The following is a 56,510-nucleotide window of genomic DNA, read 5'->3' as shown; positions in this document are numbered from 1 at the left end:
GGCTTTAAGGAGATCGAGGTGGGGTTCCCCTCCGCCTCCGATACGGAATATGAAATTCTCCGGGCGCTCATCGAGCAGGATTTGATCCCCGACGACGTGACGGTGCAGGTGCTGGTGCAGGCGCGGGAGCATTTGATCCGCAAGACCTTTGAAGCCATTGACGGCGCGAAAAACGTCATTGTCCATTTCTACAACTCCACCTCTACGCTGCAGCGAAAGGTGGTGTTTGAAACGGATATGCAGGGCGTCATCGACATTGCCGTCAGCGGCGCGAAGCTCATTCGGGAGCTGACCGAGGAGATCACCGCGAAAAGCGATATCAATATCCGCTATGAGTATTCTCCCGAAAGCTTCTCCGGCACAGAGGTGGAAAACTCCGTGCTGATCTGCGACAGAATATTGGAGGAGCTGGGCGCTACCCCGGAAAACAAGGTCATCATCAACCTGCCCAACACCGTGGAAATGTCCACCCCCAACACCTATGCCGACCAGGTGGAATACTGCCACAGGAACATGAAGCACCGGGACTGCGCCGTGCTGAGCATTCACCCCCACAACGACCGGGGCACCTGCACCGCCGCCACCGAGCTGGGCATTATGGCAGGCGCCGACCGGGTAGAGGGCACGCTTTTCGGCAACGGTGAGCGTACCGGCAACGCGGACATTATGAACCTGGCAATGAACCTGTATTCCCAGGGCGTTGACCCCGAGCTGGACTTTACCCACATGAACCACGTGCGGGAGGTTTACGAGGAATGCACCCAGATGAAGGTCCACCAGCGCCACCCCTATGCCGGCGAGCTGGTGTTCACCGCCTTTTCCGGCTCCCATCAGGACGCCATCAACAAGGGGATCAACTACATCAATAAGGAAAATTCCCCCTATTGGGAGGTCCCCTACCTGCCCATCGACCCGGCGGATTTAGGGCGCCAGTACGAGCCCATTATCCGCATCAACAGTCAGTCCGGCAAGGGCGGCGCGGCGTTTGTCATGCGGCAGAGCTTCGGCTACGACCTGCCAAAGGCGATGCACCCGGAGTTTGGCGCGCTGGTGAAGCACGCCTGCGACAGCTGTGGCAGGGAATTGACCGCCGGGGAGGTCTTCGACATCTTCAAGCGGGAATATCTGGACGTTTCCGAGCCCTACCACCTGCTGACCTACAAATTTTTCACCGAGAAGACGGACAACGGACAGGTGGAGGACTTTGAAGGCACCATTCGTTATGACCACAACACGCAGGCAGTGTCCGGCAAGGGCAACGGCCCCATTGACGCGTTCTTCAACGCCCTGTCCGGCATAGGGCTGACGGAGTATGAATTTGTTTCCTACAGCGAGCACGCCGTGTCCGGCGGCGCGGACTCCAAGGCGGTGTCCTATATCCAGCTGCGCCACAAGGGAGAGATCGTGTTCGGCGTGGGCATGGACAGCAACATCAGCATTGCCTCCGTCAAGGGCATTATCTGTGCCATCAACCGCTGCGAGAAACGCGGCGAGTAAGTGTAAAGGAGAATAGCTTGTCATGAAAACCTATCGGATCACTGTACTGGAAGGCGACGGGATCGGACCTGAGATCGTGGGGGAAGCCGTCAAGGTCCTGAAAAAAGCGGGAGAAAAATTCGGTTTTGACTGTGAGCTGGACTATGCCCTGCTGGGCGGCGCCGCCATCGACAGGACAGGCGTTCCCCTGCCCGAGGAGACTGTCGCCGCCTGCAAGGCTGCGGACGCTGTGCTGCTGGGCGCTGTCGGCGGACCGAAGTGGGATTCCCAGCCCGGCGCGAACCGCCCGGAGAAAGGGCTTTTGGGGATCCGTAAAGCTTTGGGGCTTTACGCCAATCTCCGCCCTGCCGTGATCTTCGCCCCGCTGAGGGACGCTTCCCCGCTGAAGCCGGAAATCATCGGGGACAGCCTGGACATCATGGTGGTGCGGGAGCTGACCGGCGGCATTTATTTCGGGGACCGCGGCACCGCCGAGGAAAACGGCGTGGTCAGCGCCTACGATACCGAGCGCTACAGCCTGCCGGAAATCCGGCGCATTGCAAAGGTCGCTTTTGAAATGGCGGAAAAGCGGCGGGGGCGGCTGTGCAGCGTGGACAAGGCAAATGTGCTGGACACCTCCCGCCTGTGGAGAAAGACCATCGACGAGATGGCAAAGGAGCACCCCGCGGTGGAGGTCAGCCATATGTATGTGGACAACTGCGCCATGCAGCTGGTGCGCAACCCCGCTCAGTTTGACGTGATCGTGACCTCCAATATGTTCGGCGATATCCTGTCCGACGAGGCTTCCATGATCAGCGGCTCCATCGGAATGCTGGCGTCCGCCAGCCTGGGGGACAGCGGCTTTGGGCTGTATGAGCCGATCCACGGCTCCGCCCCCGACATTGCCGGGCAGAACATCGCAAATCCCCTTGCCACCATTCTTTCCGGCGCGATGATGCTCCGTTATTCCCTGAACGAGCCGTCGGCGGCAGCCGCCATCGAAGCCGCCTGCTCCAAAGCGCTGGAGACTGCCCGCACCCCGGATATCTATACCCCTGACTGCGGCGCGAAAAAGGTCACCTGCACCGAAATGGGCGATATCGTTGCCGGGCTGCTGTAAAACTGCTGTATACAGATGTATTAAAAAATTTAGAAAAGCAAAAAGCCCCGGCATGAAATGCTGGGGCGCAGGCTGTTGATAAACCCCTCCAACCCAAAAATACGGAAGGGGGAAGATGTGTGAAAAAGTTGTTTTACAGCTTTCGTGGACCATCGGGGGCGCTGGTCTCCTGTGGAGACCGTCCCAGCGCTGACTGAGCTGGAGGCGAGCCCCCTCTCTCGCGTTTCAATCAGAACTTATTGGGGAAATCTTTAGTTTCCCCAATAAGTTTGATTGTGTCGAAAAGTCTTTTTCGACACAATCAAGCCCCGGCATTTCATGCCGGGGTGATTTTGTTTGTGCGGAAAAGCTTTACATAGACTCCGGCGCGCTGACCTTGAACAGCCGCAGGGCGTTTTCCAATACGGTCTTGGTAGCGGAGCAGAGGTACAGCCGGGCGGCGGTGAGGGCTTCGTTGCCGCCCTTGACCCGGCAGTTGTTGTAGAATTTGTGGAACAGCGTGGAAACGTTCGTCACGTACCGGGTGATGCGGGCGGGCTCCATGGCGCGCGCGGCGCCGGCGATCTCCCCGGTGAAATTGGAGAGATAACGGATCAGCTCCACCTCTTCCGGGGAAGAAAGCAGCAGCAGCTCCTCCGGGGTGCAGTCCCGGGGCTCAATCCCGTCAGCTTTCAGGTTTTTCAGAATGCTGCAAATCCTGGCGTGGGCGTACTGCACATAGTATACCGGGTTTTGGGCGTCCTGCTGCACCGCCAGGTCGAGATCGAAGTCGATCCGGGTGTTGGGCTCGTAGGAGTTGAACAGGAACCGAGCGGCGTCCACCGGGACCTCCTCCAGCAGGGTCACCAGCGTGATGGCCTTGCCGCTGCGCTTGCTGGCTTTTACGATCTCGCCGTCCCGCACCAGCCGGACCATCTGCATCATTACCACCTGCAGCCGGGAAGCGTCCACACCCAGGGCGGTGAGGGCAGCCTTCAGCCGGGGCACATAGCCGTGGTGGTCGGCGCCCAGCACATCGATGGCGATGTCGAAGTTTCTGGTGACCAGCTTGTCGTAATGGTAGGCAATGTCCGGCACCACATAGGTGGGCACGCCGTTGGAGCGCACCAGCACGAAATCCTCAGAGCCGTATTCTTCCCCCTTGAACCAGACCGCGCCGTCCTTTTCGTAGGTCGCGCCCTTGCTCTGGAACAGCTCAATGACCTGCCGTACTGCGCCGTTCTCGTGGAGGGTGGATTCCCGGAACCAGTTGTCGTATTCCACCCGGTAGCGCAGCAGGTCGTCATGCAGCCCCTGAATGTTCAGCGGCAGGGCGTAATCCACCAGCGCTTTCCGGCGGGTTTCCGGGTCTTGGTTTACATAACTATCTCCATATTTTTCCGCGAAGCCCTTGGCGTTTTCGATGACGTCAGGTCCCAGATAGCCGTCCTCCGGGAATTCTACCGCATCTTCGCCCTGGAAAATTTGCAAGTACCGGGCTTCCAGAGACAATCCGTACCGATTGACCTGATTGCCCGCGTCGTTTACATAAAATTCCCTTTCCACCTGATAGCCGGCGGCTTCCAGCACCGCGGAAAGGGCGTCGCCCAGCACACCGCCCCGGGCGTTGCCAATATGCATGGGACCTGTTGGATTGGCGGAAACATATTCCACCAGCACCCGTTTGTCCGCCCCGGCGCTGCTTTTGCCGTAGTCGTCTCCCAGGCGGTGGATATCCCGCAGGACCTCGCCGTAAAATTTTTCGTCATAGGTAAAATTCAAAAAGCCGGGTCCCGCGATCTCGCAGGATTTGAAGTATGTGCCAGTAAGCTCCAGCTTTCCCACAATGGCTTCCGCGATTTTCCGGGGGGCGGCATGAAAGGCTTTTGCGCCTGCCATGGCGGCGTTGCACGCCCAGTCTCCATGGGCGCGGTCGGCAGGGACCTCCAGGACAAATTCCGGCAGGGGAGCGTCCGGCAGCTCGCCTGCGCCGACCGCCTGCCGCAGCGCGGCGTTTACCGCTTCTCTCAGCTGCTGCTGGGCTTTTTCTACTAATTGTGACATATTATTTTTTCCTTTCCTCTGTTCTCTAAACGACGTCCTGACGCTGAAACCAGCGGCTGACAGCTAATGACTAACAACTAATAGCTAACAACTGACCCCGCAGGGCTTGATCTCCACCTCGATCTCGTTGCGGCTGGACAGGTTCGAGTCGATGTCCAGCGTGTATTTCACATTGAGGCGCCCGCCTTCCTTTCGGAGAGAGGAGTGCAGCTCGCTGGTGAACACCCCCACGGACATCATACCGTAGCCCGTATCGTACAGGCACAGATGGCGCTTGCCCTGCTCCAGGATCAGCCGGGTGGAGGAGCCGGAGCGCATCATGGTCACCCTGCCCGGTTCGATTTTCAGCACGGAGGTGTAGGCGACCTTGGGATCGTCCTCGTCATATTCCTTGTAGGCAATAAATTCCGCGCCGCCCCGTTCCGTGTAGGTCCCGGTGGTGCTCAGGGTGATCTCTCCGGGCTCCGCCCCGGAGGATTCCTCGTAAAACTGCTTGCCAATGATATTGATATTATAATTTTCCTTCAGCATTTTTGAAATCCTTCTTTTTCATGGTGCGAATGGCGAAACGTTCAGCAGCCCTCCATGGCGATCCGCTCCGTGCGCCCCTCCACGCTGTGACCGAGGAACAGCTCGGCAACGGCGGTAAAGCTTTCCGGGGCGTCCGTGACGAAATAGCTTGCCGTTCGGGGGGCGGAGCCGCCGCAGAGCAGCCCCTGCCGCTCCAAGGCGGCAGCCAGCGCCAGCGCGGCTTCCCGTCCGCTGTCGATGAGGGTGACGCCCCTGCCCATGACAGAGCCGATGATGGCGCTGATAATGGGATAATGGGTGCAGCCCAGAATGAGCGTGTCCACGCCCTGCTCCCGTATGGGGGCAAGGTAGCGCTCTGCCACCAGCCGGGTGACCTCCTCCTGGGGGGAGATAAAGGCGTTTTCCACCAGCGGCACAAACAGCGGGCACGCCTGGGGATAGACCTCCAGCTCATAGTTCAGCGCCAGCAGCGCCTTGCGGTAAGAATCGCTGTGAATGGTGGCGCTGGTGCCGATCACGCCTATTTTCCCGTTTCTGGTGGCAGCGGCAGCCGCCTTCGCGGTGGGGGCTACCACATCGAAATAGGGAATGGGCAGGGCGGCGCCGATATCCGCCGCCGTGGAGCTGACCGTGCCGCAGGCGGCAAGCACCGCCTTGACGTTCTGGCTCATGAGAAAATCCATGTCCTGCCGGGCATAGGCGCGCACGGTTTCCCGGCTGCGGGTGCCGTAAGGGACGCGCCCGGTATCGCCGAAATAGACAATGCTTTCCTTTGGCAGCGCCTTTTCCAGCTCCTTTACGGCGGTTAAGCCGCCCAGGCCGGAATCAAAGACGCCGATGGGGCGATTATCCATAGGTCGGATCACTTCCTTATTTTCTAAAACACAGGTTACGCTTTCCGTTCGGCTTCCTTTTTCTGGAACGAAAGAGAGATCAGCGCGTCCAGCAGCTCACTGTAGCTCATGCCGGTGTGCACCCACAGCTTGGGGTACATGCTGATGGAGGTAAAGCCGGGCAGGGTGTTGATCTCGTTCAGGATCACCCGATGGTCGCCCTCGGTGACGAAGAAATCCACTCTGGCAAGCCCGGAGCAGCCCAGCCAGCGGTAAGCCCGCACGGCGGTCTGCCGTATCTTTTCCGACACTTCCTCGTCCAGCCGGGCGGGAATGTACAGCTGGCTGGTGCCGTTGATATATTTGTCGTCGTAATCGTAGAAAGCGGCGGAGGCGCCGATCTCGCCTACCGGGGATGCGTCTGCTTCCCGGTTGCCCAGCACGGCGCATTCCACCTCCTGCCCTTTGATGCCTTCCTCCACCACGATCTTGCTGTCCTCTCTGGCAGCCTTGCGGATCGCCGCGTCAAGGTCTTCCCTGCGCTCCACCTTGCTGACCCCCACGGAGGACCCGGCGTTGGCGGGCTTTACGAATACGGGGAAGCTCAGGCGGGCTTCGATCTTGCTCTTGATGGTGTCCGGGGCGGCGTCGAAGCGGTCGGCGTAGAACCACAGGTAATGCGCCTGCTCGATGTTGGCGGCGGACAGCAGCGTGTGGGTGACAGCCTTATCCATGCACACGGCGGAGGACAGGGTGTTGCAGCCCACGTAGGGAATGCCGGAAAGCTGGAACAGACCCTGAATGGTGCCGTCCTCCCCGTTTTTGCCGTGGAGGGCGGGGAAAACGCAGTCCAGCCGGATCAGCTCCGTGCCGCTGCCCTTCAGGACCACCAGCCCGTGAACGGTGGGGTCGGGAGAAAGGAAGGCGGGAACGGTATGCTCCGGCGCGTCCCATTTGCCGGAGGTCAATTCGGAATTTTCCCCGGTGTACAGCAGCCACTTGCCTGTTTTGGTAATGCCCACTTTATAAACATCGTATTTTTCCGTATTCAAATTTTCCAGGATCGAGGCGGCGGACATGAGGGACACCTCATGCTCGGAGGAAGCGCCGCCGAAAATGACGGCAATTTTCATTTTTTGCTCTGTGGAAGCCATACTGCAATCACATCCCAGTTTCAAATTTCAGAAAAACGCATGCGGAAGTGCATACAGTTTTTATTATACTATGAGCGGGGAAATTTATCAACTACTTTCCGTTCCCGGTCCGCAGAAATCGGTTCAGCCGCTCGCAGAACCACGTCATCAGCCCGATGGCAAGCAGCAGGAACCAGGGAAAGACGGCGACGGAAGTGCGCTGCGCCAAAATTCCCAGCAGCGGCGGCATCACGGTGGAGCCGAAATACGCCACCGCCATTTCCAGCCCCATCACCGTCTGGGAAGCGGCTCTGCCGAAACGGACGGGAGTTTCCTGCAGCATAGTGGGGTACAGGGGCGCGCAGCCCAGCCCGAACAGCAGCAGCCCCAGCACCGTTACGGGCAGGGGCACGGGCAGCAGCAGGAAAACGGCGCCCAGGGCGCACAAGCCCTGCCCGGTGCGGAGCAGCAGCCGGTTGGAAAGCTTTCCCGACAGCAGCCCGGACAAAAACCGCCCCCCGGCGATGCCGCCGTAAAACAGGGAGGTGCACAGGGCGGCGTCCCCCGGGGGAACGCCCCGCCGCTCCACCAGGTAGCTGCTTGCCCACAGCCCGGTGGAGATCTCCAGCGAGCAGTAGCAGAAAAATGCTGCCAGCGCCGTCTTGACCCCCGGAAGCCCCAGGGCGGTCAGGTTGCCCACAGGCTTTTGGGGAAGCTCCTCCGGGGCGGGCAAAGGGGCTTCCCGGCTGTTCCACAGGGGGAGGGAAAGCCCCAGGACCAGCACCAAAGCAAACTGCACCAGCGCCACGGTGCGGTAGCCCATGCTCCAGCTGTTCCCCCTTGCCAGCCAGAAGGACACCACCGCCGGACCGCTCATGGCGCCCAGACCCCAGAAGCAGTGGAGGAAATTCATGTGGCAGGGCTTGTAGTGCAGCGCCACGAAGTTGTTGAGCCCCGCGTCCACCGCCCCGGCGCCCAGCCCCAGCGGGACGGCAAGCAGGAGCAGCCAGAAAAAGCGGTGGGAGCAGGAAAAGCCGAACAGGGACAGGGCGGTGAGCAGCACGCTGCAAAAGGCGACCTTCCCTGTGCCGAACCGGGAAAGCAGGCGGCTGCTGAGCAGGCTGGAAAGCACCGTCCCCAGCGAGATGACAAAGGCGATCGCACCTGCCATGTCCAGCCCCACCCCCAGCTCTTCCCGCATGGCGGGCCATGCGGCGCCCAGCAGGGTGTCCGGCAGACCTAAACTGATAAAAGCAAGATAGATCACAAGCAGCAAAGCGGTGGTCATGGTATTCCTCCCAACAAAAGGCAGCCGGGCGGAGCGGGGCTTAAGGCGTGTTGCCCGCAGCGCCCGGCAGGAAAAAAAGATAGACTTTTTTCCCTCGCCGTGCTATACTATGAGCCGAAAATAATTTTCGAAAATAATTTTGGAGTTGATTTCATTTTGGATTTTAACGCGTTTACCCTGATACAGGACGGGCTGGCGGAAGAATTGACAAAGCAGGGCTTCCACGGTCCCGAGCCGCTGGAGTACGACGGCGGCAGGGCGGTGTCCTATGCCACGGAAGAGGTGGCGTACTGCCTGCGGTACGAAACTGCCCAGCAGCGCTTTGAGCTGTGCTCCGCCCTGATCTCCTCCTCCGGCGAGGTGGGGGACTGGCGCAGCCTTTCCCTGTGGCTTTTTGACGAAAAGGAGGGCGACCGCCGGGACGCGGAAAGCATTCTGAACGACTTCCTGGACGTGGTGCGCGGTCCCAAGCGCGTGGCGGCGGTGCAGCAGAAGCGCAAAAAAGGCAAGGACGATGAAAGAAATGTAGACCCCATGTTCTTCATGAACCGTCTGGCGAACCTGTTCCCGGAGCTGAAAGAGGAGCTGAACGAGGAAAAGATCTTGTACGGTCAGGTGCGGTATGTCACATTCGTCAAGCAGAAGGTGGCGCCCAAGTGCGAGGAACTGGCGCTGAGCCACCCGGACGGCGACCTCTGCAAGAAGCTTTGCGCCCTGCTGGACGATATGTACAAGAACGGCGACCTGGACCTGCGCTCCATCGTGAGCGTTTCCCTCCTTAATACTATGAGCGACGCGGCTTTTGCGTCACTTCAGGACAGGCTGGGCGAGGAGCTGCAAAAAGATATCAAGTACACCAGGAAGCTGAAGGACAAGAACATCAAGCCCGAAAAGCCGAAGAAGCAGAAGAAAGTGGAATCCCGTTTGAAATAAAGGGAGAAAAGCTCCATTTGGAAACGGGGGAAACGGGAGGGAAAGGCTTTGACCACGCCCTGACCGAGCCCGCTTCATAACGCGATTTGTCCCCTGCGTGAGAGACGCATTTACTTTAGAACTTAGAAAGATTTAGAAAAGAAAAAGCTTCCGTCATCTGTGACCGAAGCTTTTTGCCTTTCCCGGCGTTTTATCACGAAAACTGAAAAATTTGTTGACAGCCGGGAAAGGGTGTGCTATACTGGTCATACCTCGGAAAAGAGGTTCTTTTTTTGTTGCCTTTTTTACGGCGGCTTATCTTTATCCCGAGGGAGGCAGGGACGGGCTTTTTTCATGAGGATTCTCGAAAGGAGCCGCGGTTCCCAACAAATTTATCCGAGCAACGGAGGTGCCGAAATATGCGAGTAAAGATCGTGCTGGCCTGCACAGAGTGCAAGCAGAGGAACTACCTCAGCAAGAAAGAAAAGAAAAACAACCCCGACAGACTGGAAATGAAGAAGTATTGCAGATTCTGCCGGAAACACACCCTGCACAGGGAAACTAAGTAAGGAGCGGAGAGCATGGCGGAAACCGAAAAGAAAAACGACAAGAAGCCCAATGCCGTTGTCAGATTCTTTAAGCGCGTCGGCAAGTTCTTCCGTGACTGCAAGGGCGAACTGAAAAAGATCGTATGGCCCACCCCCAAGGCGGTGTTCAAGAGCACCGGCGTAGTTCTGGTGACCATCGTGATCCTGGGTCTGTTCGTCTTCCTTCTGGACACCGGTTTTATGAACCTGCTGGGTCTTGTGATGGACGTTGCCAAGGTTTAACCCCCGGCGGCAATTCCGTACGTTTTGAAACGGAGGGTAAAAAGTGGCAGACGAAGCGAAATGGTATGTGGTGCATACCTATTCCGGGTATGAAAACAAGGTGGCTTCCAATCTGGAAAAGACGGTGGAAAACCGTCAGCTTCAGGAACTGATCCAGGAGATCCGCGTGCCTACCGAAACGGTGACGGAGATCACCGAAGCGGGCAAGCGCAAGGAAGTGGAGCGCAAAATTTTTCCCGGCTATGTCATCGTCAAGATGATCATGACGGACGAGTCCTGGTACGCTGTGCGGAATATCCGCGGCTGCACGGGCTTTGTGGGTCCGTCCTCCAAGCCGATCCCCCTTACGGAGGAGGAAGTGGCGCGGCTGGGCATTGAGAAGCGCTCTGTGGAGGTCAGCTATCAGGTCGGCGATTCCGTGAACATTGTGGACGGTCCTCTGGAAGGCTTTATCGGCGTTGTGGAGGAAATGGACGTGGAAAAGAACCGCGTCCGGGTAGTCGTTTCCATGTTCGGACGGGACACCCCTGTAGAGCTGGAGCTGGATCAGGCGGAGCCTGTGCAGTTCTAAAAGCTCTGTTCCAAGTCAAAGGTTCTAAAGGTTTTTTCAGCAACTCAGCGGATATCCGCTTTGAGCGCGGGCAGCCTGTCCGGCTGTCCCCTTGTGGGAGGCGCAAACGAAATCTGATTCTCACGGCTGCGCCGCAGCACCGACCGCGAACCGCGGACGGTTTACCACGGAATTTTGGAGGTGCAAAAAATGGCACAAAAGGTTACGGGCTTTATTAAGCTCCAGATCCCTGCCGGAAAAGCGACCCCGGCACCGCCTGTTGGTCCTGCACTGGGTCAGCACGGCGTAAACATCATGGCATTTACGAAAGAATTTAACGAGCGCACCAAGAACGACGCCGGGCTCATTATCCCCGTTGTCATCACAGTGTATGCCGACCGTTCTTTCACCTTTATCACCAAGACTCCCCCTGCCGCCGTTTTGATCAAAAAGGCATGCGGCATCGAGACTGCCTCCGGTGAGCCCAACAAGAAGAAGGTTGCAAAGATTACCCGCGAGCAGGTGCAGAAAATCGCCGAGCAGAAGATGCCCGACCTGAACGCTGCATCTATTGAAACGGCTATGAGCATGATTGCAGGCACTGCCCGCAGCATGGGTATTGAAGTAGTAGACTAATTCCCGGAGTGGGAGGAAACAAACTTCATCCGATATTTACCACTGGAGGAACAAGATATGAAACACGGAAAAAAGTATGTGGACGGCGCAAAACTGATCGACCGTTCCAAGTTCTATGATACCAACGAGGCTCTTGACATCTGCGTCAAGACCGGCACGGCAAAGTTTGACGAGACTGTGGAGCTCCACGTGAAGCTGGGCGTTGACGGTCGTCACGCCGACCAGCAGGTGCGCGGCGCCCTGGTCCTGCCCAACGGCACCGGCAAAAAGGTGCGCGTGCTGGCGATCTGCAAGGGCGACAACATCGAGGCAGCTCAGGCTGCCGGTGCTGATTTCGCCGGCGCGGAGGAAATGGTCCAGAAGATCCAGTCCGAGGGCTGGATGGACTTCGATGTGCTCATCACCACGCCTGATATGATGGGTCTGGTAGGTCGTCTTGGTAAGGTCCTGGGTCCCCGGGGCCTGATGCCCAACCCCAAGGCCGGCACTGTGACCCCCGACATCGCCAAGGCTGTTCAGGAAGCCAAGGCAGGTAAGATCGAGTACCGCCTTGACAAGACCAACATCATTCACTGCTCCATCGGCAAGGTATCCTTCGGCGCTCAGAAGCTGCAGGAAAACTTTGACGCCCTGATGGACGCCATCGTGAAGGCAAAGCCCGCCGCGGCAAAGGGACAGTATGTCCGCTCCTGCGTGGTCAGCTCCACCATGGGTCCCGGCGTGAAGATCAATCCCGCCAAATTTGTATAAGCAGGGGGCTTGACATTTTTCATCGTCCCGTGCTATAATAACCAAGCTGTCCAACCAAAGACAGCAGGCGCCCGCTTTTGGGCTGAAATGGGGAACCGGCCTGCCGAGGGAAGATAAGCGTATGGAAATGGGGAGCTTTCCCCACGAGCTATTTGCATTCCAGCGCCTTTCCCGGTCTTTCCGAGGGAAAGGCGCTTTTGATTTGGACAAACCCCATACATCGGAGGTGAAATCATTGCCCAGCGAGAAAATTCTTGAACAAAAGAAGCAGCATGTTGCCGAATTGGCAGAGGCTTTCAAGAGTGCCAATGTAGGCGTGCTCGTCAACTACAGCGGCATTACCGTGGAAGAGGACACCAAGCTGAGAAAGCAGCTGCGCGAGGCTGGCTGCCAGTACAAGGTGATCAAAAACACCCTGCTGCACCGCGCCTTTGAGCAGGCTTCCATTGAGGGCATGGACGAGTACCTGAACGGTACTACCGCCATCGCCTACAGCGACACTGGCTACACCGAAGCCCCCAAGATCTTGTCCGACTATGCGAAGGATCATGAGAATTTCCAGATCAAGTCCGGCTTTATCGACGGCGGCACGGTGGACGCTTCCAGCATCTCCGCGCTTGCCAAGCTGCCTTCCAAAGAAGTGCTTATCGCGCAGGTTCTGGGTGGCTTCAATGCTCCTATCCAGGGCTTCGCAAATGTGCTGAACGGCACGATTCGCGGTCTGGTGATCGCTTTGAACGCCATCGCCGAAAAGCAGAGCGCTTAAAGCTTCTGCAAACAAGGCGGAAAGTAAAAAGTAAAGCTCTAAAAATTTTATTTGGAACGTCTAGAATCTATTATCTAGAATCCAGCATCTAAAAATCGGAGGTATTTATCATGTCTGAGAAAGTAACTAATCTGATCGAAGAAGTCAAGGCTCTTACCGTTCTGGAGCTGTCTGAGCTGGTCAAGGCTCTGGAAGAGGAGTTCGGCGTATCCGCTGCTGCTCCCGCCGCTGTTGCTGTTGCTGCTCCCGCTGCCGGTGGCGCTGCCCCCGCTGCTGAGGAGAAGTCCGAGTTTGACGTTGTGCTGAAGTCTGCCGGCGCAAACAAGATCAACGTCATCAAGGTCGTGAAGGAAGCAACCGGTCTGGGTCTGAAGGAAGCAAAGGAGCTGGTTGACGGCGCTCCCAAGGCTGTTAAGGAAGGCGCTTCCAAGGACGACGCCGAGGCTCTGAAGGCAAAGCTGGAAGAGGCTGGCGCAGAGGTCGAGCTGAAGTAATTTCTTTGCAGAAAACCAAAACAGGCAAGCCAACAAGGCTTGCCTGTTTTTCTATGGGCTATTCCCACTTTAAGAAAAAAGATTCCCGGGCGAACCAGAAAATTCGCCCGGGTCTTTTATTCCCTTTTTCTTTTTTCCTGTAACAGAATGCGGCGGATCGTCTTTTCCGAAAGGAAGTACCGTTCTGCCAGCGCTTCCGGGGAAATGCCCTGTGCGGCGTCCGCGAAGATCGCCGCGTTGCGCTGGGAGGTTTCCTGCTTGCTGTGGGTCCTTTCGCCCCAGGCAAGACGGTTCTCCTGCTTCCGCGGGACATAGAGATAGACCCCGTCCGCATACTGCTGTAGTTCTTTCAATAATTTCTCAGGAAGTACCTCCTGAGCACGTGCATAGCGCATAGTTGCTCCTCCTAATCTGATCCCTTAGGTGAGCAAAGGCTATCGCCGATGATTTAGTTTTTTGTGCAATAGCCCTTGCTATGCACGCTTTACATCTCCCGTCATGGAGCCGGTTTCCCCCTTTTTTGCGATATGTCCTATTATATCGCGGTTTGTTTCGAAAATCCAGCGCTAATTTGATTCTGGCAAGACTTTCCGACCATGACCGCCTGCGCCAATTCAAGTCTGTACCGTTTTGTGGGTTGCCCTGACAGCGAAGACCGTCCTATACTGGAAAGGCGGTCCTCTAGGCTGCAAGCATTGGAAAGGAGAAGAAAAATGCGTTGTGAAATCTGCGGTAAAACGACTACCTTTGGCAAAAAGGTCGCCCATGACAGAATGTATATCAATGGGCGCACTTCAAAGAAAGTAAAGCCCAACCTGCAAACCATAACTGTGGAAACACCGAAAGGGAGACGGAAGCTCAAGGTCTGCACCAGCTGCATGAGAACGATGAGGAAACAGCAGAATTTGCATTGACTTTTCCCCGTGCCGGTTTTATAATGTCCACACAGGGGAAGAACCTCTGCGGCTCTATAAAATTGAGATCGGGAGGATTCTTGATGCAGAACAAATATCTTGGCATGACCCCGCCTATGGGGTGGAACTCTTGGAACACCTTTACGTGGAACATCAATGACGCGCTGATCCGGGAAACAGCCGACGCGATGGTCAGCTCCGGGCTGAAGGACGCGGGCTATGAGTATGTGGTCATCGACGACTGCTGGAGCCTGAAGCAGCGCGATGAAAACGGCAACCTGGTGCCCGACCCTGAGAAATTCCCCCACGGCATGAAGGCTGTGGCGGATTACGTTCACAGCAAGGGGCTGAAGTTCGGCATGTATTCCTGCGACGGCACCCACACCTGCGCGGGCTACCCCGGCAGCTTTGAGCACGAGTTCCAGGACGCTGCCACCTTTGCCTCCTGGGGCGTGGATTACCTGAAATACGATAACTGCTACAAGCCCAGCCATATGGACGGCGAGACCCTGTACCGCAGGATGTCCCTCGCCCTGCGCAACTGCGGACGGGACATCATGTTCTCCGCCTGCAACTGGGGGCACGAGGACGTCCACAATTGGATACAGAGCGCCGGCGCCCAGCTGTTCCGCTCCACCGGGGATATCCAGGACAGCTGGGAGTCCATTAAGACCCTGGCGCTGTCCCAGCTGGATAAGACCCAGTTCTCCGGTCCCTTCTGCCACAACGACATCGACATGCTGGTGGTGGGAATGCACGGCGGCAGCAACAATGAGTTTATCGGAAAGATCGGCGGCTGCACCGACGAGGAATACCGTACCCACTTCTCCCTGTGGGCGATTATGAATTCCCCGCTGATGATCGGCTGCGATATCCGCTCCATGAGCGACGCCACAAAGGAGACCCTGATGAACCCCGATATCATTGCCATCAATCAGGATATCGAGTGCAGGGGACCCTACCACATCGGGCAGTGGAACAACCCGGAGGCAGTCTTTGCGCTGGTAAAGCCCATGTCCGACGGCACCCTTGCCATCGGCATGTTCAATCTGGGGGATAAGAGGAACGAGATGTCCCTGCAGTTCTGGGATATGGGCATTTCCTCCGCCGCCGGGATCGGTCTGGAAATGGTCAACTGCTGGACCCACGAGAACGAGGGAGTGTTCACCGAGCGCTACGCCGGGCAGATCGAGCCCCACGGCTGCCTGATGTTCCGCGCCAAGCCGGTGAAGGTGCGTTGAGCAACTACAAAACCTGCCGGAAATGCGGCGCGCCGTTAGGCTCCGACGACATTGCCATCTACCGAAAGCTGGTGTTCCGCGCCGCCGAGGATTTCCTGTGTATCGGCTGTCTGGCAGACTATTTCAAGTGCCCCAGGGAAGAGATAGAAAAGCGCATTCGGTATTACCGGGAAAGCGGTGAATGCACGCTGTTCCGCTAGGTACAAAGGGGTCTCCCTACACTGATACTTTAGAAAACGGAAAAAATTTCACTTTTTTGTAACCTTATCAGTCAATAGAAGCGAAGAATGGAATTGTGCTTTTGCTCCGGCTTTTCCGATCAGCGACCCAATATGTTGCGTATTTTTTCGATTAAATTGTGAACATATTGTGAACATTTTGAATAGGGGTTGCATTTCCCGGACAGCTGTGATAAACTGTAACCAAATTGTAACACTTGTCATGAAAGTGTCATCTTTTTGGAAAGGGAGCGGGACGATGCGGCGAAGCGTTTGGAAAAGCTTTTTCACGTTTGTGCTGGTATTAGTTCTCACAGTGGGTACGGTTGCCACTTTGAGCATGGCAACTGCCGCGAAAGCGGAAACCGCGCCGGCACGGTATTCCCAGCAGGTGCGGGAGTCCCAGCCTGCCACGGCGACGGAGCTGTCAGCCACGATTCCTGAGGAATCCATTTCCCCCCTTGCCAGTATCGGCGTTTTTGCGCTGGTGCTGTCGGTGACAGGTGTGAGCTGCGTGCTGTATCTGCGTGCCCGCCGGAAAGAGCGTGGGGCAAAGGCTCAGCCTGCCAGGCGGTACGTTCCCAGAGCGGATATGACCTTTTCCGAGGTCGCTTCTACCAGACGAGTATAAGAAATTCTTTTTCATAAGTTTATCTCCTTATTCTGGAAACCGGGTCGGTTCTTGCCGACTCGGTTTTGCCGTTCTTTTCTTTTTGGTAAAAATTTCCGATATTCTGGCAGGATCGCTGTTTTTCCCGCCGATCCGGGGAGTTTCGGCAAAGCCGGCGGACAAAAAAGCCGCTGATTTGATAAATTCACAAGAAATGCCTTGAAATTTCCCCGGTTTCAAGGTATGATAAAAAGACAAACCCTGCACTTGACCCCTGAGATATGGAGGTTCTTTTATGAATCGAATGAAAAAAAGCAAGGTCCTTCGGCTGGCTTCCCTGCTGCTGGCGCTGCTGCTGGCAGCCGCTGCCCTGCCGATGGACGCTTTTGCGGTGGATACTTTGGTCTATCAGGTGGGCGACCGTTCCTTTTTGGCGCTGAACCGCTTGACCGGCGCGCTGGAGAACGCGGTCAACATTACCGGGGACTTGACGATCCCCAGCTCTATCCAGAATGTGGCTGTCACGTCGATCGCGGACCGGGCATTTTCCGGCTGTATCGAAATGACCTCGGTTACCGTGCCCTCTTCCGTGCGCACCATTGGCGACGAGGCGTTCGCGTCCTTGACCTCTTTGCAGTCCGTTACGATAAAGGAGGGCGCTACCCGGCTGGGGAAAAACGCTTTCCGCTATTGCTACGCCCTGACAGATGTTTCCCTGCCCTCCACGCTGACCTCCATTGACAGCTCTGCGTTCAGCGCCTGTCTGGCGCTGCGCTCCATCACCATTCCCTCCAATGTGACCAGCCTGGGCAGCAACTGCTTTAACGGCTGCAAGAATTTGTCCTCTGTGACCATGTCGGACAATATCAGCTCCATTGGGGACTATGCTTTTGGCGGCTGCACCTCTTTGACCAGCATCACCCTGCCCGCGAGCCTGCGGGCTTTGCCTACCGCCCTGTTCAACGGCTGCTCCTCGCTGTCCCAGGTGGAGATGTCCAACCAGGTGCTGTATGTGGGGAAATCCGCCTTCAGCGGCTGCTCCTCGCTGGAGCGTTTGGTGCTGCCCGAGGGTGTGGAAAAAGTGTACGAAGGCGCTTTTGACGGCTGCCGCAACCTGAAATATATCTCCATGCCGGATTCCATCAACGGCATTGCGTTCGACTCCTTTGACGACTGTGAAAACGTCACTTTCTATGTGAATGCCGGCTCTTATTCTCAGGTGTTTGCTTCCGCCAACGGCATTGCCTTTGTGCTGGGACAGGTGCCGGACGACCCCAATCATGGAAATAATGGGAATTATCCCCCCACGCCTTTTTACGATGTGCAGAACCACTGGGCAAAGTCCTACATCGAGTGGGCGTACGCCATGGGCTATTTCAAGGGCACCGGCAGCAATACCTTTTCCCCCGATGTTTCCATGAACCGCGGAATGCTGGTGGCGCTGCTGTACCGCATGGAAGGCAGCCCCGCCGTGGGAAGCTCCAGCTTTACCGACGTTCCTGCGAAAGAATACTATGCCGATGCGGTGGCATGGGCAGAAGACGCTAAGATAGCCACCGGCACAGGCGGCGGGAAATTCTCCCCCAACCAGAAGATCAGCCGGGAGCAGTTTGCGACCATGCTGTACCGGTATGCGCAGTATAAGGGGAAGGATACCTCCACAAGAGGAGACCTGAGCCAGTTTAAGGATAATGCCAGCGTCAGCGGCTTTGCCGGCGCCGCTATGGCGTGGGCGGTAGGCACGGGTGTTTTGACCGGCAAAAGCAACGGCAACCTTGACCCCCTGGGCAGAGCGACCCGCGCCGAGGGTTCCGCCATGCTCCAGCGGTTCACCGATCTGAAATAAGCGCTTGGGCATATCCGGCTTGTGGGCTTTTGAGTACGCTCAAAGGACAGGCTTTCCAAGAGAATACGAGATCCCGCAGATCAATAAGATCTGCGGGATTTTCCTTGCCCGAATATCCTCATCGGCACGGCGTGAAAAATGCGCGGAAAGCGCTTCCTCACATTCACAGGCGGCTCCAAAAACGGGAAAAATCGGCGTTCTCAGAAGGTTCCTGTGATTTTTTCAAAAAACGATTGACAAAATCAGTGAAATTCCGTATATTAAACTCATTGCGTTTGCATCTGAAAAAGGTCCGCCTCGGGAGGTGAGCGGGCTATAAAAGCGGTTCGGCTTCGCTGTCGCAGTCGTCCTTTCCCGGCTCTGTGAGATGGGAGGGGGAGAGACGCTATTTTATCCTTTGCGGGAGGCAGCCTGCATTCAGCCAAACCGGGTTATTGCTTGTGCGCGGAAAGGGTCCTGGGGTGCTTTGCACCGGGCTTCTTTTCCAGCGCTGATTCATGAGAATAATGAAGACACGCAAAACTGATTTTGGCGTAAAGAGCGCCACCGCAAAGGAGATGCAGGATATGAAGGATACGATCATTTCTTTGAAAGACATCGCTGTTTCCTATGATGGAGAGCAGGTGCTGAACGGTTTCAACCTCGATATTCGGGATGGGGAGTTCGTCACGCTGCTGGGTCCCTCCGGGTGCGGGAAAACCACCGTGCTGCGGACGATCGGGGGCTTCATCACGCCGGATTCGGGCGAGGTCTTTTTCAGTGGAAAAAATATCACCGCTCTGCCCCCCTATAAACGGGAGGTCAACACGATCTTTCAGAAATACGCGCTGTTCCCGCACTTGAATGTGTATGACAACATCGCGTTCGGAATGAGGTTGAAGAAAAAAAGCGAAAAAGAGGTCAAGGAAACGGTACACAGGATGCTCGCCATGGTGAACCTCAGCGGCTATGCCCACCGGGGGATCGGACAGCTTTCCGGCGGGCAGCAGCAGCGTGTGGCGATCGCCCGGGCTTTGGCGGTGGAGCCGAAGATCCTGCTGCTGGACGAACCCCTGGGCGCGCTGGACTTAAAGCTCCGCAAGGACATGCAGGTGGAGCTGAAAAAGCTGCAGCAGCAGACGGGCATTACCTTTATTTTCGTCACCCACGATCAGGAGGAGGCGCTCTCCATGTCCGACACCGTGGTGGTGATGGACGGCGGCGTCATTCAGCAGATCGGCACGCCCACCGATATCTATAACGAGCCGAAAAACGCTTTTGTGGCTGACTTCATCGGAGAATCCAATATTCTGGACGGCATGATGATAGAGGACTATCGGGTGCGCTTTGCCGGGCATGAATTTGCCTGCCTTGACAGCGGCTTTGGCGTCAGGACCCCTGTGGACGTGGTGATCCGCCCGGAGGACATCGACGTGGTGGAGCCCGCTTCCACCCACATCACCGGCGAGGTCACCGCGGTGACCTTTAAGGGCGTGCACTATGAGATCATTGTGGACGTGGCGGGCTTCAAATGGATGATACAGTCCACCGACTGCCGCCAGGTGGGGGACAGGATCGGCTTGTCCCTGACCCCCGACGATATCCATGTCATGGCAAAATCGGAGTATTCCGGCACCTTCGGCGATTACAGCACCTTCAGCGACGAGATGGAGGAGGATATCACCGCCACGGAGGAGGCTGCCGAGGAGGAAGCCGCCGAAGAAGCTGCCGCAGAGGAGGGGGAAGACTGATGAAACGCTCCCGTACCCGGCTGCTTTCCGCCCCCTATACCGTGTGGGTGACCATTTTTATCGTGGTGCCCATGCTGCTGGTGGTGTGGTTTGCTTTTACTGACAAGTCAGGAAGCTTTACACTGGATAATATTCTCAGCGTAGGGCAGTATTCCAACGTGTTTCTCCGCTCCATCTGGCTGGGGGCGGTGGCGACGGCGGTGTCCCTGCTGCTGGGGTATCCCCTTGCCTACAGCATTTCCCAAATGAGCGTGAAGCGCCAGAGCGTTATGGTCATGCTGGTCATGCTGCCCATGTGGATGAACTTCCTGCTGCGCACCTATGCGTGGATGAGCCTGTTGGAGGACAACGGGCTGATAAACTCCCTGTTTGCCAGCCTGGGGCTGCCCCGGCTGCACATGATAAACACCGCGGGGGCGGTGGTGCTGGGTATGGTGTACAACTATATCCCCTACATGATCCTGCCCCTGTACTCCATTTTGACAAAGATAGACCGCAGCGTCATTGAAGCGGCGCAGGACCTGGGCGCCAGCGACAGCAAGGTGTTCTGGAAGGTGGTCGTCCCCATGAGCATGCCCGGGGTGATCTCCGGCGTGACCATGGTGTTTGTCCCGGCGGTCAGCACCTTTATCATTTCCAAAATGCTGGGCGGCGGGGCGAACCTGCTCATTGGAGACCTGATCGATATGCAGTTTTTGGGCAGCGCCTATAACCCCAATTTGGGCTCTGCTATTTCCCTGGTGCTGATGGTGATTATTCTCATCTGCATGGGCATTATGGACCAGTTTGACGATGGGGAAGAGACCGGGGGAGGTGTCATGCCATGAAAAAAGCGATTACCCGGGTCTATACCTTTTTGATGTTCCTGTTTTTGTACGCGCCTATTTTGGTGCTGATCGTGTTTTCCTTCAACGATACGGAAACCTCCAGCCGCACGGTATGGAGCGGCTTTTCCCTGCGCTGGTACGAGAAGTTGTTTGAGGACAGGCTGATCCTGGAAGCCCTGCGCAACACGCTGGTGATCGCGGTGATCGCCGCCGTGGCTGCCACCGTGCTGGGCACTGTTGCGGCGGTGGGGATCAATTCCATGAAAAAGCTGCCCCGGCGCATTATGATGAACCTGACCAATTTTCCCATGGTGAACCCGGATATCGTCACAGGCGTGTCGCTGATGCTGCTGTTTGTATTTGCCGTGGGGCTGTTCGGCGGCAGTTCGCTGGGCATGGGCTCGCTGATCGCCGCCCATATCACGTTCTGTCTGCCCTATGTGATCCTTTCCGTATTGCCCAAGCTGCGGCAGATGGACTCGAACCTTTTCGAGGCGGCGCAGGACCTGGGCTGCCCGCCGGTGAAGGCTTTCTTCAAGGTGGTGCTGCCGGAGATCGCTCCCGGCATCGTCACCGGCATGATCATGGCGTTCACCCTGTCCATCGACGACTTTGTCATCAGCTATTTTACCAGCGGCACCACCCAGACGCTGCCCATTTACATTTATTCCATGACAAGGAAGCGGGTCAGCCCGGAGATCAACGCGCTTTCCACCGTGCTGTTTGCCGCCGTTATGATCCTGCTCATCGTGGTGAATGTCCGCCAGGCGAAGGATTCCGCCCCGGCAAAGGGAAAGGGGGAAAGGCTGTGAAAAAGCTGCTTTCTCTGGTTCTTGCCTGCCTTTTTCTGCTGGCAGGCGGCGCCTTGACCGCGGAGGCGGAAAGCGCCCCGGACACCGATGTGGTGCTGAATGTGTACAATTGGGGCGAATATATCGCCAACGGTACGGACGGCTCCATAGACGTGAACGCGGAGTTCACCCGCCGGACAGGGATCCGTGTGAATTACACCACCTTTGACAGCAACGAATCCCTCTATTCCAAGCTGGCGGGCGGCGGCGCGGATTACGACATCATCATTCCCTCCGACTACATGGTCTCCAAGCTCATTGAAGAAAATATGCTGGCAGAGCTGGATTATGGCAATATCCCCAATTTCCAGTATATCGACGAGGAGTTCCGCGACCCGGACTACGATCCGGGCTGCAAATATTCCGTGCCCTACACCTGGGGCGTGGTGGGCATTTTCTATAACCGGGAGTATGTGGAAAAGGAAGTGACCGGCTGGGACATTTTGTGGGACCCGGAATATGCCGGAAAGATTTTGATGTTTGACAACCCCCGGGACGCGTTTGCCATTGCCCAGTTCCGGCTGGGGCAGTCCCTGAACAGCACCGACCCGGAGGACTGGAAGGCTGCCGCCGCTCTGCTGAAGGAGCAGAAGCCCCTGCTGCAGGGATACTATATGGATCAGATTTTTGACAAGATGGAAAGCGGGGAAGCCTGGCTTGCCCCCTACTATGCCGGGGACGCCGCGATCCTGGTGGAGGGCAGCGACAATATCGACTTTGCGATCCCGGAGGAGGGCACCAACTTCTTTGTGGACGCCGTTTGCATTCCTGCCACGTCCAGTCACAAGCGGGAAGCGGAGGAATACATCAATTTCCTCTGCGACCCGGAAATTGCCGGAGCCAACATGGACTATGTGGGCTACTCCACCCCGGAAACGGCGGCAAAGGAATATATTGATGAGGAAGTGGTACAGAGCCCCATTCACTATCCCGGCAGCGAAACGCTGGCGCGTACCCAGGTGTTTGTGAATCTGCCGGCGGCTGTCAGCAAGCAGATCGACACCCTGTGGGCGGAAGTGAAAATGGGCGGACCCGGCGAATCGGCAGTGCTGGTGGCGATCATTCTGGGCTTTTTGGCGGTGTATGTGCTGATCGTTCTTCATAAGCGCCGGAAACGCAAGCGGGAGCTGGCATAGCGGCATGAAAAGCAAAACCGCTTTGCACGGAGAAGCACGATGAATGTTTTTGTGGGAAATACGATGTATCAGCTGGAACGAAATGTACGGGAGGCGCCTGCGCGGCGGGAAGCTTTTTGCGCTCTGGCGCAGGAGGTCTTTTCCCTGGACTTTGCCTCCTGGCAGGAGAACGGCTGGTGGACGGACAAATACCGCCCCTATACGCTGTTTGACGGAGAAAAGGCAGTTGCCAACGTTTCCGCCAATACTATGACGTTTCGGCTCTACGGGGAGCAAAAGCGGTTTCTGCAATTGGGCACGGTAATGACGGCGCCGGAATACCGGGGACGGGGGCTGTCCCGCTTTTTGCTGGAACGGGTGCTGGAGGAGGAAGCTTCTTCCTTTGACCTTACCTATCTGTATGCCAATGATACCGTACTGGATTTTTACCCGAAATTCGGGTTTCAAAAAGCGGAGGAAGCAGATTTCTTCCTCCGTGCCGGGAAAGACCCGGCTGCAAAGCCCCGGCGGCTGAGGATAGACGGGGAAGCGGATCTACAGCTCCTGCTGTCCTGCTATGGCTGCTCCAATCCCTTTTCCGCCTGCGTTATGGAGGAAAATCCCGGGCTGCTCATGTTTTACTGCGGGGGCTTTCTGCAAAACTGCCTCTGGTATCTGGAAAAGGAGCGCACCGTGCTGATAGCGGAGCGGGACGAAGAAGGCTGGCTGTGCTGGGACGTATTCGGCTCGCCGGGCTGCTCCCTGCCGGCGCTGCTTGCCGCCCTGCCGGGCGCGGAGGGGCAGAAGGTCCGGCTGGGGTTCCTGCCCTATTCCCTGCCGGGTGTTGAAGCGAAGCCCCGGAACGAAGCGGACGAGACGCTTTTCGTGCAGGGAAAGGATAGGAAAATTTTCCAGAGGGAAAAGGTGCTGTTTCCCCTGCTGTCCCACGCCTGAACCGGGCTTTGTGCAGGAGGAAAGCAGCATGGGCGGCATTTTCTGCTCCCGATCAGGAGAGGTGAAAAACCTCTCCTTTTTTGCTGCCCTTCGGAATCCGGCAAATCTTCTAAATTCTTCTGAAATGCCGGGGAAAGTTTGGCATTTCAGATAGTGAAAATTTTGCAAAAAGGCTTTCCTTTTCCTGCACGTATGCTATAATGCGTTAAGCTTGAAAAGCTGTTTTTGGGGATAGCTGATCGGGCAATTCTATTTGGATTCCTTTGGAGAAAAGGAGGAGTTTTTATGTTCCAGCTCAAATGGCTCTGGGCGAGAATGAAGGGCTTTCGGAAGCGCTATATTTTCGCCCTTTGCTCCACCGTGGTGCTGTCGATCCTGTCATTGGGAAATTCCATGATCACGGCGACCATCATGGACACGGTGTTTTCCCCGCTTCAGGCGGGGGGCGCGGTGACGCCGGAGATCACCTCCCACCTGATCCTGCTGGTGGCGGTCCTCATGGGCTTTACGCTGTTTCGCACCGGGTTCGGCTACCTGTCCGTGATGACCTATGAAAACTGCTCGCAAAAGCTGGTGTACCAGCTGCGCCGGGACCTGTACAAAAATATGCAGGAGCAGGATCAGGCGTTTTACAGCCGCTACCGCACCGGCGACCTGATGACCCGCCTGACCGGCGATATGGACATGATCCGTTTCATGGTGGCATGGGTCATTCGGCAGCTCATCGACTGCGCCGTGATGTTCCTGACCGCTTCCATCGTTTTCCTGGTGACGGACTGGCTCTTTGCTTTGAGTATGCTGGCGGTGACGCCCATCATCTTCGGGCTGACCTATCTGTTTTCCAAAAAGGTACACCCCCTGTACGTGGAGCTGCGGGAAAAGCTTTCTCAGCTGAACACCGCCGCGCAGGAGAACATCTCCGGCAACCGCGTGGTCAAGGCTTTTGCCCGGGAGGACTATGAGATCGCCCGGTTCGACGCCAAAAACAGGGACTATAAGGAAGCCAACAAAAAGGCTTCCCTGATGTGGTTGAAGTTCAGCCCCTATATCGACACGCTGTCCCAGTCCTTGTCCATTGCGGTGGTGCTGGTGGGCGGCGCATTCCTCATCAGCGGGCGCATCAGCATCGGCACCTTCACCCTGTTCAACGCCCTGACATGGACGCTGACAAACCCCATGCGCATGCTGGGCATGCACCTGAACGACCTGCAGAGGTTCTTTGCCAGTGCCGGAAAGATCATTGAGCTTTACTACGCCAAGTCCACCATTGCCACCCGGCAGGACGCTTTCCAGCCTGAGGGCAGGGTGCAGGGGGGGATCGAGTTCTGTAACGTTGGGCTGACCCTCCACGGCGCCGAGGTGCTGAAGCATGTCGATCTGGACATCAGGCCCGGGGAGACCGTGGCGATCATGGGTCCCACCGGGGCGGGCAAAACGTCCCTCATCAACCTGATCCCCCGGTTCACGGACGCTACCACAGGGGAAGTGCTGCTGGACGGCGTCCCCATTCCGAAATATGACCTGCACAGCCTGCGCTCCGCCATCGGCATTGCCACCCAGGAGGTGTTCCTGTTCTCCGATACGGTGGACGGCAACATTGCCTACGGCGACACGGAGCTGTCGGAGGAGGAAGTAAAGCGCTATGCCAAAATGGCAGATGTGGATTTCGCGGAAAAGCTGACCGACGGCTTTGACACCATCATCGGCGAACGCGGCACCGGGCTTTCCGGCGGGCAGAAGCAGCGTATCGCTTTGGCAAGGGCCCTGGCGGTGCGCCCCTCGGTGCTGATCCTGGACGACACCACCAGCGCTGTGGACCTGGAGACCGAAAAATACATTCAGGAACAGCTCGCCAGTTTGGATTTCCCCTGCACCAAGGTCATTGTGGCGCAGCGGATTTCCACCACCAAGCGCGCCGACAAGGTCGTCATCATTGAAAACGGGGAGATCACCGAGGTAGGCACCCACGCGGAGCTCTCCAAAAAGCCCGGCTACTACCGGGAGGTGTTCCTGCTGCAAAACGGCGTCAGCGAGGAAGAAGCGGCACAGACGGCCGCGCCTGCCGCCGCAATAGGAGAGGGGGTATAACAGATGGCAAGAAACAGATTCGATGTAGACGAAAATCTTGAGACCCCGTTTAATATCAAGCACCTGCTGCGGGCAGGGACCTATATCGGGCGGCACAAGAAAAAGATGATCCTCGCCCTGCTGTATTCTGCCATTTCCGCCGCCGCGGCGCTGGTAGGACCCCTGCTCGTCCAGCGAAGCATCAACGTGTCCGTTCCCAACAGGGACTATGGGGAGCTTGCGCTTCTTGCCGCCGCCATGCTCTGTGCCATTCTGGTGTCCGTACTGTTTTCCAGGGTGCGCTCCAAATACATGATCGAGGTAGGGCAGGAGATCATTTACGACATTCGGAAGGACCTGTTTGAGCATTTGCAGAAGCTGCCCTTCCAGTTTTACGATGACCGCCCCCACGGCAAGATACTGACCCGTGTCATCAATTACATCAACAGCGTGTCCGACGCGCTGTCCAACGGCATTATCAATTTTGTGCTGGAAATATTCAACCTGATCCTCATTGCCATTTTCATGCTGCTCTGTGATGTGAGACTGTCGCTTGTGGTCATGGCGGGGGTGCCGCTCCTGCTGGTGGTGGTGCTGCTGGTAAAGCCCGCCCAGCGCCGGGCATGGCAGGACAATTCCAATAAGAACTCCAACCTGAACGCATACCTTCACGAAAGCCTGGACGGCATGAAGATCACCCAGGCGTTCACCAGGGAAGAGGAAAACGCGGAGATATACGACAGGCTGAACAAAAACTGCGTCCGCACCTGGATGAAGGCCCAGTACACCTCCAACCTGATCTGGCTTTCCGTGGACAACATTTCCACCTGGGTGGTGGGCGCCATGTACCTGACAGGTCTTATGCTGCTGGGTCCCGCCGTGCAGATCGGTACGCTGATCGCGCTGGCTTCTTATGCGTGGCGGTTCTGGCAGCCCATTCTGAGCCTGTCGAACCTCTACAATACCTTTATCAATGCCGTGGCGTATCTGGAGCGTATCTTCGAGATGATGGACGAACCTGTTACCGTGGACGACGCCCCCGGCGCCGTGGAGCTGCCGCCCATTACCGGCGCCGTCAAGTTCGACGATGTGACCTTCTCCTATGACGGCTCGGTCAACGTGCTGGAGCATTTCGATCTGGAGGTCAAGCCCGGCGAATCCATCGCGCTGGTAGGACCTACCGGCGCGGGCAAGACCACCGTGGTCAGCCTGCTGTCCCGGTTCTACAACATCAACGGGGGCAGGGTGGAGCTGGACGGCAACGACATCTCCAAGGTAACGCTGCACTCCCTGCGCTCCCAGATGGGCATTATGCTGCAGGACAGCTTTATCTTCTCCGGCACCATCATGGACAATATCCGTTACGGCAGACTGGACGCCACCGACGAGGAGGTCATTGCCGCCGCCAAGACAGTGTGCGCCCATGAGTTTATCAGCCAGATGGAGGACGGCTACTATACCCAGGTCAACGAGCGCGGCTCCCGGCTTTCCCAGGGGCAGAAGCAGCTGGTGGCATTTGCCAGGACCCTGCTTTCCGACCCGAAGATCCTGGTGCTGGACGAAGCGACCTCTTCCATAGACGCAAAAACGGAACGGCTGCTGCAGGAGGGCTTGCAGGCGCTGCTCAAGGGGCGCACCTCCTTCATCATCGCCCACCGTCTGTCCACTATCAAGAACTGCGACCGTATTCTGTACATTGCCGACAAAGGAATTGGAGAAATGGGCAGCCACGAGGAGCTGCTCTCCCAGCGTGGCAAATACTATCAGCTCTACACCGCCCAGGTGGAGGAGTGAAAGTACACCACTTGAACACCTGCGGTGAGCGCGTCCCGGCGGGACGCTGGTGCGAACCGACCGAGCCGGCAGGCGAGAATGGGCAATCGTGAAGCTTCTTCGTGCAAAGAAAAAGCCCGGAGACCCGACCGCAGCTTTGCAATCATTATACCAATTTTTCCCAAATATAAGAGGAAGCCGGGGAACGCTCCCCGGCTTTTTTCTTCGCTATATTTAGAGGAAATGGAAAAAATTTTAACAAGAACCTGCGATTCTCGCCATATTTCGACAAAATGTACCAAATCGGTGTGCTACACTGAAGCTGTCATGAGGCGCTTGCCATCTGGAGACAAAGCTTGTCAGCTATCATGGCAATAAATTCACTGTTTGTGGGTTTACCGCGGGTGTTGTGGATCGTATAGCCGAAATAGGAGTTCAGCACGTCTACATCACCCCGGTCCCACGCAACTTCGATTGCGTGGCGGATCGCGCGTTCGACCCGGGAACTCGTGGTGTTGTACTGCTCCGCCACACTGGGGTACAGCCGCTTCGTCACCGCGTTGATAATATTGGGGTTTTCGATCGCCATGATGATGGAATCCCGCAGATAATGGTATCCCTTGATATGGGCAGGTACGCCGATCTGATGCAGTATTTCTGTTACCTGCACCCGCAGGGTGGGGTTGTACGGCTCTGAATCAAAGTGCTTGCCCCGCATGGAGTACAGGGAAAACATTCTGTCGATCATCTGCTCCTTGTCATAAGGAGAAAGCGCAAAATAAGTCGCGCCGGCGCTGGCGACCTCCCGCTCCAGCAGCGGTGTGCTGTAGGAAGCTGTTACGATGTACATGGGCTTGTCTGGAAGCGCTTCCTGCGAGACGGCATGGATCACGCCGATCGCGTCCAGACCCGGCATAAACAGCTCCATCAGGACGATCTGCGGACGCTCTTCCTTGATTTTTTCCAGCAATTCGGTGCCGTTTCGGTCCACGAACAGGACCCTTGCCTTTCGCTGGGAAAATTTCTGGATCACCTCCCTGTTCCATTCGCCCTCTTCTGAACTTATCATGATTTTTATTTCTTTATCCATGATAATCCTCCTTTTATTTTTTCCGGCATTTTGTCCGGCGTGAATGAATTTTACTATAGTTTGAGGGATACCGCAAGGGGGAAAAAGGAAAAAATTGGGGAAATATCCTGCCGAATCAGAGCGAAATTTGCTTGAAAAGTGGAGAATGTAGTGTTCTGATATTTTTCGACATACAAGATTTTGGCAGTTTTCAAATTAAAAAAATTTTTTACTGCCCGGGAGTACAAATTTTGCAGAACAGGCGTTTCCTACAGGAAGCGGAAAAATTTTTTGGCAAAAATGCGAAAACTGTATTTTCACGCCTGCATTTTACTCCCGGGGCTTTGATGGTTTTATCCGTCGGGCGTCCCGGAAAGATATGAAAAAAGAGAAAAGCCGCTCCGAAATAATTCGGAACGGCTTTCGGCATTTTCTGGGGTTCAGGAGGCCAGTGACAATTCCTGTTCGTGTGCGCTCTCTGCCGTCTGCCGGCATTGCTCCACCATTGTCTGGGCGAAAATGCCATAGCCCATGGTGGGGTCATCGGTGAACACGTGGGTCACAGCGCCTGCCAGCTTGCCGTTTTGAAAGATAGGCGAGCCGCTCATGCCCTGTACAATTCCGCCGGTAAGCTCGATCAGCCGGGGGTCGGTAATTTTGAGGATCAAATTTTTTGTGTGCTGGTTTGCCGCGCTGACCCGCTGGATCTCCGCGTCATAATAATGGGGACCGCTCCCGTCCAGGGAAGTGAGGAGCTTTACCTTGCCGCATACCACTTCTTCCCTGGGCAGGACCTCCACCGCCTTTCCGGCGGGAGGCGCGCTCAGCGTGCCGTACACGCCGGTCTCATTGTTGGCGAGAAGCTGCCCCATGGGTTCGTCGGAGGAAAAATATCCCCGGAGCTGCCCGGGGTGGTCGGCTTCTCCCTTCAAAATGCCGCAAAGCTCAATGGGCGCGGGCTCTCCGCTTTTCAGGGACATGATGCCGCCCGCGTCCATATCGCAAATGCCATGCCCCAATCCGGCAAAGCTGCCGGAAGCCGGGTCATAAAAGGTCAGCGTGCCAATGCCCGCCGCGCTGTCCCGCACCCACATGCCCGTTTTGAAGGCTCCTTCTCCGAACACGGGCGATACGGAAAGCTCCAGAATTTTGTCACCGCGGCGGATCTTTAAGGAGACGGGCTGCCCGGCGCTGCTGCCGATACACTGCGCCAGCGCGGCGTTCCCCGTAATAGGGGCGCCGTTTGCCTCCAGCAGATAATCGCCCGGCTTCACGCCTGCTTCCGCTGCTGGGCAGCGCACGCCGTTTTCCGTATAAATATCGGAAAGGGAGGCAACAATAACACCGTCTGTAAACAGCTTGATGCCGAATGCGCTTCCCAAAGGGATCATGGAGGTTTCAGGGAAAGCAGCCGTTTGCGCGGCGTTTTCCATCGGCATTTCTGCGGGAGCCGCCGTTTCGTAGGAGCTTCTGCCGTTAAACAGGGAAGCTTCTACCGCCGCCGGAGCCGCCTGCTTTTCCGGCAGGTCCAAAAAGCTCAGGGAAGTCAGCATACACAGGGCGGTAGCGCCCACGCTCAGGGAAAACATACGAACGGCTTTACAAAAAGATTTTTGATTCCATTGTAAACGCTTGATAACACTTCATCTCTTTTCGGGGCGCAGATTGAAAACAGGTTCGTTTTCCGTCCCGATTTTACTTTGCCACCCGGTCTCGAAATTATTTTGGCAACTAATAACGCCCCTGCACAAAGGATGCAGGGGCGAGAATTTTTGGTCTGCCGCATCTATCGGGTGTTGGCATCTGCGCCGACTGTCGTCGCCCGCCGCCCGATAGAAGGACAGTATAAAGAAAATAAAGGCAGTATGTATCCGAAAATTTCCGAATTTCTGTATGCTTTCGGCAGTCACCTCACTTTCTATGCTGTTAGCATACCCCGAAATTGTGACAAAGCAATAAGCAGTTTTTGAAATTTTCGTAAGGAATCTGTGAACTCGCCTTGAACAAATTGTGGAAATTGCCGAGAACCTTTCTCCCTGCCGGATTTTGCCAGCGGAAAGCGCCGCTTTTTGTTGAATCGCGCCCCTGTTTGTGCTATACTGGAAACCAGATATCACATAAAGGAAAAGCCATATGAACATAAAAGACAACAAGATCACTGTGGTCTGCGGGCACTACGGCTGCGGCAAGACCAACCTCACCCTGAACCTGGCGCTGCAGGCGGCGGAAAGCGGGCGCAGGGTCACAGTGGTGGATATGGATATCGTGAACCCCTATTTCCGTTCTTCGGAATACGGGGCGCTGCTGGCGGAAAAGGGCGTTCGACTGATCTCCCCGGTGTTTGCCGGGACCACGCTGGATACGCCTACCCTGCCGCCGGAGATCGCCGCTGTTTTTGAGAAAGACAGCGGTACGGTGCTCATCGACGCCGGAGGGGACGACGCCGGCGTGACCGCGCTGGGCGGGCTCCACGACAGGCTGGAAGCGGCGGGTTATGAGATGCTTTACGTCATCAACCGTTACCGGGCGCTGTCCCAGACGCCGGAGGAAGCGGCGGCGCTTCTGCGGGAGATCGAGGCAGCCTCCCGGCTGAAAGCGACCGGCATCGTGAACAATTCCCACCTGGGCGTGGAGACTGTCTGGGATACGCTGCAGGAGGCGCTGCCCTTTGCGGAAAAAACTGCGGAATTGACAGGCTTGCCGCTTTTGTGCTCTACCGCGCCGGATTTTGCCCTGCCCGCAGAAAAAGAGCTGCCCGAGGGCTTTTATAAGCTCCGGCGCCTGGTAAAATTTTTCTGGGAAGAAGAACATAATATGTGAATCGGTCGGCAGCTATCGTTTGGATAGTTTCCCCATATAAATAAAAAACCGCACTCAGCAAAGGAGGAAAAAATATGGCGAAGATCATCGTCGATGAAACGGTCTGCAAGGGCTGTTCCATGTGTGTGAACGCGTGCCCGCTGCATTTGATGGCGCTTTGCAGGGACGTATTGAACGCAAAGGGATATCACCCGGCAAGGCTGATGCAGCCTGAAAAATGCGTTGGCTGCGCAGCCTGCGCCACCATGTGCCCCGATACCGCTATCACGGTAGAAAAGGATTGAAGGGGGCGCCCTTTTGTCCTCCCGGGATTTTGCTTTTTCCCGAACGCCGGAGCCTGCCCAAACGCTCCGGTTGGTAAAAAAGCTGCAAAACACAGTGCTTTACTCTTTTCAGCAGAAAGCTTTACAGGAAAAATGGTTCCATGGAAAGGAAGCGACAACATGTCAGAAAAAGTTTTGATGAAGGGCAACGAAGCCCTGGCGGAAGCCGCGATCCGCGCGGGCTGCCACCACTTCTTCGGCTATCCCATCACCCCCCAGACAGAGCTTGCCGCCTATATGGCGAAGCGCATGCCCAAGGTCGGCGGTACATATTTGCAGGCGGAATCGGAGATCGCCGCCATCAACATGGTGCTGGGGGCGTCCGCTGCCGGTATCCGCGCCATGACGTCCTCGTCTTCTCCCGGCGTCAGCCTGAAAAGCGAGGGGATATCCTATATGGCAGGCTCCGACCTGCCGGCGCTGATCATCAACGTCCAGCGCGGCGGTCCCGGCTTGGGCGGCATTCAGCCCTCTCAGTCGGACTACTGGCAGGCGACAAAGGCAGGGGGGCACGGCGACTACCAGATCCTGGTGTTCGCCCCCTCCACTGTGCAGGAAATGGTAGATCTGGTTTCCGACGCCTTTGATCTGGCAGACAAATACCGTATGCCCTCCATGATTCTGGCGGACGGTATGCTGGGGCAGATGATGGAACCCGTCACCCTGCCGGAGGAGGGCGCAAAGGCTCCCGTGGAAAAGCCCTGGGCTGCCTGCGGGCACGAAAACAAGCGGGAGCACAACATCATCAATTCCCTGTACCTGACCCCGGAAAAGCTGGAAAGCCTGGTGGTCGAGCGGTACAAGAGATATGAGATCATCGAAAAGAACGAGCAGCGGGCGGAGGAATACCTCACCGAGGACGCCGAGCTGATCGTTGTGGCATACGGTGCGTCTGCCCGTGTGGCAAGAAGCGCTGTGAATAAAATGCGGGAGCAGGGGAAAAAGGTAGGTCTGATCCGTCCCATCACCCTGTGGCCCTTCCCGGTGGACACCCTGAAGAAAGCTGCCGCCCACACAAAGCAGATGCTGGTGGTGGAAATGAGCATGGGGCAGATGGTGGACGATGTAAAGCTGGCTGTGGAATGCAAGATCCCCGTCAGCTTCTATGGGCGTACCGGCGGTATGATCCCCACCCCGGCAGCCGTGCAGGCAGAAATAGAAGCCCTGCTGAAATAAGGCGGGCGACAAACAGCAAAGGAAAGGAAGGCTTTTTCATATGGCTATCGTATTTCAAAAGCCCCACGCATTGACGGACGCGCCGCTGCATTACTGCCCCGGCTGCACCCACGGTATCGTTCACCGGCTGGTGGCTCAGGCGCTGGACGAGTTGGGAGTAGAGGGCAGAACGGTGGGCGTTGCTTCCGTGGGCTGCTCCGTGATGAGCTATGACTATTTCGCCTGCGATATGGTGGAAGCCCCCCATGGCAGGGCACAGGCAGTCGCCACCGGCATCAAGCGGGCAAAGCCCGGCAATGTGGTGTTCACCTATCAGGGCGACGGCGACCTTGCCGCTATCGGCACGGCGGAAACCGTTCACGCGGCGACCCGCGGGGAAAATATCACTGTTATCTTCATCAACAACGCCATTTACGGCATGACGGGCGGACAGATGGCGCCCACGTCCCTGCCCGGGCAGATCACCCAGACCACGCCCTATGGCAGAGACACCAACACCGCCGGATATCCCGTGAAGGTCTGCGAGCTGCTGTCCACCCTGGACGGTGTGGCGTTTGCCCAGCGGGTGACGGTCAGCGACGTGAAGAACGTGAACATTGCCCGGAAGGCCATCAAGAAGGCGTTCCAGAACCAGCTGGACGGCAAGGGCTACTCCATCGTGGAGGTGCTGTCCACCTGCCCCACCAACTGGGGACTGTCCCCCGTGGAGGCGGTCAACTGGCTGAACGAGAACATGGTTCCCTACTATCCTTTGGGCGTGTATAAGGACGTTGAGGAAGGCGTTAAAGTAAAGTGAGCTTTGCCTGATATAGGAGAGAGCTATGCGAAGATTGGGAGAAAGCCGCTGGGAAAACACAGAGAAATCCTGGCGGAAAAACGGATTTTCTTTGCAGGACGTGCAGAAAGCTGCCGGCTGGCTTTTGGAAAAAATGATCTGCTGGGCTGTATGGCAGAGGATTTTGGCTTTGCTCGTCTTTTTTGCGGGAATAGCAGCCCTTGACATCTTTTTCTCCTCCCGGCTTCAAAGATGGTCTTCTCACAGCATAGCAGAGCTGGCGGGTCTCGGCTTTCTATTCTCAAATGCTCTGTTCCTTTTCTGGCTTTCCACTTTTCCGAAATGGGAGATCGAAAAGCGAAAAAAGCTTGCGGACCGTTTTACCGCTATTACCTTTTTTATTGTTTTGATATTGATGATTGTTGACATCTTTCTGACAATGGCACATTTGAAATGACAAAGAAAGGAAAGTGATTGCAACATGAAAAACCTGAATATGATCTTTGCCGGGTTCGGCGGGCAGGGCGTGCTGTTTGCCGGCAAGGTGGCAGCCTATGCCGGGCTTCTCGAAAACAGGGAGATTTCCTGGCTTCCCTCCTACGGACCTGAAATGCGCGGCGGTACGGCAAATTGCAGCGTGTGCATTTCCGACGAGCCCATCGGCTCCCCGCTGGTGACGAACCCCAATGTGCTGGTGGCGATGAACCTGCCCTCGCTGGACAAATTTATTGACACGGTAGAGCCCGGCGGCACGGTGATCTTGGACAGCTCCCTGATCGAAAAAAAGGTGGAACGCACCGATGTGACGGTCCACTATATTCCCGCTTCCGCCATGGCGGAGGAGCAGAGCCTGAAAGGGCTTGCCAATATGATTTTGACAGGCAAGCTGTTCCGCAGCGTCTGCTGCGCCGGCGGCGACTACGGCTTCTGCACAGAGGAAACGCTGGACAAAGCCATTCAGAAATGCGTTCCTGCCCGCAAGGCGGAAATGCTGGATTTTAACCGCAAGGCGGTGCAGCTGGGCGCGGATTATAACGCCTGAACACGAACAAAAAAGAAAAGACCGCCCTGCCGCATTGTCTGCGGCGGAGGCGGTCTTTGCAATCTGTTCAGGGGGGACAGGACTTTGGAGCTGCGTTTTCGGTACCAATTTCTTTACCTTTATTCCGGCGTCGGTCTGAGATGTTCCTTTATCAGTTCAAGCACCCTGCGGAAATAGCCAGGTTCTCCGATATACCAGGTGCCATCTACACAAGTGGCGCTCATATCCTCGCTGATCCAAACTTCTTTGCTATATTTTCTGTTCCGAAAGTCGGCATACTCAAATTGCAGGTGCAGTTCCTTTCCCGCCGGGTAAGTACCGGCGGAAGCTTTATATCGGAACGAGCGTATCCGCGAGCAGATTTCTTCCATGGCTTCCGGGTCTGACACGATAGAAGAGTCACTGACAACATCGATATATGTGAGGTCTTCTGTATCCAAGGTGCGGAAACGCAGCAGCTCTCCCTTTTCCGGCTGGAAAATCTGCTGATATGCGGCATGGATTGCCAGCGCGCATAGAGCGGCGGCAAGCACTGCGATCAGGCTCCGTTTCAAATAGGTTTTACATTTTCCCCAGCCGACCTCTCTCATGCTGTTCCCTCCTTTTTCAGCCGTTTTCATTCTTTATACAACGCAGCGGGGAAAAACACTCACCTGCGGGGAGAAAGTCTCCTGTTTATTCTTGCAGGGAGGGCACAAGGTCTTTGAAATACCCGGCTTTCCCCATGAAATAGTTCCCGCCGGACCATACTCCATTTTCGTCAAAAGCTATGTATTTCTTTTTGCCATCGGCATATATAAGTTCCATATAACAATGTCTGCCCATAGCATAAGCAGATACATAACGGAAATCATACAGCCTGTCGATGATTTCTTCTATGTCCTGGGGCTCCCTGAAATACAGCATTCGCATAACATCTTTTTCTTCGATTACAATGCGTACAATATCTTCCTTTTGAATGTTTCTGAGATATCGCAGCTCTCCTTTTTCCAACGCAAAAAAGCGCTGGTACACAAAGAAAACCGCGAAAACGCAAAGGGCGGCAAGGAATGCTCTTTTTAGATAGCGCATATCTTTTTTCCGCTTTTTTATGCTTCTGTTTCCCATGCTCTACTCCTATTCCAACAGCCCAGCAAGGTTGGACAGGGCAGTGGTATCGCCGCCGTACCAGAGGTCATTAACCAAAAATCCGTCCCCGGCAAACAGATAGCTGTCCGACCTTCCTGCTCTGTGAATGCAAAGCGCAAACCCGCCGTTGGGGTCAGCGCGCTCCCGGTCAAAGCGGAACACGTAGGAATAACGGTAATCGTTCAAGGTCTGCACCACAAACGCCACGGTATCCGGGTCGTGAAAGGCCGTTCTTTCTCCCGTTCGACGGTCCGTCAGGGAAATGGAGCGCACCTCCCGCTCCGAAAGACAAAACAACTGCCCAGCCTCCATGTGTGACTGCGCCCAAAAGCGCTTGCCGCCAAACACCAACAGTAAGCCAGCCAAAAGGAAAGCAATGGTGAACGCGAGATAACGCAGGACATTTTTCTGATTTTTTGCAGCTTTCATCTGTTTCCTCTTTTCCGCCGTGCTAAAACAGCTCCGTCAACGGCTTCAGGGAGCCTTCCTTTCCCGAATATCTGATATTTCCCCAATAGATGCTGCTTTCGTCAAAGAAAAACGGGGGAGAGGCAGCGGGACGGTCACCGCTGGAGGAGGTTTGCAGAAGAAAGCTGTAATTGCTATTCTCACCGCTCAAAGGCTCATAGGTGACAGCGGTATCGCAGCGGAAGCTTTCCAAACAGTTCAGTGCCTGCTCCAGTTTCTCCCGGTCACATATCTCCCGGCTGGTATTGTGGCTGTTTTCCGCATGGCACAGGGTCAGGCTCTCCACCGCTTCCCGGCGAAAGCGGAACAACTGCCCCGGTTCCAGTGGCTGCTCGGAAAAATTGCCGGAAGGCTGGCAAAACGTCAGAAAAATAATTGCGGCAAGAAAAACTGCCGCCGCAGCAGCACACATTACAAAAGTCAAGCGCCTGCCGCAGATTTTTTCTTTCATCTTTTTTCCCTCCTTTGCTCTTTATACAACGGAGCGGGGGAAAACACTCACCTGTTTTGGAAAAAATTTCCCTGCGCGGAGCAGGACGGGAAAGGGAAGAATAATTTTTGGAAATGCCGTCTTGCAAATTGACGGGACTTATAGTAGAATAAAAACAAAGAATGAGCCGGAAGAAAAAGGAGTGCTTTTAGAATGCCCTTACAGTTGAATGACGGTTATTTGAAGGACTTTATTTCCAGCCACGAGTATGAGTGCATCGCGCCCCAGGTCAAAGCTGCCCACGACACACTGGCGTCGGGAAAAGGACCCGGAGGGGATTTTACCGGGTGGGTCGAGCTGCCCACCGCGTACGACAAGGAAGAGTATGCGCGTATCAAAGCCGCGGCGAAGCGTATCCAGCAAAATTCCGATGTGTTTATCGTCATCGGGATCGGCGGCTCCTATCTGGGCGCCCGGGCTGCCATTGAGTTTTTGAGATCCGATAAGTACAACGATTTGAAAAAGGATACCCCCAATATTTATTACACGGGGAACAGTATCAGCTCCACCGCCCTTGCCGAGCTTGTCTCTATCTGCGAGGGGAAAGACGTTTCCATCAATATGATCTCCAAATCCGGCACCACCACCGAGCCGGCGATCGCGTTCCGGGTGTTCCGGGAGCTGTTGGAGAAAAAGTATGGCAAGGAAGGCGCCAGAGAGCGCATTTACTGCACCACCGACCGCCAGAAGGGCACCCTGAAGCAGCTTGCCGACAAAGAAGGCTATGAGACCTTCGTTGTGCCGGACGATGTGGGCGGGCGCTATTCTGTGCTGACTGCCGTGGGTCTGCTGCCCATTGCGGTTTCCGGCGCGGATATCGACGCGCTGATGGCAGGCGCGGCGAAAGCTGCAAAGCTTTACAGCGAGCCTTCTCTGGAGAAAAATGACTGCTACAAGTACGCGGCGATCCGCAATATTTTGTACCGCAAGGGAAAATCCACCGAGGTTCTGGTCAGCTATGAGCCCCGCTACACCATGATGAACGAGTGGTGGAAGCAGCTTTTCGGCGAGAGCGAGGGCAAGGACAACAAGGGGCTGTTCCCGGCTTCCGTGGTATTCTCCACCGACCTGCATTCCATGGGTCAGTATTTGCAGGACGGCAGGCGCAACCTGTTCGAGACCGTGGTGCTCATCGATCAGCCCAAGTATGAGATCACCCTGGGCAATGACCCGGAAAATGTGGACGGGCTGAATTATCTGGAAGGGCGCACCATGGCGTTTGTCAACGAAAAGGCGTTCCAGGGTACGGTGCTGGCGCACAATGACGGCGGCGTGCCCAATGTGGTGCTCCATGCCCCGGATTTCAGCGAGGACACGCTGGGGCAGATCATCTATTTCTTTGAAAAAGCCTGCGCCATTTCCGGCTATCTGCTGGGGGCAAACCCCTTTGACCAGCCCGGTGTGGAGAGCTACAAGAAAAACATGTTTGCCCTGCTTGGCAAGCCCGGCTATGAGGAAGCCAGGGTCCAGCTGGAAGCCAGACTAATAAAGTAAAGCGGTTAAGCTTTACAGAAAAACGCCGTTACGCGGCGAAACGCACGGAAATCCCCGCTCCTTTGGGCGGTTTCCCGTCCAATGAGACGGAATAAAAAATAAAGGAGAGCTTACCATGATTACACTTTTGACAGGAAAAAAAGGCTCCGGCAAGACCAAGAAGCTGATCGAACACGCCAATGCCGCGCTGGAAAAATCCCAGGGCAACGTGGTGGTCATCGAGAAGGGTCAAAAGCTGACCTATGATATTTCCCATGCTGTGCGCCTGATCGATTCCGATGCCTACGATATTAAGGGCGCCGACGCGCTGTGCGGCTTTTTGAGCGGCATTTGCGCGGGCAACTATGACGTCACCGACATCTTTGTGGATTCCACCCTGAAGATCACCGGCACCGGGGCGGAAGCTCTGGAAACCATCATTCCTGAGCTGGAAAAGCTGAGCAAGGCGGCGGACACCAATTTCTGCCTGTCCATCTCCGCCGCGGACGAGGAAATTCCCGCTATGGCGGCTCAGTACATTTTGAAGTGAGTTTACCGGCTTTCATAATTCATCATTCCTTTTTTGGGGAAGGGCGGCTTTCGGGTCGCCTTTTCCCGTTGTAAAGGGCGGTTGACCTGAAAGCCGCCCTGGCAGCCGGTTTACGGTCAGGGGGCGGAAAGCTCCTTCCCCGATGGGGCGGAGCGGGAAATTCCGCAGAAAAGTGCTTGACAAAGCCGAATTTGTTCCGTATAATGTATCAGTACGGCATGAGGTGGCTATGATAGTCGATTTGAAGCGGTTTTTTCAGGGAGAATGCGATACCATAACGGTTGAATTGGACTTGTCCGGGTTGGAATTGGGCGGTGTCAAGCCGTTTTGTGCGCCTGTGAGGGCAACGGTTCAGCTCAGGGGTTTTGCGGATTCTGTGCTTCTTGACGCCCATTTGGACTACACCACGGTGATGCCCTGTGACCGCTGCGGCGAAACCACCCGGCGGGACTGGGTCAAAGACTTTTCTCATGTGCTTGTGTCCGAGCTCCATGAGGAGCAGGACGACGACACCTATGTAGTGGTGTCTGACGAACGGCTGGATTTGGACGAATTGCTGCGGGAGGATATTCTGCTGGACATGCCCAGTAAATACCTGTGTTCTCCGGATTGCAAGGGGCTGTGCCCCAAATGCGGCAAAAACCTGAATGAAGGCGATTGCGGCTGCGAGACCAAAGAGATCGACCCCCGGCTGGAAATTCTGAAAAGCCTGCTGTAAAAGCTTTATACCTGGCAAACACCGTATCAGTCGTGTGATTTTTACGGGTCTACAAATTTCAGAAAAAATTTAAGGAGGTGCTAATATGGCAGTACCTAAGGGTAAAGTGTCCAGCGCCAGACAGAATAAGAGACGTTCTAATGTGTGGAAGCTTCAGGCTCCCGCTCTGATGAAGTGCCCCCAGTGCGGAGAGTACAAAACACCTCACCGTGTCTGTGGAAGCTGCGGCTATTACAATGGCAGACAGGTCATCAAGAAGGAAGCGTAATTATTCTGAAATCAATGAAGGGGAGCGCTTTTGCGTTCCCTTTTCTTTTACCCCCGAATGGGAGGAGGAGCATTTGTGTCAGTAAAGATCATGGGCGTGACAAAGGGCAGCCTGGCGGAAACGCTGGGGATCCTGCCCGGGGACGTTCTGCTGTCCATCAATGAGAAGGAGATCACCGATGTGCTGGATTACCGCTTTCTGGAAACGGAAAGGGTGCTGAAGCTGACCCTGTCCCGCGCCGGGAAGATGTATGTGAAGGAGCTGACGAAGCCGCAGTACACCTCCATCGGTCTGGAATTTGAGACCTATCTTATGGACGAGCAGCATTCCTGCCGGAACAAGTGCATTTTCTGCTTTATCGACCAGCTCCCGAAAGGAATGCGGGAAACCCTGTATTTCAAGGACGATGACGACCGCCTTTCCTTCCTGTTCGGCAATTACATCACCCTGACTAACCTTTCCGACCGGGAAGTAGAGCGCATTTTGCAAATGCACATCAGCCCCATCAATGTGTCCGTCCACACCATGGACCCTGAGCTGCGGTGCAAAATGATGAACAACCGCTTTGCCGGGGATTCCCTGCGCCACCTGTACCGGCTGGCGGAGGGCGGGGTGAAGCTGAACTGCCAGATCGTGCTGTGCCCCGGCGTCAATGACGGCGCGGAGCTGGAATTTACACTGGAAAAGCTGTACGGTCTGGGCGAAAGCCTTTGCAGCGTCGCCTGTGTCCCGGTGGGCTTGACCCGCTACCGGGAGGGGCTGTACCCGCTGACCGCCTATACGAAAGAAAGCGCCGGAGAGGTGCAGGATATCCTGGAGCGGTACGGGGAAAAATTTCTGCGGGAGCGGGGCAGCCGGACGGTGTATGGCTCTGACGAGCTGTACCTCTTGGCGGAGCGCCCCTTGCCGCCCCTGGAATTTTACGAGGATTTCCCCCAAATCGAAAACGGCGTGGGAATGCTCCGTAATTTAGAGGACGAATTTCTCTGGGCAATGGAGGAAGAGCCGCTTCCCGAAACGCCCCGGACCGTCACCGTCCCCACCGGGGAATGTGGCTATGGGTTCCTCAATTCCATGCTTGACGGATTGCGGCAAAAATGCCATAATTTAACTGTGAACCTTGTGCCCGTCCACAACAATTTTTTCGGCGGCACGGTCAACGTGACCGGGCTGCTCACCGGGCAGGACATCGGGAAGACCCTGAAGGGCAGGGAATTGGGGGACGAGGTGCTCATCGTTTCCAATATGCTCCGGGCGGACGAGGATATTTTTCTGGACGATATGACCCTGACAGAGCTGGGCGAGGTCTTGCAAGTCCCCGTACGGAAATTCGGCAATTCCGGGGAAGCCATGCTCTGCGCGCTGCTGGGCAGGGAAGCCCCGGCGGGCGGCTGGCAGAACCCCTACGAGCAGGGGAGCTGGGAAAGCCGGTAGATTTGCAAAGCAAATCTGCCGACCTTCAAGAAGCCCTGAACCGTGAAACGGTCGGGCTTCTTGGGAAAGCCAGTTGTTAGCTGTGAGTTGTTAGTTGTTAGACCGGCTGCGCCGGGGGCAAGTCGAGAAGACAGTGTTCTATGATTTTCAGTGCGTAGTCCGATTGGAAGCCAGTTGTTAGTCGTTAATTATTAGCTGTTAGACGAGGACGGAAAGCCGGACGTCAATTCTGAGAGAAAGGCGCAAAAGGAGGAAAGCATGTCAAAACCCATCGTTGCCATTGTGGGCAGACCCAATGTGGGAAAGTCCACCTTATTCAATAAGATCGTGGGAAAGCGGCTGTCCATTGTGGACGACACCCCCGGCGTGACCCGGGACCGCATTTTCGGGGACGCGGAATGGTGCGGCAGGCACTTTTCCCTGGTGGATACCGGGGGCATCGAGCCGGCGTCCAAGGACATTATTCTGAGCCAGATGCGGGAGCAGGCGCAGATCGCCATTGACTCCGCCGCCGCCATCATTCTGGTGACGGATATCCGCTCCGGCATTACCGCCACGGATTCCGACGTGGCCGCCATGCTGCTGAAAAGCGGCGTTCCCGTGGTGCTGTGCGTCAATAAATGCGACAGCCTGGGCGACCCGCCGGCGGAATTTTACGAGTTTTACAATCTGGGTCTGGGCGACCCGGTGATGGTCTCCTCCGTCCACGGCCACGGCACCGGCGACCTGCTGGACAGAGTTTGCGAGCTGCTGCCGGAGGACACGGAGGAGGAAGAAGAGGGGGATATCATCAAGGTCGCCGTCATCGGCAAGCCCAATGTGGGGAAATCCTCGCTGGTCAATAAGGTGGCGGGGGAGAACCGCTGTATCGTCTCCGACATTGCCGGCACCACCCGGGACGCTGTGGACACCACCATTGAAAACGAACACGGCACCTTCACCTTTATCGACACCGCCGGGCTGCGCAGGAAAAGCAAGGTGGAGGATGCCATCGAGCACTACAGCAACCTGCGCGCGGAAATGGCAGTGGACCGGGCGGACGTGTGCGTGATCCTGATCGACGCCCAAGTGGGCTTTACCGAACAGGATTCCAAGGTGGCGGGCATTGCCCACGAGGCGGGGAAGGGCTGCGTGATCTGCGTCAACAAATGGGACGCCGTGGAAAAGGACGACAAGACCATGCAGGAGATGAAGGAAAAGCTTGAAAGCGATTTTTCCTTTATGTCCTATGCCCCCATCCTGTTTATTTCAGCGAAGACGGGGCAGCGTCTGGACAGGATGTTCGAACTGATCAAGCTGGCTGCGGCAAGCAACGCCATGCGGGTGACCACGGGAACACTGAACGACATTCTCGCACAAGCCACCGCGCGGGTGCAGCCGCCTACGGATAAAGGACGCAGGCTGAAAATATACTATATGACCCAAGCTTCCACCCGCCCGCCTACCTTTGTGTGTTTTGTCAATGACCACGAGTTGTTCCACTATTCCTATCAGCGTTACCTGATAAATCGTATTCGGGACACCTTCGGTCTGGAAGGCACCCCGGTGCGCCTTATCATTCGGGAAAGAACGGATAATAAAGAATGACCGGTTTGAGGGTTTTGAAAGGAGAGAAGGTTATGGTTCCCGTATTATTGTTTGGCGGATATGTACTCCCACTGGCGCTGTGCGTCATTATCGGTTACCTGCTGGGCAGCATCAACTGGTCCATTATTTTGACCCGGCTGTTCAAAAATAAGGCGGATATCCGGGATTACGGCAGCGGCAACGCCGGCATGACAAATGTGCTGCGCTCGGTGGGGAAGCTTCCTGCCGCCCTGACCTTTGCAGGGGACTTCCTGAAATGTGTGGCAGCCATACTGCTGGCGGTGCTGGTGACGCAGCCGTTTGGCTGGGGGGTCGGCGCCGTATGGACCCGGGTGGCACAGTACACGGCGGGAGTCGCCTGTGTGCTGGGGCACGCTTTCCCGCTTTATTACGGCTTCCGGGGCGGCAAGTGCATCGTTACCTCCGCCGCTATGATCGCCCTGACGGACTGGCGGGTGTTCCTGCTCATTATCGCCACCTTCCTGCTGATGTTCGTCTGGAAGCGTATCGTTTCCCTGGCGTCCATCGTTTGCGCTGCTCTCTATCCCGTGTACGCCTTTTGTATCACTTTCTTTTTGGACCGACCCTCTCCCGCTTATCTGATTTTCGTCACAGCAGTGGCGCTGTTTGTGTGCGTTCTGGTGCTTCTCCGCCACCGCGCCAATATCGGGCGGCTGCGCAGACATGAAGAAAAACCTGTGGCATTTGGAAAAAAATCCCAAAAAGCGGAATGATTTCTGTCAGCGGCTGGAAAAGTCCACTCGCATTTGGGAGAAATTGGGCGAAAATTTCGGCGTTTTTCACAAGAATCACGGCTTGTTTCCGTGCAAACAGCCGGAGATATTGACTTTTTTCTTTCCATGTATTATGATAGACAACAGTCTAATACTAACATGGAAGACAAATTGAGACCTTCATATGGATTTCCGAAGAAAGGCTCTTTCTTGCGGGATCGTTAGGAAGTGAAATTTTTGGATAAATATGTGATAAACGGCGGCTGCCGCCTGACTGGTGAGGTCACCATCAGCGGCGCGAAAAACGCGGCGGTGGCGATCGTTCCCGCCACTATTTTGGCGGATTCCCCCTGCCTGATCGAAAATATCCCCGACATTTCCGACGTCAAGGCGGTCACTCGCATTCTGGAAGAAATGGGTGCGGGAATACGCTATCTGGACCGGCACACCCTGGAGGTGGATCCCCGCCCTATCGACACGGATACCGTTTCGGCGGAGTGCGCCCGGCGCATTCGGGGGTCGTACTATTTTATCGGCGCTCTGCTGGGGCGCTGCCGCAGCGCGGTGGTCCCCATGCCCGGCGGCTGCAATTTGGGCGTCCGCCCCATTGACCAGCATTTGAAGGGCTTTGCGGCGCTGGGCTGTGAATACAGCCTGGATAACGGCATGATCTCCGTGAAAGCGGAAAACGACCTGCACGGGGCAAATGTGTACATGGACGTCGTCACCGTTGGCGCTACCATGAATATCATTCTGGCTTCCGTAAAGGCAAGAGGGCTGACCATCATTGAAAACGCCGCCAGAGAGCCCCATATCGTGGACCTGGCGAACTTTTTGAATACCCTGGGCGCCGATGTTCGCGGCGCGGGCACGGACACCATCAAGATACACGGCGTGCAGAAGCTGCGCGGCGCCACCTATTCCATCATTCCCGACCAGATCGAAGCGGGCACCTACATGGTGGCCGCGGCTGCCACCGGCGGCGACGTGACGGTGAAGAACGTGACGCCCAAGCATTTGGAATCCATTTCCGCAAAGCTGGTGGAAATGGGCGTGACTGTGGAGGAGGGGGACGATTCCGTCCGCGTTGTGTGTGACAAGCCCCTGAAAAAATGCAATATCAAAACCATGCCCCACCCGGGCTTCCCCACGGATATGCAGCCACAGATCACCACGCTGCTGTCCATTGCCCGCGGGACAAGCATGGTCAGCGAAGGAATTTTTGAAAGCAACCGTTTCAAATATGTGGACGAGCTGCTGCGCATGGGCGCACAGATCACGGTGGACGGCAAGGTCGCCATCGTGGAGGGCGTGGACCATTTGAAGGGCGCCCCCATTCGGGCGCTGGACCTCCGGGCAGGCGCGGCAATGGTCATTGCCGGGCTGGCTGCCGAGGGGGTCACGCAGGTGGAAGACGTGCAGTATATCGAGCGCGGCTATGAAAATATCGTAGAAAAGCTGGTCGGGCTGGGCGCGGACATTTACCGCAGCCAGAAGCCGGAGCAGGCTTTGGATAAAATCGGATAAGCAATTTTTTGAACAGGAAAGCAAGTGGGGAAAACTCCTTTGGCGGCTGTTACTGCCGCCGCTTTGGGTTTTCCCTTCTCTTATAAGAAAGGGGAATATTCCATCTTATATGGTGGAATATGGGAAAAGGGGATTTTGACATGGCGAGACTTTGCCCGCTTTACAGCGGCAGCAGCGGAAACAGCTATTACATAGGCTCCCGCAGCGCGGGGCTGCTCATTGACGCCGGACGCAGCGCCCGGCAGCTGGACAACATGCTGAAGCTCTGCGGGATCAACCCGCTGGCGATCCAGGGCATTCTGGTGACCCATGAGCACACAGACCACATTTCCGCCCTGCGGGTATTCGCCAAAAAATACCAGCTCCCCATTTTTGCTTCCCCCGGTACCCTCGCCGCGTTGGAGCCTCAATTAGACGGGGCGGCACTGTACCCGGTGGAGGAGGGCTTGCAGCTTGCCGGCATGACGGTGTTTCCCTTTTCCACCTCCCACGACTGTGCCCAGCCGCTGGGCTACCGCATTCAGACAGAGGACAAAAGGATTTTGGGTTTTGCCACTGACCTGGGCTACCTTTCCGACACGGTGCGGGAGCACCTGCTGGGGGCGGATATGGTAGTGATCGAATCCAATCACGACCCGGAAATGCTCCGTACAGGGGGCTATCCCTATCCCTTGAAGCAACGTATCCTGTCTGACCGGGGGCACCTTTCCAACCCAACCTGCGCCGCGTTCCTGCCGGAGCTTGCCCGAAGCGGCACGAAGCGCTTCCTGCTGGCACATTTGAGCCGGGAAAACAACACCCCCGCTCTGGCAAGGGATACCTCCCTGTCCGCTCTGGTGCAGGCAGGGCTGGTACAGGAGGTGGATTTCCTGCTGGATACGGCAAGGCCGGAAAATTCCAAGGGAGCAACGGTCATCTTTTAGGGAGGGCATATGCTGGACGTTCGCCTGATCTGCATTGGAAAACTGAAGGAAGCCTACTGGCGGGACGCTGTGGCGGAATACGAAAAGCGGCTGCGCCCCCTTTGCAGGTTCCGGCTGATAGAACTGCCGGAAGCGCGTCTTCCAAACGACCCCTCGCCTGCCCAGATCGCCGCGGCGCTGGAGCAGGAGGGGAAGGAAATCCTGGGAAAAGCGGCGGGCACCCTGTACCCGCTGTGCATTGAGGGCAGGGAGATAGATTCGCCCACCCTTGCGAAAAAGCTGGAAAGCGCCATGCAGTCCCCCGGCGCGGTGAGCTTTGTGATAGGCAGCTCCCACGGGCTTTCGGAAGCGGTGAAAGCTGCCGGGCAGGGGCTTTCCATGTCGCCTATGACCTTTCCCCACCAGCTTGCCAGGGTGATGCTCTGCGAGCAGCTCTATCGGGCGTTCCAGATTTTGAACGGCACCAAATATCATAAGTAGACGCAACTGAGAAATTAGGAATGAGCAATGAGCAATGATAGTTTAGAAATAGGGAAAAGGTGGGGGAATCCTTAATTTCTAATTCCTAATTTCCAATTCCTAATTCGGCACCCAATACGGTCTGCGGGAGCATACTGTCAGTAAAACGGCAAAGCGACCAGCAAAAGCCGGAAGCCCTCCGGCGGCGCGTTGCCCATGAAAGCAGATGTAAGGCGCAGGCAACATAGTCAAAATAGATTTTCAAGTAACCAAAAAGTCGGAGGACGGCAACGCCATTCCGGCGAAGCTGTCCTTCCGAAAGGGAAGGAAGATGTAAATTTGGAAAAGGAAGAAAAAGCGATGGAGCAGCCCGCGGAAACGCAGAAGGCTTCCGGGCAGGCTCCTCAGAAAAAAACGGTATGGGAAACGGTAAAAGCCTATTGCCGCCTGTATTTTGTGGACGCTATGAGCGCCATGGCGCAGGGGCTGTTTGCTTCCCTGCTGATTGGCACGATCATCTCCACCGTCGGAACGCAGTTCGGTATCCCGGTGCTGGCGGAGATCGGCGATTTTGCCAAGGCGATGGCAGGCCCGGCAATGGCGGTCGCCATCGGGTACGCGCTGAAAGCCCCGCCGCTGGTGCTGTTTTCCCTGGCGGCTGTAGGCAGCGCCGCCAATCAGCTGGGCGGTGAGGGCGGTCCCCTTGCCGTGCTGCTCATTGCCATTGTGGCGGCGGAGCTTGGCAAGCTGGTCAGTAAAAAGACAAAGGTGGACATTCTGGTGACGCCGCTGGTGACGATCCTCTCCGGCGCGGCGCTGTCCTATCTTTGCGCCCCTGCTATTGGCAGTGCTGCCGCCAGCGTGGGGAACCTCATCATGTGGGCGACGGACCTGCAGCCCTTCTTCATGGGCATTTTCGTGTCTGTCCTCGTGGGCATTGCCCTGACCCTGCCCATCAGCAGCGCCGCTATCTGTGCCGCGCTGGGGCTGACCGGGCTTGCGGGCGGCGCCGCCGTGGCTGGCTGCTGTGCCCAGATGGTGGGCTTTGCGGTCATCAGCTTCCGGGAGAACAGATGGGGCGGCTTGGCAGCGCAGGGGATCGGCACCTCCATGCTGCAGGTGCCCAATATCATCAGGAACCCCAGAATTTGGATCGCGCCCACCCTGGCGTCCGCCATCACGGGTCCCCTTGCCACCTGCGTGTTCAAGCTGCAAATGAACGGCGCGCCCATTTCCAGCGGCATGGGCACCTGCGGGCTGGTGGGGCAGATCGGCGTATATTCCGGCTGGCTCAGTGACATTGCCGCCGGGACGAAGGCTGCCATCACCGTCATGGACTGGGTGGGGCTGCTCCTCATTTCCTTTATTTTGCCCGCCCTGCTTTCCTGGGTCATCAATCTGGGGCTGAGAAAGCTCCATTGGGTCAAGGACGGCGATATGAAGCTGGAGGTTTGAAGTAAAACCAACCAAAAAGAGCGTTTCCCAGGCGGGAAGCGCTCTTTTCTCTAACTACTAACAATCAGCCGCCCTGCGCCAGCATGGCGTCGGCGACCTTGACAAAGCCGGAAATAAAAGCGTTTCCATGGAAACTAACCATGAAAAAAGGGGTCGCTTCCCAACGGGGAGCGATCCCTTCCTAATAACTAACAACTAATAGCTAACAACTACCTCAGCAGACGCCCTGCGCCAGCATGGCGTCGGCGACCTTGACAAAGCCGGCAATGTTCGCACCGGCGACATAGTTCTTCGGCACGCCGTATTTCTCCGCGGCTGCGTCGGCGCTGGCAAAAATGTTTTCCATAATGCCCTTGAGCTTCTGGTCCACTTCCTCAAAGGTCCAGGAAAGCCGCTGGCTGTTCTGGGACATTTCCAGAGCGGAGGTGGCAACGCCGCCTGCGTTCGCCGCCTTGCCGGGGGCAAAGAGAACCCCCGCCTTCTGCAGCAGCTCGGTGGCTTCCATGGTGGTGGGCATATTGGCGCCCTCCGCCACTGCCAGCACGCCGTTTGCGATCAGCGCCTTGGCGTCGTCGGCGGTCAGCTCGTTCTGGGTGGCGCAGGGGAGGGCGATATCGCATTTTACGCTCCACACACCTTTGCCCTCGTGATATTCGGAATCGGGACGGTAAGCTTTGTATGCCGTCAGCCGTTCCCGCTTGACTTCCTTGATCTCCTTGACGGCTGCCACGTCGATCCCCTGGGCGTCGTAGACCCAGCCGGTGGAATCGGACAGCGTGACCACCTTTGCCCCCAACTGCTGTGCTTTCTGGGCGGCGTAGATCGCCACATTGCCCGCGCCGGAAATGGCAACGGTCTTGCCGGCAATGTCAATGCCGTTTTTCTTCAGCATGGCGTCGGTGAAATACAGGAGCCCATAGCCCGTGGCCTCGGTACGCGCCAGAGAACCGCCGTAGGTCAGCCCTTTGCCGGTGAGAACGCCCTCGAAGGAGTTTTTCAGGCGTTTGTACTGTCCAAACATATAGCCGATCTCCCTGGCGCCCGTGCCGATATCCCCGGCGGGCACATCGGTGTCCGCGCCGATATGGCGGAACAGCTCGGTCATAAAGCTCTGGCAAAACGCCATGATCTCCCGGTCGGATTTTCCCTTGGGGTCAAAATCAGAGCCGCCCTTGCCGCCGCCGATGGGCAGCCCGGTCAGGGAGTTCTTGAAGATCTGCTCGAAGCCCAAAAACTTGATGATGCCCAGATTGACGGAGGGGTGCAGCCGCAGACCGCCCTTGTAGGGACCGATGGCAGAGTTGAACTGCACGCGGTAGCCGCGGTTGACCTGTACCTTGCCCTTGTCGTCCACCCAGGGCACGCGGAACATAAGCTGGCGCTCCGGCTCGACAATGCGCTCCAGAATGCCGTTTTCCTCGTACTTGGGGTTTGCCTGGATCACAGGCTCCAGGGAGGTGAGCACCTCGGTGGCTGCCTGGATAAATTCCGGCTGACCCGGGTTCTTTTGCTTCAAGAGCTCCAGTTGTTCGGTAACATAGGACATGGGGATCCCTCCAAAATGAAAGTTTATCAATGTAATCTTGCATATCGACTTTCAAAGTCTACCATACAAAATCACGTTTGGCAAGTAAAAATTTGAAACTTCCTGAAAACCCGCACTCTGCTGAAAAATCCGGCTTCCTGATTCCCGGTTCTGTGAAATATGCGAAAAAGCCGGAAAACCAGAATCTTTGTCCGGGGAAATCTTGACAGAAGGCGGCGGTTAGGGTACAATATTTCTGTTTGTGGAAAGGGAAAAACAGGGAACCCCGCTTTTTCCCCTTTCCGAAAAAAATCAGGGCGGCAGCCTGCAAGTTTGGCAGACGGAGGTTTTATCTATGCAGAAAAAGGAAATGCTCTATGAGGGAAAAGCAAAGAAGGTCTACGCGACCGACCAGCCGGAGGTCTACATCGTCTCCTATAAAGACGACGCCACCGCCTTTAACGGGCTGAAAAAGGGCACCATCGTCGGCAAGGGCGTGGTGAACAACCGAATGTCCAATTTCATGTTCCGTCTGCTGGAGCAGCAGGGGATACCCACCCATTATGTGGAAGAGCTGAATGACCGGGAAACCGCCGTGAAAAAGGTGACCATCGTTCCCCTGGAGGTCATCGTGCGCAACACCGCCGCAGGAAGCCTCTCCAAGCGGCTGGGTCTGCCGGAGGGCACCCCCATGAAGACCCCGGTGCTGGAATACAGCTATAAGAACGACGAGCTGGGCGACCCCATGGTGAACGATTACCATATTCTTGCCATGGAGCTTGCCACCCGGGAAGAGCTGGACGAGATCGCCGCCATGAGCTTTCAGATCAACGCGCTGATGGTGGATTTCTTCAAGAGCGTGGGCGTAGATCTGATCGATTTCAAAATTGAATTCGGCAAGACCTCCGACGGGAAGATCATTCTGGCGGACGAGATATCCCCGGACACCTGCCGCTTCTGGGACGTGGAGACCCACGAGAAGCTGGACAAGGACCGCTTCCGCCGGGACATGGGCGGCGTAGAAGACGCGTATGCCGAAATGATGCGGCGGATCGGGCTTGCCGACTAGTTGTTAGCTGTTAGTATTTAGTTGTTAGAAAGGGCGTACACCTGCGGTGGGCAATCGTGAAGCAACTCTACGCTGAAGGATTTCACTTCACCCGACCGTAGGTTTCTGACCTTTCCAGCATCTAGAATCCAGAATCTAGAGTTTACTATACAGAGAATTCGGAAAGGCTGATCTTGAATGGCAAGAGACTGTTACGAATCCCCGCTGTCCGCCCGGTACGCGGACAGCGAAATGAAATATCTTTTTTCTCCCGACATGAAGTTCCGCACCTGGCGGAAGCTTTGGATCGCTTTGGCGGAAACGGAAATGGAGCTGGGGCTGCCTGTGACAAAAGAGCAGGTAGACGAGCTGAAAGCCCATGCGGAGGAGATCAATTACGAGGTGGCGGAAGCCAGGGAAAAGGTGGTGCGCCACGATGTGATGAGCCATGTGTACGCCTATGGGCAGCAGTGCCCGGGGGCGGCGGGGATCATTCACCTGGGGGCGACCTCCTGCTACGTGGGAGACAACACCGACGTCATTGTGATGACGGAGGCGCTGAAGCTGGTCCGGGATAAGCTGGTCACCGTGCTGCGGGTGCTGAAAAAGTTCGCGGAGGAATATAAGGACCTGCCCACGCTGTCGTTTACCCATTTCCAGCCTGCCCAGCCCACCACGGTGGGCAAGCGGGCGACCCTGTGGATCCAGGACCTGCTCATGGACCTGGAGGACGTGGAGTACCAGCTCTCGAAGGCAAAGCTTCTGGGCTGCAAGGGCACCACCGGCACCCAGGCAAGCTTTTTGGAGCTGTTTGAGGGCGACCACGAGAAGTGCCGGGAGCTGGATAAACGGATCGCGGAGAAAATGGGCTATGAAGCCTGCTTTGCCGTGTCCGGGCAGACCTATTCCCGGAAGCTGGACAGCCAAATGCTGAACGTGCTGTCCGGCATTGCCCAGAGCGCCGCCAAGTTCTCCAACGATACCCGCCTGCTGCAGCACCTGAAGGAAGTGGAGGAGCCCTTTGAAAAGAACCAGATCGGTTCTTCCGCCATGGCGTACAAGCGGAACCCCATGCGCAGCGAGCGCATTGCGTCCCTTAGCCGGTATGTGATGATCGACGCGGTGAACCCTGCCATGACCGAGGCGACCCAGTGGTTCGAGCGGACGCTGGACGATTCCGCCAACAAGCGGATCAGCGTGCCGGAGGCGTTCCTTGCCGTGGACGGCATTTTGAACCTGTACGCCAACGTGGCGGACGGGCTGGTGGTGTACCCCAGGGTCATAGAACAGCATATGCTGCGGGAGCTGCCTTTTATGGCAACGGAAAATATTATGATGGACGCGGCAAAGCGCGGCGCGGACCGTCAGGAGCTGCACGAGCGCATTCGGGTACATTCCATGGCGGCGGCAAAGGTAGTCAAGGAAGAGGGCGGAGAAAACGACCTGCTTGCCCGCATTGCCGCAGACCCCATCTTCGGCGTGACCCTGGAAGAGCTTCACGAAATTGTAAAGCCCGAAAAATATGTGGGCAGGGCGCCGAAGCAGACGGAAGAATTTCTTTCTGAAGTGGTCGAGCCGGTATTGAAAAAGTACGAAGACGTGCAGGAAGAAAAACCTGAAATCAGTGTATAATGAGCAATTAGCAATTAGAAATTAGCAATTAATTGTTAGCAAAGGACGCTGCTATGATAGAGCTGTATGTTCCCGAAAAAGCCGATTTGTGGTTTCGGAAAGAGCTTCTAAGCGATTCGGACACTATGAGCTACAACAGAGGATATGACTTAGGCTTTCCGGAATATCATAATGAGACCGGCTGTATCGACTTTCCGGAAGAAAATTGGGACGGCTGGTATCAGAGATGGGTCAATGCCCAGCCGGAGCGGTTTTACGCCTATCTGCGGCGCAAATCGGACGGCGCTTTTCTGGGAGAAGTGAACCTCTATCAAAAAGGTCCTGAGGGCTGGTATGAAATGGGAATTGTCCTGCATGCGAAGTACCGAGGACAGGGGTATTCCAAAGAAGGGATCAAGCTGCTGCTTCGGTATGCCTTTGAAAATATGGGGGCGGCTGCGGTAAGCAACGAGTTTGAAACCAGCCGGAAAGCTGCCTGGAAAATCCATGAAGCCGCGGGGTTTCAGCCGGTCTGTAAAGCGGATAACCTTGTCACTCTTGTCGTGACAAAGGAACAGTACGAAAGTTTAACGTCTAAAATCTAGTATCTAGCATCTAGTAGGAAAGGTTTGTGGGATAACATGGTAAAGGCTATAGTTGGTGCGTGTTGGGGGCGCTGGTCGCCAGTGGCGACCGTCCAGCGCTGTCTGAGCCGGCAGGCGAGACCGGCGCTTGAAAATACAGGAAAGGTTTGTGGGATAACATGGTAAAGGCTATAGTTGGTGCGTGTTGGGGCGACGAAGGCAAGGGGAAGATCACAGACGTGCTGGCGGAAGATTCCGATATCGTGGTGCGCTTTCAGGGCGGTTCCAACGCGGGGCACACCATCATAAACGGGTATGGGAAATTTGCCCTGCACCAGCTTCCCTCCGGCGTGTTCCGGCAGAACATCGTGAACATCATCGGAAACGGCGTGGCGCTGTCTGTGGAGAATTTCATCAATGAGATCAATTCTATTGTGGAGCGGGGCGTGCCCGCGCCGAAGCTGCTGGTTTCCGACCGCTGCCAGATCGTCATGCCCTACCACAAGGAGCTGGACGGCATGGAGGAAGCTAGGCTTGCCGCAAAATCCTTTGGCTCTACCAAGTCCGGCATTGCGCCGTTCTACTCGGATAAATACGCCAAGATTGGCTTCCAGGTCAGCGACCTGTACGATGATAAGGAGTCCCTTTACGAGCGCATCGACCATGTGCTGGGCTTGAAAAATGTGCTGTATACCGAGCTGTACCATCAGAAGCCGCTGGACAGGGACCAGGTGTACGCGAAGCTGATGGAGTATAAGGAAGCCCTTGCGCCCTATGTGGCGGATACCACCACGCTGCTGTACAACGCCGTGAAGGACGGGAAAACCATTTTGCTGGAGGGGCAGCTCGGCTCCCTCAAGGACCCTGACCTGGGAATTTACCCCATGGTGACCTCCTCTTCGCCGCTGGCTGGCTACGGCGCTGTGGGCGCAGGCGGGATACCGCCCTATGCCATCGAAAAGATCGTCACGGTGGTAAAGGCGTATTCCAGCGCTGTGGGCGCGGGAGAATTTGTTTCCGAGATATTCGGGGACGAAGCCGACGAGCTGCGCCGCAGGGGCGGAGACGGCGGCGAATACGGCGCGACTACCGGGCGCCCCAGAAGAATGGGCTGGCTGGACCTTGTTGCCGCCCGTTATGGCTGCATGGTGCAGGGCGCGACGGATATCGCCTTTACCGTGCTGGACGCGCTGGGGTATCTGGACGAGATACCCGTCTGCGTGGCATACGAGCTGGACGGGAAGAAAATCGACTATTTCCCCTCCACGGCACAGCTCAAGCGCTGCAAGCCCGTGTTAGAGGTGCTGCCCGGCTGGAAATGCGATATCAGCGGGATCAAGCGCTATGAGGATTTGCCGGAGAACGCCCGGCGGTACGTGGAATTTGCCGAACGGCAGATCGGCGTGCCCATCACGATGGTATCGAACGGCCCTGCCAGAGACGACATCATGTACCGTGTTAGTTGTTAGTCGTGAGTAGTTAGTTGTTAGAGGAGAGAGCAGAAAAGAGCGGAATGGAGAGACAACCGCTCTTTTTCGCTTTTGGAAGGCATACTATGAGAGAGCGGCATTTTTACATTTGGAAAGGAAGCAAAAGCTATGTGTGGTATCGTGGGCTATATCGGAGGAGAACAGGCAGCGCCCTTTCTGCTGAACGGGCTGACGAAGCTGGAATACCGGGGGTATGACTCCGCAGGCGTTGCCGTGTACGAGGGCGGCAGCCTCCATGTGGTGAAATCCAAGGGCCGGCTCAGCGTGCTGGACGGCATTTTGCAGGGCGGGAAGGCTCTGCCCGGCACGGTGGGCATTGGGCACACCCGATGGGCGACCCACGGCGCGCCCTCCGATGTGAATTCTCACCCCCAGGAAAGCTCCGGCGGGAAGTTCGCCGTGGTGCACAACGGCATTATCGAAAATTATCTGGCGCTGAAAAACCACCTGATCCACCGTGGCGTGGAATTTGTCTCCGACACGGACACCGAGGTGGTGGCGCAACTGCTGGAATACTACTACCGCGGCGACGTGCTGGACGCCGTGCAGAAAGTGATTGGGCGTGTGGAGGGCAGCTATGCTTTGGGCATCATCTGCGCCGACTGCCCGGACAGGATTTTCGCCGTCCGCAAGGACAGCCCCCTGATCGTGGGCGCGGGGCAGGGGGAGAATTTTATCGCCTCCGATATCCCCGCGATCCTTTCCAAGACCCGGGACATCTACCGCCTGAAGGACAAGGAGATCGCCGTGCTGGAGCGGGAGAAAATCTCCTTCTTCAACGAGGAAATGGAGCCGGTGGAAAAGACGCTGGAGCGGGTGGAATGGGACGTTGCCGCCGCGGAAAAGGGCGGTTATGAGCATTTCATGATGAAGGAGATCTGCGAGCAGCCGGAAGCGCTGCGGAAAACCATTTCTCCCCGCATCAGGGACGGCAGGGTGGTGCTGGACGATATCACCCTGTCCGCGGAGCAGATCAGGGACATCGACAAGGTGTTCATCGTTGCCTGCGGCACGTCCTACCATGTGGGCGTGGTGGCAAAGTACGCCTTTGAGAAGCTTTTGAAGCTCCCCTTGGAGGTGGACGTAGCGTCCGAGTTCCGCTACCGCGACCCCATCATCAACGACCGCACGCTGGTCATTATCATCAGCCAGTCCGGCGAGACCGCCGACACGCTGGCGGCGCTGCGCATGGCAAAGCAGTCCGGCGCGCGGGTACTCTCCATCGTGAACGTGGTGGGCAGCACCATTGCCAACGAATCTGACGATGTGCTTTACACCTGGGCGGGACCTGAGATCGCCGTAGCGTCCACAAAGGCGTACAGCACCCAGCTGGCGATGATCTACCTTATCGTCCTTTATATGGCGCAGGAGCTTGGCACGCTGTCGGAAGCGGAGCGAAAGGAATATCTGGACGACCTGCAGCGGCTGCCCGATCTGGCGGCAGCCTGCCTTGCGGACAAGGAGACCATTCAGTATTTTGCTTCCCGGTACTTCAACGCGGGGGATATGTATTTTATCGGCAGGAACGTGGACTATGCCGCTTCTCTGGAAGCTTCCCTGAAGCTGAAGGAAATTTCCTATATCCATTCCGAAGCCTACACCGGCGGCGAATTAAAGCACGGCCCCATCTCCCTGATCGAAGACGGCACGCTGGTCATCGCCATCTGCACCTATGACCGGCTGTTCGATAAGATGATGAGCAATGTGAAGGAGGTCAAGGCCCGGGGCGCCGTGGTGCTGGGCATTACCACCCGCGGTCGCGAAGGCGCGCTCCGGCAGGAGACGGACTACCAGTTCTGTATCCCGAAGATCACCGATTTCATGCTGCCCAGCCTCTCCATCATTCCCCTGCAGCTGTTCGCCTATTATATTGCGTCCATGAAGGGCTGCGACATCGACAAGCCCAGGAATCTGGCGAAGTCGGTGACAGTAGAATAAATGGACACAATGGACGGAAAAAGCAGTGGCAAGTATGGAATACTTGCCTTTTGCGTTGCAAAACCCTGCTTTTTCATAGTCTCTAGGGAATAATGGACGGAAAAAAGACTTTGTGGTATGAAATACCACAATTCTCCTGCGGAGAACCGTCTTTTTCCACTGCGTTGAGGGTGCACCAATCTATGGGTTTTGGTGTTCTAAGAGTCGCATAGTGGGCGGAAAAAATATTTCCCAGTTTGAAAAGTCATTTTGTGTGTTACGAGAATTTGTGAAAAAACGGAAACTCCTGTCTTCTTTTGAGACAGGAGTTTCTTTATACCAATAAAGAAACCACCTGCTATGCAGGTGGAATGGATAAACTTTAGTGAAAGGGAGAAAAAGTGGAAA

General features: G+C 56.1%; 57 protein-coding genes and 1 other annotated feature (1 of these 58 running past the window's edge). Of the genes, 44 read left to right on the top strand and 13 right to left on the bottom strand.

What is annotated here, in order from left to right; translation table 11 throughout:
- Both leuA and leuB read left to right on the top strand, forming a co-directional pair.
- Nucleotides 1–1,497 carry the 3' portion of a 2-isopropylmalate synthase gene (gene leuA / locus AB8996_RS11235; protein WP_369299083.1) on the top strand. 189 nt of this gene lie to the left of the window's left edge, so 1,497 of the gene's 1,686 nt are visible here — the last part of the coding sequence; its start codon lies off the left edge, out of view; the stop codon is at nucleotides 1,495–1,497.
- A 22-nt stretch (nucleotides 1,498–1,519) separates the two neighbouring features.
- On the top strand, nucleotides 1,520–2,596 hold the full coding sequence (gene leuB, locus AB8996_RS11230) for a 3-isopropylmalate dehydrogenase (protein WP_369299082.1): 1,077 nt from the start codon (nucleotides 1,520–1,522) through the stop codon (nucleotides 2,594–2,596).
- Between the two features lie 351 nt (nucleotides 2,597–2,947).
- Here the strand turns inward: leuB and argS are convergent, their stop codons facing one another.
- The 5 genes from argS to AB8996_RS11205 form a co-directional block, all read right to left on the bottom strand.
- A complete protein-coding gene (gene argS / locus AB8996_RS11225) occupies nucleotides 2,948–4,639 on the bottom strand; it encodes an arginine--tRNA ligase (RefSeq protein ID WP_369299081.1) in 1,692 nt (563 codons plus the stop codon).
- A gap of 84 nt (nucleotides 4,640–4,723) precedes the next feature.
- Entirely contained in the window at nucleotides 4,724–5,170 is a 447-nt protein-coding gene (locus tag AB8996_RS11220; protein ID WP_369299080.1) for a DUF1934 domain-containing protein, read from the bottom strand.
- A 41-nt stretch (nucleotides 5,171–5,211) separates the two neighbouring features.
- Nucleotides 5,212–6,024 carry a glutamate racemase gene (gene murI, locus AB8996_RS11215; protein WP_369299079.1) on the bottom strand — a complete coding sequence of 271 codons (813 nt, stop codon included), beginning with the start codon at nucleotides 6,022–6,024 and terminating at the stop codon, nucleotides 5,212–5,214.
- 35 nt (nucleotides 6,025–6,059) lie between these two features.
- Nucleotides 6,060–7,157: a D-alanine--D-alanine ligase family protein gene (locus AB8996_RS11210; RefSeq protein ID WP_369299078.1), complete on the bottom strand. Its 1,098-nt coding sequence runs from the start codon at nucleotides 7,155–7,157 to the stop codon at nucleotides 6,060–6,062.
- Between the two features lie 91 nt (nucleotides 7,158–7,248).
- A complete protein-coding gene (locus AB8996_RS11205) occupies nucleotides 7,249–8,424 on the bottom strand; it encodes a sugar MFS transporter (protein WP_369299077.1) in 1,176 nt (391 codons plus the stop codon).
- A 156-nt stretch (nucleotides 8,425–8,580) separates the two neighbouring features.
- Between AB8996_RS11205 and AB8996_RS11200 the strand changes: the two genes are divergently transcribed.
- From AB8996_RS11200 to rplL, 8 genes are all read left to right on the top strand, one after another.
- Entirely contained in the window at nucleotides 8,581–9,357 is a 777-nt protein-coding gene (locus AB8996_RS11200; protein WP_369299076.1) for a hypothetical protein, read from the top strand.
- A 398-nt stretch (nucleotides 9,358–9,755) separates the two neighbouring features.
- Nucleotides 9,756–9,905, top strand: a complete 150-nt coding sequence (gene rpmG / locus AB8996_RS11195) for a 50S ribosomal protein L33 (RefSeq protein ID WP_369299075.1) — start codon at nucleotides 9,756–9,758, stop codon at nucleotides 9,903–9,905.
- Between the two features lie 12 nt (nucleotides 9,906–9,917).
- Nucleotides 9,918–10,166 carry a preprotein translocase subunit SecE gene (secE, locus tag AB8996_RS11190; protein ID WP_369299074.1) on the top strand — a complete coding sequence of 83 codons (249 nt, stop codon included), beginning with the start codon at nucleotides 9,918–9,920 and terminating at the stop codon, nucleotides 10,164–10,166.
- Between the two features lie 43 nt (nucleotides 10,167–10,209).
- Nucleotides 10,210–10,737, top strand: coding sequence for a transcription termination/antitermination protein NusG (gene nusG / locus AB8996_RS11185; RefSeq protein ID WP_369299073.1), 528 nt, complete (start codon nucleotides 10,210–10,212; stop codon nucleotides 10,735–10,737).
- 189 nt (nucleotides 10,738–10,926) lie between these two features.
- Complete coding sequence (gene rplK / locus AB8996_RS11180; RefSeq protein WP_369299072.1) at nucleotides 10,927–11,352, top strand: 50S ribosomal protein L11; 426 nt, start codon at nucleotides 10,927–10,929, stop codon at nucleotides 11,350–11,352.
- Nucleotides 11,353–11,409: 57 nt separating this feature from the next.
- Nucleotides 11,410–12,102 carry a 50S ribosomal protein L1 gene (rplA, locus tag AB8996_RS11175; protein WP_369299071.1) on the top strand — a complete coding sequence of 231 codons (693 nt, stop codon included), beginning with the start codon at nucleotides 11,410–11,412 and terminating at the stop codon, nucleotides 12,100–12,102.
- Between the two features lie 36 nt (nucleotides 12,103–12,138).
- Nucleotides 12,139–12,312 (top strand) — a sequence feature (ribosomal protein L10 leader region).
- Between the two features lie 25 nt (nucleotides 12,313–12,337).
- Nucleotides 12,338–12,868 (top strand): 50S ribosomal protein L10, encoded by a 531-nt coding sequence (rplJ, locus tag AB8996_RS11170; RefSeq protein ID WP_369299070.1) that lies wholly within the window; start codon nucleotides 12,338–12,340, stop codon nucleotides 12,866–12,868.
- Nucleotides 12,869–12,978: 110 nt separating this feature from the next.
- Complete coding sequence (gene rplL, locus AB8996_RS11165) at nucleotides 12,979–13,362, top strand: 50S ribosomal protein L7/L12 (RefSeq protein ID WP_369299069.1); 384 nt, start codon at nucleotides 12,979–12,981, stop codon at nucleotides 13,360–13,362.
- Nucleotides 13,363–13,478: 116 nt separating this feature from the next.
- On the opposite strand, the gene AB8996_RS11160 is transcribed toward rplL, so the two are convergent.
- Nucleotides 13,479–13,757: a CD3324 family protein gene (locus AB8996_RS11160; RefSeq protein ID WP_369299068.1), complete on the bottom strand. Its 279-nt coding sequence runs from the start codon at nucleotides 13,755–13,757 to the stop codon at nucleotides 13,479–13,481.
- A 318-nt stretch (nucleotides 13,758–14,075) separates the two neighbouring features.
- Between AB8996_RS11160 and AB8996_RS11155 the strand changes: the two genes are divergently transcribed.
- The 12 genes from AB8996_RS11155 (at nucleotide 14,076) to AB8996_RS11100 (ending at nucleotide 27,529) form a co-directional block, all read left to right on the top strand.
- Nucleotides 14,076–14,276, top strand: coding sequence for a bL28 family ribosomal protein (locus AB8996_RS11155; RefSeq protein WP_369299067.1), 201 nt, complete (start codon nucleotides 14,076–14,078; stop codon nucleotides 14,274–14,276).
- Between the two features lie 83 nt (nucleotides 14,277–14,359).
- Nucleotides 14,360–15,517 carry a glycoside hydrolase family 27 protein gene (locus AB8996_RS11150; RefSeq protein WP_369299066.1) on the top strand — a complete coding sequence of 386 codons (1,158 nt, stop codon included), beginning with the start codon at nucleotides 14,360–14,362 and terminating at the stop codon, nucleotides 15,515–15,517.
- A complete protein-coding gene (locus tag AB8996_RS11145) occupies nucleotides 15,514–15,717 on the top strand; it encodes a hypothetical protein (RefSeq protein ID WP_369299065.1) in 204 nt (67 codons plus the stop codon). Before AB8996_RS11150 ends, AB8996_RS11145 begins: the two co-directional genes overlap by 4 nt.
- Nucleotides 15,718–16,030: 313 nt before the next feature.
- Entirely contained in the window at nucleotides 16,031–16,366 is a 336-nt protein-coding gene (locus tag AB8996_RS11140; RefSeq protein ID WP_369299064.1) for a hypothetical protein, read from the top strand.
- A 274-nt stretch (nucleotides 16,367–16,640) separates the two neighbouring features.
- Nucleotides 16,641–18,191, top strand: coding sequence for a leucine-rich repeat protein (locus AB8996_RS11135; RefSeq protein ID WP_369299063.1), 1,551 nt, complete (start codon nucleotides 16,641–16,643; stop codon nucleotides 18,189–18,191).
- Between the two features lie 566 nt (nucleotides 18,192–18,757).
- On the top strand, nucleotides 18,758–19,921 hold the full coding sequence (gene potA / locus AB8996_RS11130; protein ID WP_369299062.1) for a spermidine/putrescine ABC transporter ATP-binding protein: 1,164 nt from the start codon (nucleotides 18,758–18,760) through the stop codon (nucleotides 19,919–19,921).
- Nucleotides 19,921–20,748, top strand: a complete 828-nt coding sequence (locus tag AB8996_RS11125) for an ABC transporter permease (protein ID WP_369299061.1) — start codon at nucleotides 19,921–19,923, stop codon at nucleotides 20,746–20,748. Before potA ends, AB8996_RS11125 begins: the two co-directional genes overlap by 1 nt.
- Nucleotides 20,745–21,560 carry an ABC transporter permease gene (locus AB8996_RS11120; protein WP_369299060.1) on the top strand — a complete coding sequence of 272 codons (816 nt, stop codon included), beginning with the start codon at nucleotides 20,745–20,747 and terminating at the stop codon, nucleotides 21,558–21,560. Before AB8996_RS11125 ends, AB8996_RS11120 begins: the two co-directional genes overlap by 4 nt.
- On the top strand, nucleotides 21,557–22,735 hold the full coding sequence (locus tag AB8996_RS11115) for a PotD/PotF family extracellular solute-binding protein (protein ID WP_369299059.1): 1,179 nt from the start codon (nucleotides 21,557–21,559) through the stop codon (nucleotides 22,733–22,735). The genes AB8996_RS11120 and AB8996_RS11115 overlap by 4 nt, the downstream gene beginning before the upstream one ends.
- 63 nt (nucleotides 22,736–22,798) lie before the next feature.
- Entirely contained in the window at nucleotides 22,799–23,668 is an 870-nt protein-coding gene (locus tag AB8996_RS11110) for a GNAT family N-acetyltransferase (RefSeq protein WP_369299058.1), read from the top strand.
- Nucleotides 23,669–23,953: 285 nt separating this feature from the next.
- Entirely contained in the window at nucleotides 23,954–25,756 is a 1,803-nt protein-coding gene (locus AB8996_RS11105; RefSeq protein ID WP_369299057.1) for an ABC transporter ATP-binding protein, read from the top strand.
- Nucleotides 25,757–25,759: 3 nt separating this feature from the next.
- Nucleotides 25,760–27,529 (top strand): ABC transporter ATP-binding protein, encoded by a 1,770-nt coding sequence (locus AB8996_RS11100; protein ID WP_369299056.1) that lies wholly within the window; start codon nucleotides 25,760–25,762, stop codon nucleotides 27,527–27,529.
- Between the two features lie 304 nt (nucleotides 27,530–27,833).
- Here AB8996_RS11100 and spo0A read toward each other — a convergent pair whose 3' ends face one another.
- Nucleotides 27,834–28,598, bottom strand: a complete 765-nt coding sequence (gene spo0A / locus AB8996_RS11095) for a sporulation transcription factor Spo0A (protein WP_369299055.1) — start codon at nucleotides 28,596–28,598, stop codon at nucleotides 27,834–27,836.
- Between the two features lie 419 nt (nucleotides 28,599–29,017).
- Nucleotides 29,018–30,166 carry a SpoIVB peptidase S55 domain-containing protein gene (locus tag AB8996_RS11090; protein WP_369299054.1) on the bottom strand — a complete coding sequence of 383 codons (1,149 nt, stop codon included), beginning with the start codon at nucleotides 30,164–30,166 and terminating at the stop codon, nucleotides 29,018–29,020.
- A 544-nt stretch (nucleotides 30,167–30,710) separates the two neighbouring features.
- Between AB8996_RS11090 and AB8996_RS11085 the strand changes: the two genes are divergently transcribed.
- The 6 genes from AB8996_RS11085 (at nucleotide 30,711) to AB8996_RS11060 (ending at nucleotide 34,713) form a co-directional block, all read left to right on the top strand.
- Nucleotides 30,711–31,397 (top strand): ParA family protein, encoded by a 687-nt coding sequence (locus tag AB8996_RS11085; protein WP_369299053.1) that lies wholly within the window; start codon nucleotides 30,711–30,713, stop codon nucleotides 31,395–31,397.
- Nucleotides 31,398–31,471: 74 nt separating this feature from the next.
- Nucleotides 31,472–31,681, top strand: a complete 210-nt coding sequence (locus AB8996_RS11080) for a 4Fe-4S binding protein (protein WP_369299052.1) — start codon at nucleotides 31,472–31,474, stop codon at nucleotides 31,679–31,681.
- Between the two features lie 159 nt (nucleotides 31,682–31,840).
- On the top strand, nucleotides 31,841–32,896 hold the full coding sequence (locus tag AB8996_RS11075) for a 3-methyl-2-oxobutanoate dehydrogenase subunit VorB (RefSeq protein WP_369299051.1): 1,056 nt from the start codon (nucleotides 31,841–31,843) through the stop codon (nucleotides 32,894–32,896).
- Between the two features lie 40 nt (nucleotides 32,897–32,936).
- Entirely contained in the window at nucleotides 32,937–33,692 is a 756-nt protein-coding gene (locus tag AB8996_RS11070) for a thiamine pyrophosphate-dependent enzyme (protein WP_369299050.1), read from the top strand.
- 34 nt (nucleotides 33,693–33,726) lie between these two features.
- The gene (locus AB8996_RS11065; protein WP_369299049.1) at nucleotides 33,727–34,128 is read left to right on the top strand and encodes a hypothetical protein; all 402 of its coding nucleotides are present in this window, start codon (nucleotides 33,727–33,729) and stop codon (nucleotides 34,126–34,128) included.
- 24 nt (nucleotides 34,129–34,152) lie between these two features.
- Entirely contained in the window at nucleotides 34,153–34,713 is a 561-nt protein-coding gene (locus tag AB8996_RS11060) for a 2-oxoacid:acceptor oxidoreductase family protein (RefSeq protein ID WP_369299048.1), read from the top strand.
- Nucleotides 34,714–34,832: 119 nt separating this feature from the next.
- Here the strand turns inward: AB8996_RS11060 and AB8996_RS11055 are convergent, their stop codons facing one another.
- The 4 genes from AB8996_RS11055 to AB8996_RS11040 form a co-directional block, all read right to left on the bottom strand.
- On the bottom strand, nucleotides 34,833–35,303 hold the full coding sequence (locus AB8996_RS11055) for a hypothetical protein (RefSeq protein ID WP_369299047.1): 471 nt from the start codon (nucleotides 35,301–35,303) through the stop codon (nucleotides 34,833–34,835).
- 85 nt (nucleotides 35,304–35,388) lie between these two features.
- Nucleotides 35,389–35,619, bottom strand: a complete 231-nt coding sequence (locus AB8996_RS11050; RefSeq protein WP_369299046.1) for a hypothetical protein — start codon at nucleotides 35,617–35,619, stop codon at nucleotides 35,389–35,391.
- A 210-nt stretch (nucleotides 35,620–35,829) separates the two neighbouring features.
- Nucleotides 35,830–36,270 (bottom strand): hypothetical protein, encoded by a 441-nt coding sequence (locus AB8996_RS11045; RefSeq protein WP_369299045.1) that lies wholly within the window; start codon nucleotides 36,268–36,270, stop codon nucleotides 35,830–35,832.
- 22 nt (nucleotides 36,271–36,292) lie between these two features.
- A complete protein-coding gene (locus AB8996_RS11040; protein WP_369299044.1) occupies nucleotides 36,293–36,760 on the bottom strand; it encodes a hypothetical protein in 468 nt (155 codons plus the stop codon).
- A gap of 192 nt (nucleotides 36,761–36,952) precedes the next feature.
- On the opposite strand from AB8996_RS11040, the gene AB8996_RS11035 reads away from it, so the two are divergent.
- From AB8996_RS11035 to AB8996_RS10985, 11 genes are all read left to right on the top strand, one after another.
- Nucleotides 36,953–38,293 carry a glucose-6-phosphate isomerase gene (locus tag AB8996_RS11035; protein ID WP_369299043.1) on the top strand — a complete coding sequence of 447 codons (1,341 nt, stop codon included), beginning with the start codon at nucleotides 36,953–36,955 and terminating at the stop codon, nucleotides 38,291–38,293.
- Between the two features lie 115 nt (nucleotides 38,294–38,408).
- Entirely contained in the window at nucleotides 38,409–38,822 is a 414-nt protein-coding gene (locus AB8996_RS11030) for a hypothetical protein (protein WP_369299042.1), read from the top strand.
- Between the two features lie 229 nt (nucleotides 38,823–39,051).
- On the top strand, nucleotides 39,052–39,540 hold the full coding sequence (locus AB8996_RS11025) for a DUF177 domain-containing protein (protein WP_369299041.1): 489 nt from the start codon (nucleotides 39,052–39,054) through the stop codon (nucleotides 39,538–39,540).
- 85 nt (nucleotides 39,541–39,625) lie between these two features.
- Nucleotides 39,626–39,808, top strand: coding sequence for a 50S ribosomal protein L32 (gene rpmF / locus AB8996_RS11020; protein ID WP_369299040.1), 183 nt, complete (start codon nucleotides 39,626–39,628; stop codon nucleotides 39,806–39,808).
- A 75-nt stretch (nucleotides 39,809–39,883) separates the two neighbouring features.
- Nucleotides 39,884–41,242 (top strand): DUF512 domain-containing protein, encoded by a 1,359-nt coding sequence (locus AB8996_RS11015; protein ID WP_369299039.1) that lies wholly within the window; start codon nucleotides 39,884–39,886, stop codon nucleotides 41,240–41,242.
- A gap of 258 nt (nucleotides 41,243–41,500) precedes the next feature.
- The gene (gene der, locus AB8996_RS11010) at nucleotides 41,501–42,829 is read left to right on the top strand and encodes a ribosome biogenesis GTPase Der (RefSeq protein ID WP_369299038.1); all 1,329 of its coding nucleotides are present in this window, start codon (nucleotides 41,501–41,503) and stop codon (nucleotides 42,827–42,829) included.
- 32 nt (nucleotides 42,830–42,861) lie between these two features.
- Entirely contained in the window at nucleotides 42,862–43,563 is a 702-nt protein-coding gene (plsY, locus tag AB8996_RS11005; RefSeq protein WP_369299037.1) for a glycerol-3-phosphate 1-O-acyltransferase PlsY, read from the top strand.
- A gap of 237 nt (nucleotides 43,564–43,800) precedes the next feature.
- Nucleotides 43,801–45,090: a UDP-N-acetylglucosamine 1-carboxyvinyltransferase gene (locus AB8996_RS11000; RefSeq protein WP_369299036.1), complete on the top strand. Its 1,290-nt coding sequence runs from the start codon at nucleotides 43,801–43,803 to the stop codon at nucleotides 45,088–45,090.
- Nucleotides 45,091–45,230: 140 nt separating this feature from the next.
- Nucleotides 45,231–46,013 carry an MBL fold metallo-hydrolase gene (locus AB8996_RS10995; protein ID WP_369299035.1) on the top strand — a complete coding sequence of 261 codons (783 nt, stop codon included), beginning with the start codon at nucleotides 45,231–45,233 and terminating at the stop codon, nucleotides 46,011–46,013.
- Nucleotides 46,014–46,022: 9 nt separating this feature from the next.
- Nucleotides 46,023–46,493 carry a 23S rRNA (pseudouridine(1915)-N(3))-methyltransferase RlmH gene (locus tag AB8996_RS10990; RefSeq protein ID WP_369299034.1) on the top strand — a complete coding sequence of 157 codons (471 nt, stop codon included), beginning with the start codon at nucleotides 46,023–46,025 and terminating at the stop codon, nucleotides 46,491–46,493.
- A gap of 318 nt (nucleotides 46,494–46,811) precedes the next feature.
- On the top strand, nucleotides 46,812–47,927 hold the full coding sequence (locus AB8996_RS10985) for a PTS transporter subunit IIC (RefSeq protein ID WP_369299033.1): 1,116 nt from the start codon (nucleotides 46,812–46,814) through the stop codon (nucleotides 47,925–47,927).
- Nucleotides 47,928–48,141: 214 nt separating this feature from the next.
- Here the strand turns inward: AB8996_RS10985 and gdhA are convergent, their stop codons facing one another.
- On the bottom strand, nucleotides 48,142–49,473 hold the full coding sequence (gdhA, locus tag AB8996_RS10980) for an NADP-specific glutamate dehydrogenase (RefSeq protein ID WP_369299032.1): 1,332 nt from the start codon (nucleotides 49,471–49,473) through the stop codon (nucleotides 48,142–48,144).
- Nucleotides 49,474–49,807: 334 nt separating this feature from the next.
- Between gdhA and purC the strand changes: the two genes are divergently transcribed.
- The 5 genes from purC to glmS all read left to right on the top strand — a co-directional run bounded on the left by purC (nucleotide 49,808) and on the right by glmS (nucleotide 56,123).
- Nucleotides 49,808–50,521, top strand: coding sequence for a phosphoribosylaminoimidazolesuccinocarboxamide synthase (gene purC / locus AB8996_RS10975; protein ID WP_369299031.1), 714 nt, complete (start codon nucleotides 49,808–49,810; stop codon nucleotides 50,519–50,521).
- A 177-nt stretch (nucleotides 50,522–50,698) separates the two neighbouring features.
- Nucleotides 50,699–52,132 carry an adenylosuccinate lyase gene (gene purB, locus AB8996_RS10970; protein ID WP_369299030.1) on the top strand — a complete coding sequence of 478 codons (1,434 nt, stop codon included), beginning with the start codon at nucleotides 50,699–50,701 and terminating at the stop codon, nucleotides 52,130–52,132.
- 53 nt (nucleotides 52,133–52,185) lie between these two features.
- On the top strand, nucleotides 52,186–52,716 hold the full coding sequence (locus AB8996_RS10965) for a GNAT family N-acetyltransferase (protein ID WP_369299029.1): 531 nt from the start codon (nucleotides 52,186–52,188) through the stop codon (nucleotides 52,714–52,716).
- A gap of 158 nt (nucleotides 52,717–52,874) precedes the next feature.
- A complete protein-coding gene (locus tag AB8996_RS10960) occupies nucleotides 52,875–54,164 on the top strand; it encodes an adenylosuccinate synthase (RefSeq protein WP_369299028.1) in 1,290 nt (429 codons plus the stop codon).
- A 129-nt stretch (nucleotides 54,165–54,293) separates the two neighbouring features.
- Complete coding sequence (gene glmS, locus AB8996_RS10955) at nucleotides 54,294–56,123, top strand: glutamine--fructose-6-phosphate transaminase (isomerizing) (RefSeq protein ID WP_369299027.1); 1,830 nt, start codon at nucleotides 54,294–54,296, stop codon at nucleotides 56,121–56,123.
- Nucleotides 56,124–56,510 lie beyond the last annotated feature (387 nt).

This window comes from uncultured Neglectibacter sp., from assembly GCA_937958185.1.
Taxonomy (GTDB): domain Bacteria; phylum Bacillota; class Clostridia; order Oscillospirales; family Acutalibacteraceae; genus Acutalibacter.
This window is presented reverse-complemented; position numbering and strand designations above follow the sequence as displayed.

Excerpts from the sequence above, each read along its gene's own strand:
- argS (WP_369299081.1), bottom strand. The coding sequence starts at position 4,639 with ATGTCACAATTAGTAGAAAAAGCCCAGCAGCAGCTGAGAGAAGCGGTA.
- AB8996_RS11120 (WP_369299060.1), top strand. The coding sequence starts at position 20,745 with ATGAAAAAAGCGATTACCCGGGTCTATACCTTTTTGATGTTCCTGTTT.
- purB (WP_369299030.1), top strand. The coding sequence starts at position 50,699 with ATGGCAAGAGACTGTTACGAATCCCCGCTGTCCGCCCGGTACGCGGAC.
- glmS (WP_369299027.1), top strand. The coding sequence starts at position 54,294 with ATGTGTGGTATCGTGGGCTATATCGGAGGAGAACAGGCAGCGCCCTTT.
- gdhA (WP_369299032.1), bottom strand. The coding sequence starts at position 49,473 with ATGTCCTATGTTACCGAACAACTGGAGCTCTTGAAGCAAAAGAACCCG.
- secE (WP_369299074.1), top strand. The coding sequence starts at position 9,918 with ATGGCGGAAACCGAAAAGAAAAACGACAAGAAGCCCAATGCCGTTGTC.
- AB8996_RS11090 (WP_369299054.1), bottom strand. The coding sequence starts at position 30,166 with ATGTTTTCCCTGAGCGTGGGCGCTACCGCCCTGTGTATGCTGACTTCC.
- der (WP_369299038.1), top strand. The coding sequence starts at position 41,501 with ATGTCAAAACCCATCGTTGCCATTGTGGGCAGACCCAATGTGGGAAAG.
- AB8996_RS10990 (WP_369299034.1), top strand. The coding sequence starts at position 46,023 with ATGCTGGACGTTCGCCTGATCTGCATTGGAAAACTGAAGGAAGCCTAC.
- murI (WP_369299079.1), bottom strand. The coding sequence starts at position 6,024 with ATGGATAATCGCCCCATCGGCGTCTTTGATTCCGGCCTGGGCGGCTTA.
- AB8996_RS11110 (WP_369299058.1), top strand. The coding sequence starts at position 22,799 with ATGTATCAGCTGGAACGAAATGTACGGGAGGCGCCTGCGCGGCGGGAA.
- AB8996_RS11050 (WP_369299046.1), bottom strand. The coding sequence starts at position 35,619 with ATGCTGTATTTCAGGGAGCCCCAGGACATAGAAGAAATCATCGACAGG.
- AB8996_RS11055 (WP_369299047.1), bottom strand. The coding sequence starts at position 35,303 with ATGAGAGAGGTCGGCTGGGGAAAATGTAAAACCTATTTGAAACGGAGC.
- AB8996_RS11035 (WP_369299043.1), top strand. The coding sequence starts at position 36,953 with ATGCCCTTACAGTTGAATGACGGTTATTTGAAGGACTTTATTTCCAGC.
- AB8996_RS10965 (WP_369299029.1), top strand. The coding sequence starts at position 52,186 with ATGATAGAGCTGTATGTTCCCGAAAAAGCCGATTTGTGGTTTCGGAAA.
- AB8996_RS11150 (WP_369299066.1), top strand. The coding sequence starts at position 14,360 with ATGCAGAACAAATATCTTGGCATGACCCCGCCTATGGGGTGGAACTCT.
- plsY (WP_369299037.1), top strand. The coding sequence starts at position 42,862 with ATGGTTCCCGTATTATTGTTTGGCGGATATGTACTCCCACTGGCGCTG.
- AB8996_RS11220 (WP_369299080.1), bottom strand. The coding sequence starts at position 5,170 with ATGCTGAAGGAAAATTATAATATCAATATCATTGGCAAGCAGTTTTAC.
- AB8996_RS11030 (WP_369299042.1), top strand. The coding sequence starts at position 38,409 with ATGATTACACTTTTGACAGGAAAAAAAGGCTCCGGCAAGACCAAGAAG.
- rplL (WP_369299069.1), top strand. The coding sequence starts at position 12,979 with ATGTCTGAGAAAGTAACTAATCTGATCGAAGAAGTCAAGGCTCTTACC.
- AB8996_RS11125 (WP_369299061.1), top strand. The coding sequence starts at position 19,921 with ATGAAACGCTCCCGTACCCGGCTGCTTTCCGCCCCCTATACCGTGTGG.
- AB8996_RS11105 (WP_369299057.1), top strand. The coding sequence starts at position 23,954 with ATGTTCCAGCTCAAATGGCTCTGGGCGAGAATGAAGGGCTTTCGGAAG.
- AB8996_RS11060 (WP_369299048.1), top strand. The coding sequence starts at position 34,153 with ATGAAAAACCTGAATATGATCTTTGCCGGGTTCGGCGGGCAGGGCGTG.
- rpmF (WP_369299040.1), top strand. The coding sequence starts at position 39,626 with ATGGCAGTACCTAAGGGTAAAGTGTCCAGCGCCAGACAGAATAAGAGA.
- AB8996_RS11040 (WP_369299044.1), bottom strand. The coding sequence starts at position 36,760 with ATGAAAGAAAAAATCTGCGGCAGGCGCTTGACTTTTGTAATGTGTGCT.
- AB8996_RS11210 (WP_369299078.1), bottom strand. The coding sequence starts at position 7,157 with ATGGCTTCCACAGAGCAAAAAATGAAAATTGCCGTCATTTTCGGCGGC.
- AB8996_RS11085 (WP_369299053.1), top strand. The coding sequence starts at position 30,711 with ATGAACATAAAAGACAACAAGATCACTGTGGTCTGCGGGCACTACGGC.
- AB8996_RS11155 (WP_369299067.1), top strand. The coding sequence starts at position 14,076 with ATGCGTTGTGAAATCTGCGGTAAAACGACTACCTTTGGCAAAAAGGTC.
- AB8996_RS10960 (WP_369299028.1), top strand. The coding sequence starts at position 52,875 with ATGGTAAAGGCTATAGTTGGTGCGTGTTGGGGCGACGAAGGCAAGGGG.
- AB8996_RS11160 (WP_369299068.1), bottom strand. The coding sequence starts at position 13,757 with ATGCGCTATGCACGTGCTCAGGAGGTACTTCCTGAGAAATTATTGAAA.
- AB8996_RS11070 (WP_369299050.1), top strand. The coding sequence starts at position 32,937 with ATGGCTATCGTATTTCAAAAGCCCCACGCATTGACGGACGCGCCGCTG.
- AB8996_RS11045 (WP_369299045.1), bottom strand. The coding sequence starts at position 36,270 with ATGAAAGCTGCAAAAAATCAGAAAAATGTCCTGCGTTATCTCGCGTTC.
- AB8996_RS11080 (WP_369299052.1), top strand. The coding sequence starts at position 31,472 with ATGGCGAAGATCATCGTCGATGAAACGGTCTGCAAGGGCTGTTCCATG.
- AB8996_RS10995 (WP_369299035.1), top strand. The coding sequence starts at position 45,231 with ATGGCGAGACTTTGCCCGCTTTACAGCGGCAGCAGCGGAAACAGCTAT.
- AB8996_RS11135 (WP_369299063.1), top strand. The coding sequence starts at position 16,641 with ATGAATCGAATGAAAAAAAGCAAGGTCCTTCGGCTGGCTTCCCTGCTG.
- AB8996_RS11100 (WP_369299056.1), top strand. The coding sequence starts at position 25,760 with ATGGCAAGAAACAGATTCGATGTAGACGAAAATCTTGAGACCCCGTTT.
- AB8996_RS11075 (WP_369299051.1), top strand. The coding sequence starts at position 31,841 with ATGTCAGAAAAAGTTTTGATGAAGGGCAACGAAGCCCTGGCGGAAGCC.
- rplK (WP_369299072.1), top strand. The coding sequence starts at position 10,927 with ATGGCACAAAAGGTTACGGGCTTTATTAAGCTCCAGATCCCTGCCGGA.
- potA (WP_369299062.1), top strand. The coding sequence starts at position 18,758 with ATGAAGGATACGATCATTTCTTTGAAAGACATCGCTGTTTCCTATGAT.
- leuB (WP_369299082.1), top strand. The coding sequence starts at position 1,520 with ATGAAAACCTATCGGATCACTGTACTGGAAGGCGACGGGATCGGACCT.
- AB8996_RS11025 (WP_369299041.1), top strand. The coding sequence starts at position 39,052 with ATGATAGTCGATTTGAAGCGGTTTTTTCAGGGAGAATGCGATACCATA.
- rplA (WP_369299071.1), top strand. The coding sequence starts at position 11,410 with ATGAAACACGGAAAAAAGTATGTGGACGGCGCAAAACTGATCGACCGT.
- AB8996_RS11205 (WP_369299077.1), bottom strand. The coding sequence starts at position 8,424 with ATGACCACCGCTTTGCTGCTTGTGATCTATCTTGCTTTTATCAGTTTA.
- spo0A (WP_369299055.1), bottom strand. The coding sequence starts at position 28,598 with ATGGATAAAGAAATAAAAATCATGATAAGTTCAGAAGAGGGCGAATGG.
- rpmG (WP_369299075.1), top strand. The coding sequence starts at position 9,756 with ATGCGAGTAAAGATCGTGCTGGCCTGCACAGAGTGCAAGCAGAGGAAC.
- purC (WP_369299031.1), top strand. The coding sequence starts at position 49,808 with ATGCAGAAAAAGGAAATGCTCTATGAGGGAAAAGCAAAGAAGGTCTAC.